Here is a 57671-nt window from a genome sequence, read left to right as displayed (position 1 = left end):
ACCGCCGCAGGGCGGCCGCAAGCACCCGCACCAGGAGTTCATCCAGATCGACACGACGAACGTGCTGTTCATCGTGGGCGGCGCCTTCTCCGGCCTGGAGCGGATCATCGAGTCCCGCGCCGGCGCCAAGGGCATCGGCTTCGGGGCGACGATCCGCTCGAAGCGCGAGATCGAGGCGAGCAACCAGTTCCAGGAGGTCATGCCGGAGGACCTGGTGAAGTTCGGGATGATCCCCGAGTTCATCGGCCGTCTCCCCGTCATCACCTCGGTGCACAACCTGGACCGCGAGGCCCTGCTCCAGATCCTCATCGAGCCGCGCAACGCGCTGGTCAAGCAGTACCAGCGGCTGTTCGAACTCGACGGCGTCGAGCTGGACTTCGAGCGCGAGGCCCTCGAAGCCATCGCCGACCAGGCGATCCTCCGCCAGACCGGCGCGCGCGGCCTGCGCGCCATCATGGAAGAGGTCCTGATGTCGGTGATGTACGAGGTCCCGTCCCGCAAGGACGTGGCCCGCGTGGTCATCACCTCGGACGTGGTCCGCTCCAACGTCAACCCGACGCTGGTCCCCCGGATCGTCCCGAAGGACCAGGGGCCGCAGGAGAAGTCGGCGTAACCACCGACCAGGTACGCGTAAGCAGAAGGGGCGCCCCCGACCGGGGGCGCCCCTTTCGCGTGTGACCGCGAGCCGTCCGCTACCGCTACTTCTTGACGCGGGCGGTGTTGTAGAGCTTCGCGGTGAGGTCCGCGGTCTGCTCCAGGGTGTAGCCCTTCTTGCCGGCCAGGATCGAAGCCAGGTCGCTGGCGGTGACCACGCTCACGGTGCTGTAGTCACCCCAGATGCAGACCGGCAGGGTCATCTCCTTGGGCCCCTTGTCCGTGGTGCTCGTGCTCGTGGAGGTCATCTTCATCTCCTGGCACTTCATCACCGCGCCCTTGAAGCCGGCCGGGGTCATCGCCTGGGGGCTCCCGATCAGCTCCACCTTGAAGTCTTCGTTCTTGCCACCGGCGTTGAGCTTGGCCATGGCGAACTGCGCGTCCACCGTCTTCTCCGGGTCGGCGACTTCGCCGTAGACCCCGGTGAAGTTCAGGCCCTTGGCGGTCAGCGGGTTCTTCGGGTCCCCGGACTGGTAGGCCGACTTCACCTGGGCGGGGTTCTTGATGCCCGCCGCCTCGGCCTCCTGCTTCTCCTTGTCGGTGATGCTGTTGCTGTCCTTCTTCGGGTCCTTCTTGAAGTCGTCGACCGACGCCGGGGTCACCAGCTTGTAGCCCTTGGTGTCGGCCGAGATGGAGGCGCTCGCGCCGCCGCCCTTCGTGAAGTACCAGCCGGCGCCCGCGACCACGGCGACCGCCACGACCACGGCGATGATGACGCCGGCCTTGGACTTCTTCGGGGGAGTGCCGCCGTACGGAGGCTGCTGCGGGTAGCCGCCGTACGGGGGCTGCTGCTGCGGCTGCTGCGGGTAGCCCTGCGGCGGGATTCCGGGGGGAGCCTGCTGCGGGTATCCGTAGCCGGGCTGCGGGGCGGGCTGCTGCCCGTAGGGGCCGGGCTGACCGGGCTGACCGGGCTGACCGGGCTGACCGTAGGGTCCCGGCTGCTGCGGCTGCTGCCCGTAAGGCCCCGGCTGCTGCGGCTGCTGGCCCCCGTACGGCCCTGGCTGGTTGTAGCTCATCCCGCGTCCCCCTGTGAGGTTGCTTATTCGTCCCACACATCCTTGCGGAAGCCGGAGGCGCGCAAGGCCCCGGGCCCCTGGAAAGCCGGTTTCATGACTGGACTGTTACCGCTCTAAACTGTGCCCCGTGACCGAGAACACGCAGACACCCAGCAGCCCTGACTCCGAACTGCCGACCACGTACGCGCCGGCCGAGGTAGAGGGGAAGCTCTACGAGCGCTGGGTGGAGCGTGGGTACTTCACGGCCGACGCGACCAGCGAGAAGCCGCCGTACACGATCGTCATCCCGCCGCCGAACGTCACCGGCGCCCTGCACCTGGGCCACGCCTTCCAGGTCACGCTGATGGACGCCCTCACCCGCCGCAAGCGGATGCAGGGCTTCGAGACGCTCTGGCTGCCGGGCATGGACCACGCCGGCATCGCCACCCAGAACAAGGTCGAGCAGCAGCTCGCCGAGGAGGGCAAGTCCCGCCACGACCTGGGCCGGGACGCCTTCACCGACCGCGTCTGGCAGTGGAAGGAAGAGTACGGCGGCCGGATCCTGGACCAGCTGCGCCGCCTGGGCGCCGGTCTGGACTGGACCCGCGAGCGGTTCACGATGGACGAGGGCCTCTCCAAGGCCGTCCAGACGATCTTCAAGAACCTGTACGAAGACGAGCTGATCTACCGCGCCGAGCGCATCATCAACTGGTGCCCCCGCTGTCTGACGGCCATCTCCGACATCGAGGTGGAGTACCAGGAGGACGCGGGCGAGCTCGTCTCCATCAAGTACGGAGAGGGCGATGACACCCTCGTCGTCGCGACCACCCGCGCCGAGACGATGCTCGGCGACACCGCCATCGCCGTCCACCCGGACGACGAGCGCTACAAGCACCTGGTCGGCAAGCTCATCAAGCTGCCGCTGACCGACCGGTCCATCCCGGTCGTCGCCGACACGCACGTCGACCCCGAGTTCGGCACCGGCTGCGTCAAGGTGACCCCGGCGCACGACCCCAACGACTTCGCGATCGGCCAGCGCCACTCGCTGGAATCGATCACGGTCATGGACGAGCGCGGCGTCATCACCGTCCACGGCCCCTTCCAGGGCCTGGACCGCTTCGAGGCACGCTCGGCCATCGTGGGCGCACTGCGCGAGCAGGGCCGCATCGTCGCCGAGAAGCGTCCGTACCTGCACTCGGTCGGCCACTGCTCGCGCTGCAAGACCACCGTCGAGCCGCGCCTGTCCATGCAGTGGTGGGTCAAGGTCGGCCCGCTGGCCGAGGAGGCCGGCAACGCCATGCGCGACGGCCGCACCAAGATCCACCCCGAGGACATGTCGAAGCGCTACTTCGACTGGGTCGACAACATGCACGACTGGTGCATCTCGCGCCAGCTGTGGTGGGGCCACCGCATCCCGATCTGGTACGGCCCCGAGGGCCAGGTCGTCTGCGTCGGACCCGACGACGAGATCCCGACCGGCGAGGGCTGGGTCCAGGACCCCGACGTCCTCGACACGTGGTTCTCCTCCGGCCTGTGGCCGTTCTCCACGCTCGGCTGGCCGGAGAAGACCCCGGACCTGGCGAAGTTCTACGCCACCGACGTGCTCGTCACCGGTCACGACATCATCTTCTTCTGGGTCGCCCGGATGATGATGTTCGGCCTCTACGCGATGGACGGCGAGGCGCCCTTCCACACGGTCGCCCTGACCGGCCTGGTCCGCGACGAGTTCGGCAAGAAGATGTCGAAGTCCAACCCGAACGCGGTCGACCCGCTGGACTGGATGGACAAGTACGGCTCCGACGCCGTCCGCTTCACCCTGGCCAAGGGCGCCAACCCGGGTGCCGACGTGCCGATCGGCGAGGACTGGGTCCAGGCGTCCCGCAACTTCGCCAACAAGATCTGGAACGCCACGCGCTTCGCGATGATGAACGGCGCCACGATCGAGGGCGACCTGCCGCCGGTCGAGCAGCTGTCCGCCACCGACCGCTGGGTGCTGTCCCGTCTGAACAAGACGGTCGCGCAGGTGGACGCGTACTACGAGGACTACCAGTTCGCGAAGCTCAGCGAGTCCCTCTACCACTTCGCGTGGGACGAGGTCTTCAGCTGGTACGTGGAGCTCTCGAAGACCACGTTCTTCGCCGGCGGGGAGCAGGCCAAGGTCTCCGGCCGGGTCCTCGGCGAGGTCCTGGACGTCCTGATGCGCCTGCTGCACCCGATCGTCCCGTTCGTCACCGACACCCTGTGGACCACCCTCACCGGCCGCGAGTCCCTCGTCATCGCCGAGTGGCCCAAGGACAGCGGCTTCCGTGACGAGGCCGCCGAGGCCGAGATCGAGAAGCTCCAGGCCGTGGTCACCGAGGTCCGCCGCTTCCGCAAGGAGCAGGGTCTCCAGGACGGCCAGAAGGTCCCGGCCCGCCTGGACCTGAGCGGGGCCTCGCTGGCCGCGCACGAGGCCGCCATCCGCCAGCTCCTGCGCCTCCAGCCGGAGGGCGAGGAGTTCCACGCCACCGCGACCCTCCCGGTCGCCGGGGCCACGGTCGCGCTCGACCTGTCGGGCACCATCGACGTGGAGGCCGAGCGCAAGCGGCTGAGCAAGGATCTGGTCGCCGCCGAGAAGGAGAAGCAGCAGGCCGAGGCGAAGCTCGGGAACGAGGCCTTCATCGCGAAGGCCCCCGACAACGTCGTGGACAAGATCAAGGGCCGCCTCGCCAAGGCCGAGGCGGACATCGCCCGGCTCCGGGCCCAGCTGGACGGGCTGCCGGCCGCGTAGCACCCCGTAGAGCACAGGCGAAGGCCCCCACGCCGTCGGTCGACGTGGGGGCCTTCGCGGTATCTGTTCCCCGTGAGGGGGCGGGTGTCACAGCAGGCGGCTGCCGAATTCCGTCAGGATCAGCGCCGCGACCAGCGCGTACAGGGCCAGCGGGACCAGCCAGTGCGGAAGGGCGCGGAGCCGGGAGCCGGCCGGTGCCAGGTGGCGGGTGACGTACCAGAACAGCGGGATCATCACTGCCCATACGATCATGCACCACGGACACAGTGCGCCGATCACGTACAGGCACTGGCTGATCAGCCACACCGTGAAGCCGAACCCGGCCGCGACCCCCGCCCACAGCCCGCGCCACAGCCAGCGGGGGAACACCGCCCCGGCCACCAGGGCCACGCCCAGCGCGGCGAGAGCGGCGAAGCCGGCGATGCCGAGCAGCATGTTCGGGAAGCCCAGCAGGTTGCCCTGCCAGGTGTTCATCACGTCGCCGCAGCTCAGCACCGCGTTGACGTTGCAGCCCGGGGCGAAGAGCGGGTCCTCCAGCGTCCGGATGCGGTCGTAGGTGAGGACTCCGGAGGCCAGCGCGCCGATCAGCCCGCCGATGAGCACGAGCAGGGGCAGGCCCCGCGAGACACGGTCGGGGCGGGTTTCGTCGGGGGTCATTCCTCCGACGCTACGAAGCCGGACACCCCGGGCGGCAGGGCCGTTCGTCCATCATCACAAAATCCGGAGTGCCGTATATCACTTTTTGGGCGGCGCAGGCAGAGCCGATCGGCGGCACCGACCACGGATGATGGGGGACATGCACGTCAAGCCCGCCGTCTCGGCACTCCACCGGGCCCTGGCCTCCGGCCGCCGGTTCCTCGAGAGCCGGACCGGGTCCCCGCGGGCGATGGACGTGCTCACGGCCGTCGGCTGTTTCGCCCTGATGGCCCTGGACCTGCCCGGTCTGGCCTCCGCCGACAACTCCCTCAACGGCCCGCTCGCCGCCGTGGTGCTCGCCGCGGGGTGCCTCGGCCTGCTGGTGCGCCGCCGCTCGCCCTGGGTCGCGTACCTCACCGCCCTGCTCTTCATCGGCTGGCTCCACGAGCTCACCCTGATCCAGTTCGCGCTCTACTCGGTGGGCCGCTACCGCGGACGCCGCGCCGGAATCCTCGCCACCCTCGGCTACGTGGCCTTCGCGCTGGTGGTGTTCAGCGTGCCCGGCTGGCCCGAGCCGCGGGCCGACACGCTCAGCTCCTTCCTCAGCCTCGTCGTGCCCATCGGGGTCCTCGCCTCGGCCGTGGGCATCGCCGCGTACCGCCACGACCTGGTGCGCGAGCTCGCCGCGCGCCGGGCCGAGACGGCCGTGCTCCAGGCGGTGGAGCAGGAGCGGACCTCCGTGGCCCGCGACGTCCACGACTTCGTGGGACGCGAGCTGACCCTGCTGACGGTCCGCTCCGAGGTGCTGTCGATGCGGGCGCGCGAGACGGCGTACGCGAAGGACTTCGAGGAGCTCGCCGACACCGCGCGGCGGGCCCACCTGGTGCTCAACGAGATCATCGTCCAGCGCGGGGAGCGGGCCGCGACCCCGGGCGTGGAGGGGCTGGCGGCGCTCGCGGAGGAGAGCGGGCGCGCGGGTTCCCCCGTACGGCTCGCCCTGGACCCGGGCGTGCACGGGCTCTCGCCGCTGCGCCAGGCGGCGGTCTACCGGGTGGTGCAGGAGTGCCTGACCAACGCCGCCAAGCACGCCCGCGGCGAGACCATCGACGTGACCATCTCGGCGGACGGCCCGCAGCTGCGGATCGCCGTCAGCAACGGCCTGCCGGAGCGGGGCCCGACCCGGGCCCCCGTCTCGGCGGGCTCGGGCACGGCGAGCATGTCCGAGCGCGTGCGCAGCCTGGGCGGAACCCTGGCGGCGCGGCGCACGGAGGGCTCGTACGAGGTCGTCGCGACCCTCCCGAAGGGCTGAACCGTCGCCGGTACGGCTCTCTAAGCCCTCGCGGGGGCCAGCAGGCTGCTCAGCTTGTCCATGTCCTCGACGCAGCGTCCCGAGCCCAGCGCGACGCAGTCCAGCGGGTCGTCCGCGACGAAGACCGGGATGCCGGTCGCCGAGGCCATCCGCAGGTCCAGGCCGGGCAGCAGCGCGCCGCCGCCGGTCAGGACGATGCCGTGCTCCATGACGTCGCCGGACAGCTCGGGCGGGCACTCCTCCAGGGTGGTGCGCACCGCCGCGATGATGGCCTCGATGGGTTCGTCGAGGGCCGCCCGCACGGCGGGGGCGTCCAGCTGGAGGGTCTGGGGCATGCCGCCGACCTTCTCGCGGCCCCGCACGGTGAAGGTGCGGGTCTCCAGCTCCGGCTGGTCCGGCACCGGCCACGCCGAGCCGATGGCGATCTTGATGTCCTCGGCGGAGCGCTCGCCGATGAGCAGCGAGTGCTCCTTGCGGACGTAGTCGATGATCGCGGAGTCCAGCTTGTCGCCGCCGACCCGCAGCGACTGGGAAGTGACGATTCCGCCCAGCGATATGACCGCGACCTCCGAGGTGCCGCCGCCGATGTCGACGACCATCGAGCCGCGCGGTTCGGACACCGGCAGCCCGGCCCCGATCGCGGCGGCCATCGGCTCCTCGATCAGGTGCACGGTCTTGGCGCCGGCCCGGGTCGAGGCATGGATGATGGCCCGCCGCTCGACCGGGGTGACCCCGGACGGTACGCAGATCACCATGCGGGTGCGCACCCGGCGGCCGGGGACCGCCTTGCGGACGAAGTGCCGGATCATCTCCTCGGCGGCTTCGTAGTCGCAGATCACGCCGTCCTTGAGCGGGCGGATCGCGGTGATGGAGCCGGGGGTGCGGCCGATGGTCTCCTTGGCTTCGGTGCCCACGGCCAGGGCGGTGGTCGTACCCGCCTTGACGGCGACCACGGATGGCTCATTGAGGACGATGCCGTGGCCCCGTGCGTAGACGAGGGTGTTGGCGGTTCCCAGGTCGATTCCTATGTCGCGGCTGGAAGGGGTCTTGCTCGGACCCGTCTTTTCTATGCGCGCCTGCGGCATTTGTTCCCCAATCTCCTGTCCGCAAGGCTTGCATAACGATCCGGTCGCTCCGGGCACCGAAGGTCCCGAAACGCCCGGGCCGAAGGTCCTTGCGGCTCCGATCCGTAGACTGGGTCCCGTGAGTGAGCAGCAGCCCGAGAGCCACGATGACAGCTTCGACGAGTTCGACCAGATCGTGGCGGAAGAGTCCGACCGCGATCCCGACCTGGCGGTGATCGCTGCGGGCAGCCGCACCCTGCGCGCGCAGGCCGGTCCGCCGCTGGGGGACCCGGTACCCGATGTCCCGACCGACCCAGAGGTGGCCCAGGCGCTGCGGGAGGTGGAGCAGGAGCTGTCCGGCCGCTGGGGCGAGACCAAGCTGGAGCCGTCCGTCACCCGGATCGCCGCGCTGATGGACGTCCTGGGCGAGCCGCAGCGCGCGTACCCCTCCATCCACGTCACCGGAACCAACGGCAAGACGAGCACGGCCCGCATGATCGAGGCACTGCTGAACGCCTTCGAGCTGCGCACCGGCCGCTACACCAGCCCGCACGTGTCCTCGGTGACCGAGCGGATCAGCCTGGACGGGGCGCCGATCACCGCGGAGCGGTTCGTGGAGACGTACCACGACATCAAGCCGTACGTGGAGATGGTGGACGCGGCCCAGGAGTTCCGGCTGTCGTTCTTCGAGGTCCTCACCGGGATGGCCTACGCGGCCTTCGCGGATGCCCCGGTGGACGCGGCCGTGATCGAGGTCGGCATGGGCGGCACCTGGGACGCGACCAACGTGATCGACGCCGCGGTGGCCGTGGTCACCCCGATCAGCCTGGACCACACGGACCGGCTCGGCTCCACTCCCGGCGAGATCGCCCAGGAGAAGGGCGGGGTCATCAAGCAGGGCGCCACCGTGATCCTGGCGCAGCAGCCGGTGGACGCGGCGCAGGTCCTGCTGAAGAAGGCCGTCGAGGTCGACGCCACGGTGGCCCGCGAGGGCATGGAGTTCGGCGTCGTCACCCGTGAGATCGCGGTCGGCGGCCAGCAGCTGACGCTGCGCGGGCTGGGCGGCGAGTACGACGGGATCTTCCTGCCGATGTACGGCGCCCACATGGCGCACAACGCGGCGGTGGCGCTGGCGGCGGTCGAGGCCTTCTTCGGGATCGGCGCGGACCACGCGCGGGCACTGGACGTGGACACCGTGCGCAAGGCCTTCGCCTCGGTGACCTCGCCGGGCCGCATGGAGGTGGTGCGGCGCAGCCCGACGGTGGTCCTGGACGCCGCGCACAACCCGGCCGGGGCGCTGGTCACGGCGGAGGCGGTCACCGAGGCCTTCGGCTTCAGCCGGCTGGTCGGCGTCGTGGGCGCGAGCGAGGGCAAGGACGTGCGGGGGGTCCTGGAGGCCTTCGAGCCGATCTTCGCGGAGGTCGTGGTCACGGAGAACACCAGCCACCGGGCGATGCCCGCCGATGAACTGGCGGCCGTCGCGGTCGAGGTCTTCGGCGTGGACCGGGTGCAGGTGGAGCCGCGGCTGGACGACGCCCTGGAGGCGGCGATCACGTTGGCCGAGGAAGAGGCCGAGTACGGAGGGGCCGGAGTCCTGGTGACCGGGTCCGTGATCACGGTGGGCGAGGCCCGCCTGCTGCTGAAGAGGGGCTGAGGGATGCGCACGCTGTGTGCTTCGACGCTGATCGGCGAGTTCTTCGTGATCGGATTCGCCGGGCTGGTGGCGATGAAGGGCGACCTGAGCCAGGCCACGGTCTGGACGGTCTGCGGGATCGCGATGCTGGTGTCGGTGCTGCTGTGCGGGATGCTGTCCCGCCCGGGGGCCGTGCAGATCGGCTGGGCGCTGCAGATCGGGCTGATCCTGAGCGGGCTGGTCGTCCCGATGATGTTCTTCCTGGGCGCGGTCTTCGCGGGCCTGTGGTGGTGCTCGATCCACTACGGCCGCCGCATCGACGAGATCAAGGCCCGCTGGGCGGCGGCGAACGCCGAGGCCGAGGCCCAGCCCTCGTAGGAACCCCTGTAGATTCGCCCTACCGCACCCGTATGCCGCAAGGAGCCGAAACATGACCCAGCGCACGCTCGTCCTGCTCAAGCCCGACGCCGTCCGTCGAGGCCTGATCGGCGAGATCGTCGGCCGCATCGAGCGGAAGGCCGGCTGGACCATTCCCGCGCTCGAACTGCGCACGCTGGACCAGGAGACCCTGGAAGCGCACTACGGGGAGCACAAGGGCAAGGTCTTCTACGAGCCCCTCATGGGCTTCATGGCCAGCGGCCCGGTCGTGGCCCTGGTCGTCGAAGGGGAACGCGTGATCGAGGGTGTCCGCCAGCTGGCCGGACCCACTGACCCGATCGCCGCGGCGCCCGGCTCCATCCGGGGGGATTTCGGCACCGTGACCCGGGAGAACCTGATCCACGCCTCGGACTCCGAGGAGTCCGCGGAGCGTGAGCTGAAGCTGTTCTTCCCGGCGCTGTGATCACTCTTTCCTGACGGAACATCAGCCGAATAGCGCTCATGACCTGGGGCGACCGAAGTAATTTCGGTCGCCCTTTGGTATTACCGGTGATTACCGGGAACGCATCGACAGGACACGACGTCACCACTATGGGGGCGGGTATCCATTCCGGCGGGATCGCCGGAGTCCCGTCGCGCGGTGTCCGTACTTGCGGCACTACGATGGGGCCTCCACCCACACACCCACCTCGCCGACCTGACAGCAGCTGCTATCAACTGGAAGGCCAGACGCTCCTCATGGGGAACAAGGGGAACTACATGTCGTTCATCGGCCGTGACATGGCGATCGACCTCGGGACCGCCAACACGCTGGTGTACGTGCGTGGCCGGGGGATCGTCCTGAACGAGCCGTCCGTGGTCGCCATCAACACGAACACCGGCGGCATCCTGGCGGTCGGCTCCGAGGCGAAGAAGATGATCGGCCGGACGCCCGGCAACATCGTCGCGGTCCGGCCCCTCAAGGACGGCGTGATCGCCGACTTCGAGATCACCGAGCGCATGCTCCGGTACTTCATCCTCAAGATCCACAAGCGCCGCTACCTGGCCCGCCCGCGCGTGGTGGTCTGCGTACCCTCCGGCATCACGGGAGTGGAGCGCCGCGCCGTCATCGAGGCGTCCACGCAGGCCGGTGCCCGCCAGGTGCACATCATCGAAGAGCCGATGGCCGCCGCCATCGGCGCGGGCCTGCCCGTCCACGAGGCCACCGGCAACATGGTCGTGGACATCGGCGGCGGCACCACCGAGGTCGCCGTCATCTCCCTCGGCGGAATCGTCACGGCACAGTCCATCCGGGTGGCCGGCGACGAGCTGGACAACGCGATCATCCAGCACATCAAGAAGGAGTACTCCCTCCTCCTCGGTGAGCGGACCGCGGAGCAGATCAAGATCACCATCGGGTCGGCCTACGACCTCGACAAGGACGAGCACACCGAGATCCGCGGCCGCGACCTGGTCTCCGGCCTCCCGAAGACCGTCGTGATCTCGGCCGCCGAGGTCCGCAAGGCGATCGAGGAGCCGGTCAACGCGATCGTCGACGCGGTCAAGACCACCCTCGACAAGTGCCCGCCGGAGCTCTCCGGCGACATCATGGACCGCGGCATCGTCCTCACCGGCGGCGGCGCCCTGCTCCGCGGCCTCGACGAGCGGCTGCGCCGCGAGACGGGCATGCCCATCCACATCGCCGAGGACCCGCTCGACTCCGTCGCGCTCGGATCCGGCAAGTGCGTAGAGGAGTTCGAGGCCCTCCAGCAGGTCCTGGACGCCCAGCCCCGGCGCTGACCCTCTCCGGGGGGTACGAGGAAAACCAACGATCCGCCGTACGGGTGCTACCGGGCCCGTGCGGCGGATCGTTGATATACAGGCAAGGTCCGGTGCGAGCCCCGGCTCCACCGGAGCGGCTTCGCCGCACTGCCCGGTGCGAGCCCCGGCTCCACGGGAGCGGCTTCGCCGCACAGGTATCTACGAGGAAGGCACGGCCGCCGCACGTGAGGGACACACGAGAAAGCCGGCTGCTCCTGGTGCTTCTGATCGCCATCGCGTTCGCATTGATCACGGTGGACATCAGAACGGGCGAGGAGTCGCCGGTCGACGGTGCCCGACAGGCCGCCGCAGCGGTCTTCGGGCCGGTCGAGAAGGGCGTGGCGAAAGGGGTCGATCCGGTCGCCAACGCCATAGGGGCGGTACGGGACTCCGGCGAGCGACACAACCGCATCGCCACGCTGGAGCGCGAGAACGCGGCACTGAAGGCCAAGCTCGGCAGCGACGACCAGACCCGCAGCCGGATCCGCGAGCTGGACGAGATGCTCAAGCGCGCGGGCGCGGGACAGTACGGCATCAAGGGCGCCGAGGTCATCGCCATAGGAGCGGCCCAGGGCTTCTCCTGGACCGTGACCATCGACGCCGGGACCAAGGACGGCATCGAGCGCGACATGACGGTCCTCAACGGGGACGGACTCGTCGGCCGGGTCGCCACCGTCGGCCCCGACACCGCCACCGTGGTCCTGGCCAACGACCCCGACTTCACCGTCGGCACCCGCCTGGAGAAGACCGGCGAGCTCGGCTTCGCCACCGGACAGGGCGACCGCTCGCTGTCCGTGCAGATGCTCAACGGCAAGGCCAAGGTCGCCCCCGGCGACCGCCTCGTGACCTTCGGATCGCGCGGCAACAAGCCCTTCGTCCCCGGTGTCCCGATCGGCGAGGTCGTCAAGGTCGACCCCTCGCGCGGTGACCTGACCCGGACGATCTGGATCCGCCCCTATGTGGGCTTCTCCCGCCTGGACATCGTCGGCGTCGTGGTGATGCCCCCGCGCGAGGACCCGCGCGACGCCGTCCTGCCTCCCAAGCCCGAGGCACCCAAGCCCACCCCGACGGTCACCGTCACGGTCACGCCGTCGCCCGGCGCGTCCGGCAAGCCGGCCGACGAGTAGGAGCCGACCAAACATGCGCTTCAACCGGATCCTGCTCTCGGCGACGCTCGTCGTGGTCGCCCTCGTCGTCCAGGTCTCCATCCTGGGAAGGCTCCAACTCCCCGGAGCCGTCCCCGACCTGGTCCTGCTCACCGTCGTCGCCCTCGCACTCGTGTACGGGTGCGTCAGCGGTGCGCTCATCGGCTTCACCGCCGGCCTCCTCACCGACCTGGCCCCGCCCGCCGACCACGCCGCCGGCCGCTACGCGCTCGTGCTCTGCCTCATCGGCTACGTCGCCGGCCTGGTCCGCCCCGACACCGGACGCTTCCGCTCCGCCTGGGGCCCGATGCTCACCGTCGTCGGCGCGGCCTTCGCCTCCACCCTGCTCTACGCGGGCGTCGGCGCCCTGGTCGGCGACACCGCCGCCCGCCACGTGGGCCTGACCGGGCTGCTGTTCACCGCCGTCCTCTACGACCTGCTGCTCGCGCCCTTCACCGTGCCGTTCATCATGGCGCTGGCCCGCCGCGCCGAGAACGACCCGATGGCCGTCGAGGCCAACGGCGGCCCGCCGTCCGGCGAGGACATCGCCTCCGGCTGGCTGGCCGGCGGCACCGGCCTGCGGATCGGCAGCCAGCGCGGCGGCCTGCGGATGAAGACCGCCCGCAGCCGCGCCAACCGGGCCGGCCGGATAAAGGGCGTCAAGGGAATCAAGGGTGTGAAGAGCGTCAAGAAGCTGTGAGGGAGGAGTCCCCGTGACCAACATTCCGGAGACCGGACGCACCTCCCGGGTGCGGATCCGGCTCGTGATCATCCAGGTCCTCGTCTTCTCCCTGCTCTGCACCCTCGGCGGGCGCCTCTGGTACCTCCAGATCCGCAACGGCGACGAGTACTCCGACGAGGCCAAGAACAACCACGTCCAGCAGGTGGTCCAGCCCGCCGTGCGCGGCTCGATCCTCGACGCCCGCGGGATCCCGCTCGCCGACAACGAGACCCGCCTCGTCGTCTCCGCCAGCCGCACCGAGCTGATGAAGATGAAGGACCACGGCAAGGCCGTGCTCGCCCAGCTCGCCGGAGTCCTCGACATAAGGCCACAGGACGTCGCCTACAAGATCCGGCTCTGCAACAACGAGACCCCGCAGCCCTGCTGGAACGGCTCCCCGTACCAGCCGATCCCCGTCACCAACAAGGCCACCACCCAGCAGGCCCTGCAGATCCGCGAGCGCCCCGAGGACTTCCCCGGGATCACCGCCGAGCCCACCGCCGTACGCCGCTACCCGGCCCCCGGCGGCGCCAACACCGGCCAGGTCCTCGGCTACCTCGGCCCGGTCACCGACGCGGAGATCGTCAAGGCGAAGACCACCAACTCGCCGTTCCTGCGCTCCGACCAGGTCGGCCGCTTCGGCATCGAGCGCACGTACGACAAGGAGCTGCGCGGCAAGTCGGGCGTCACCCGCTACGAGGTGGACAACCTCGGCCGGGTCATCGGCATGGCCCGGAACGACCCGGCCGTCCCCGGCGCCAACCTCGTCACCAGCATCGACGCCCGCGTCCAGGGCGTCGCCGAGTACGAGCTGAACGCGGCGATGCTGGAAGCCCGCAAGCAGATCGACCGCAACACCGGCGTCCCCTACAAGGCGGACGCGGGCGCCATCGTCGTCCTGGAGTCCAAGACCGGCCGCGTCGTGGCCATGGCCTCCAACCCGAGCTACGACCCCAACGTGTGGGTCGGCGGCATCTCCGGCAAGGACTACGCCAAGCTCACCGCCAAGGAGTCCAACGTCCCGCTGATGAACCGGGCGATCCAGGGCCAAGCCGCCCCGGGCTCCATCTTCAAGGTCATCCCGACCGCCGCCGCGGTCAACGCCGGATACAAGTTCGACGGCGAGTACCCCTGCCCCAGTTCGTACTCCATCGGCGGCCAGGTCTTCAAGAACTTCGAATCCCAGGGCCACGGCAGCATCACCCTCGGCCAGGCCCTCGAAGTCTCCTGCGACACCGTGTTCTACGCCCTGGGCCACAAGGAATGGCTCAAGGACGGCGGGCTCAAGCCGAAGAAGAACCCGGCGCAGATCTTCTACAAGACCGCCCATCAGTTCGGCCTCGGCGCCGAGACCCACGTGGACCTGCCGGGCGAGGAGAAGGGCCGGGTCCCCGACCGCGAGTGGAAGCAGCGGTTCTGGGAGGCCAACAAGGCCAGCTGGTGCAAGACCGGCAAGAAGGGCGGCACCTACGTCGAGCTGCTGTCCTACGAGAACTGCCTCGAAGGCAACCTCATGCGCGCCGGTGACGCCGTCAACTACTCCATCGGACAGGGCGACACCCTCGTCACCCCGATCCAGATGGCCACCATCTACGCGGCCATCTCCAACGGCGGCACCATGTGGAACCCCACCATCGGCAAGGCCATCATCAGCGCAGACGGCAAGCACATCGAAGAGATCAAGCCCGAGGCCCACGGCAAGCTCCCCATGGACGAGCACACCCGGCAGCAGATGGTCGGAGCCCTGGAGGGCGTCGCCGTCCGCGGCACCGCCGCCTGGCGCTTCGGCGGCTGGCCCCAGAAGCAGATCCCGATGCACGCCAAGACCGGTACCGCCGAGGTCTACGGCAAGCAGACCACCTCCTGGTTCGCCACCTTCACCGACGACTACACGATCGTCATGACGATCTCCCAGGGCGGCACCGGCTCCGGTGCCTCGGGCCCCGCCGTCCGCAACGTCTACAACGCCATCTACGGTCTCGACATGGCCGGAAAGCAGGACCTCAAGACGGCCCTGCTGCTCCACCCCGAGGCCAAGCTCCCCACCATCCAGGCAGACGGCTCCATCGACTCGCCCGAGATCCGGCCGTACGTGCCCCCGTCCCCGGAAGACCTGGCGCCGGCCCCGCTCGCCGGGCCGCCCGCCCCGCCCGCCGCACGGCAGGACTGAACCCTGATGCAGACCGCGAACAAGTTCTCCGTATCCCGGTACGCGCCGGAGCGCGGGGCGATGGCCAAGCTCACCGCCCGCGACTCCGTGGTGCGCCGGCTCGACTGGCCGATACTCCTCTCCGCGATCGCCCTCTCCCTCATCGGCTCCCTGCTGGTGTGGTCGGCGACCCGCAACCGGACCTCCCTGAACCAGGGGGACCCGTACTACTTCCTCTTCCGGCACGCCATGAACACCGGAATCGGCCTCGTGCTGATGATCGCCACGATCTGGCTCGGCCACCGCACCCTGCGCGGGGCCGTCCCGATCCTCTACGGGCTCTCCGTCGTGCTGATCCTGGCCGTGCTCACCCCGCTCGGCGCCACCATCAACGGCGCCCACGCCTGGATCGTCATCGGCGGCGGCTTCTCGCTCCAGCCCTCCGAGTTCGTGAAGATCACGATCATCCTGGGCATGGCGATGCTGCTCGCCGCACGGGTCGACGCGGGCGACCTCGCCAATCCCGACCACCGCACGGTCGTCAAGGCCCTGTGCCTGGCGGCCGCCCCGATGGGCATCATCATGCTGATGCCCGACCTCGGGTCCGTCATGGTCATGGTCGTCATCGTGCTCGGCGTCCTGCTGGCCTCCGGCGCCTCCAACCGGTGGGTGCTGGGCCTGCTCGGCTCGGGCGTGGCCGGCGCCGTCCTGATCTGGCAGCTCGGCATCCTCGACGAGTACCAGATCAACCGCTTCGCGGCCTTCGCCAACCCCGAGCTCGACCCCGCCGGCGTCGGCTACAACACCAACCAGGCGCGCATCGCGATCGGCTCCGGCGGCCTGACCGGCTCCGGGCTCTTCCACGGCTCGCAGACCACCGGCCAGTTCGTGCCCGAGCAGCAGACCGACTTCGTCTTCACGGTCGCGGGGGAGGAACTGGGCTTCGTCGGAGCCGGGCTGATCCTCGTCCTGCTCGGCGTCATCCTGTGGCGGGCCTGCGTCATCGCCCGCGAGACCACCGAGCTCTACGGCACCATCGTGTGCGCCGGGATCATCGCCTGGTTCGCCTTCCAGGCCTTCGAGAACATCGGGATGACCCTCGGAATCATGCCGGTGGCCGGGCTCCCGCTGCCGTTCGTCTCCTACGGAGGATCGTCGATGTTCGCCGTGTGGGTGGCCATCGGACTGCTCCAGTCGATCAGGGTGCAGCGGCCGATGTCGGCCTGATCGGCCCGCCTGGCGCCGGTTTTCCGCCGCTCTCCGCGTTCGCCCTCACGTCGCCGTCCGTTCAGTACTAGGTTCGGTTCATGGTGGACACGAAGCGCGAGATCGAGCGGAAATTCGAGTTCTCTACGGCGAAACAGACCCGGCGCGGGGTGCCGGACCTGACGGGCACGGCCGCCGTCGCGGCCGTCACCGACCAGGGCACCGTGCACCTCGACGCCGTCTACTACGACACCCCCGACCAGCGGCTCGCGGCCGACGGGCTCACCCTGCGCCGCCGCACCGGCGGCGCGGACGCCGGCTGGCACCTCAAACTGCCCGTCGCCCCCGGCGTGCGCGACGAGATCACGGCCCCCCTCAGCGACACCGTGCCCGGCCCGCTGGCCGCCCTGCTCCGCTCCCGCATCCGCGACACCCCCCTGGAACCGCAGGTCAGGCTGGTGTCCTCGCGCAAGGTCAGCCACCTCCTCGACGCCGACGGCGCGCTCCTCGCGGAACTGTCCACCGACGCCGTACGAGCCTGGGGGTCCCCCCGGACGGAGTCTGGGGGATGCGCCGAGACCACCGCCGCCTGGACCGAGGTCGAGGTGGAACTCGCCGACGGAGCGGACCCGGCGCTGCTCGACGCCGTCGAGAAGAAGTTCCGCAAGGCCGGGCTGCTCGTCTCCGCCGCCCCCTCGAAGCTGGCCCGGGCACTCGCCGAGACCTCCGCAGAACCGCCGCCCCGGCCCTTGGGGGGCGGCCCCGAGGGCACCGCGGGCGCGTACGTGCTCTCGTACCTGCGCGAACAGCGCGACACCCTGATCTCCCAGGACCCCGCCGTCCGCCGCGGCCTGCCCGACTCCGTCCACCAGATGCGGGTCGCCACCAGGAGGCTGCGCAGCGCCTTCAAGACCTACCGCCGGATCCTGGACCCCGCCGAGACCGGCCCGCTCGGCGCGGAGCTGCGCTGGCTCGCCGCCGAACTCGGCGTCGACCGCGACCAGGAAGTCCTGCTGGAGCGGATACAGGCCAGGCTCGACGAACTGCCGCGCACCCTGCAGCTGGGCCCGGTCCGCGGCCGCCTCAAGGTCTGGAACACCGCCCGCCGCACCGGTTCGCGCCGGGCGGCGCTGGCCGCCCTCGACAGCCGGCGCTACGTGGCCCTGCTCGACGCCCTCGACACCCTGCTCGCCGATCCGCCGCTGCAGAAGGCCGCAGGCCGGCCCGCCCGGGCGACCCTGCCCGCCACGGTCCTCGGCGACTACGCACGCCTCGCCGGCCGGGTCGAAGGCGCGCTGGCCATGGAACCGGGCCACGACCGGGACCTCGCCCTGCACGAAGCCCGCAAGGCGGCCAAGCGCGCCCGCTACGCCGCGGAGGCGGCGGCCCCGGCACTCGGCAAACCCGCCCGCCGCCTTGCCGAGGCGGTGCAGGCGGTCCAGACCCTGCTCGGCGACCACCAGGACGGCGTCGTGGCCCGCGACGCCCTGCGCGGCCTCGCCGTCCAGGCGGCGGGCGCGGGGGAGTCGGCCTTCACCTGGGGCGTGCTCTACGCCCGCGAGGAGGCACTGTCCGAGCGCGGGGAGCGGGAGCTGCCCGAGGTGTGGGCGGCGGCCTCGGCGCCCGCGCTCGCGCTGCGCACCGCGGCGGGCGCACGGCCGGCGGGCGGCCCGGGGGCGGCGTGATCTTGCGGCGGGGGGCCGGCGGGCCTCGGGGTACGCTTGAGAGTCGCCCCCTGCCCGCTTCACGAAAGTCGCGTGATGACCGAGTCGGTCTTCCCTCAGCTTGAGGCCCTGCTTCCGCACGTCCAGAAGCCGATCCAGTACGTCGGCGGTGAGCTCAACTCCACGGTCAAGCCGTGGGACAGCGCCGACGTCCGCTGGGCGCTGATGTACCCGGACGCGTACGAGGTCGGGCTGCCCAACCAGGGCGTCATGATCCTCTACGAGGTGCTCAACGAGCGCGAGGGCGTGCTCGCGGAGCGCACGTACAGCGTGTGGCCGGACCTCGAAGCGCTGATGCGCGAGCACAAGGTGCCCCAGTTCACCGTGGACAGCCACCGCCCGGTCGGGGACTTCGACGTGTTCGGGCTCTCCTTCTCCACCGAGCTCGGCTACACCAACATGCTCACGGCGCTGGACCTCGCGGGCATCCCGCTGGAGGCGAAGAACCGTACGCTCGACCACCCCATCGTGCTCGCGGGCGGCCACGCGGCCTTCAACCCCGAGCCGATCGCGGAGTTCATCGACTGCGCGATCATCGGCGACGGCGAGCAGGCCGTCCTCGACATGACCGAGATCATCCGCGCCTGGAAGGCCGAGGGCCGCCCGGGCGGGCGCGAAGAGGTCCTGCTGCGTCTCGCGAAGACCGGCGGCGTCTACGTGCCGGGCTTCTACGACGTCGAGTACCTGCCGGACGGCCGCATCGGCCGCGTCGTCCCGAACCGCTCCGGCGTGCCGTGGCGCGTGTCCAAGCACACGGTCATGGACCTCGACGAGTGGCCCTACCCCAAGCAGCCCCTGGTCCCGCTCGCCGAGACCGTCCACGAGCGCATGTCCGTGGAGATCTTCCGCGGCTGCACCCGCGGCTGCCGTTTCTGCCAGGCCGGCATGATCACGCGCCCCGTGCGGGAGCGAAGCATCACCGGCATCGGCGAAATGGTGGAGCGCGGCCTCAAGGCGACGGGCTTCGAAGAGGTCGGTCTCCTCTCGCTCTCCTCGGCGGACCACACCGAGATCGCGGACATCGCCAAGGGCCTGGCCGACCGCTACACGGACGACAAGGTGGGCCTGTCCCTCCCGTCGACCCGCGTGGACGCCTTCAACGTCGACCTGGCCAACGAGCTGACCCGCAACGGCCGTCGCTCCGGTCTGACCTTCGCCCCCGAGGGCGGCTCCGAGCGCATGCGCAAGGTCATCAACAAGATGGTCTCGGAAGAGGACCTGATCCGGACGGTCTCCACGGCGTACGGCAACGGCTGGCGCCAGGTGAAGCTGTACTTCATGGTCGGCCTGCCGACCGAGACCGACGAGGACGTGCTCCAGATCGGCGACATGGCGGTCAACGTCATCGCCAAGGGCCGCGAGGTCTCCGGCCAGAACGACATCCGCTGCACCGTCTCGATCGGCGGCTTCGTCCCCAAGCCGCACACCCCCTTCCAATGGGCCCCGCAGCTGTCGGCCGAGGAGACGGACGCCCGCCTCGGCAAGCTCCGCGACAAGCTCCGCGGCGACAAGAAGTACGGCCGTTCCATCGGCTTCCGCTACCACGACGGCAAGCCGGGCGTCGTCGAGGGCCTGCTCTCGCGCGGTGACCGCCGCGTCGGCGACGTCATCCGCGCCGTGTACGAGGCCGGCGGCCGTTTCGACGGCTGGCGCGAGCACTTCTCGTACGACGGCTGGATGCGGGCCGCCGAGAAGACGCTGCCCGCGTACGGCGTGGACGTGGCCTGGTACACGACCCGCGAGCGCACCTACGAGGAGGTCCTCCCCTGGGACCACCTGGACTCGGGCCTCGACAAGGAATGGCTCTGGGAGGACTGGCAGGACGCCCTCGACGAGACCGAGGTCGAGGACTGCCGCTGGACCCCGTGCTTCGACTGCGGCGTGTGTCCTCAGATGGACACGAGCATCCAGATCGGCCCGACGGGCCAGAAGCTGCTCCCGCTGTCGGTCGTGAAGTAACCGACGGCCAACTGCTCGGCGCGATGCCCCTCACCGGGAACGGTGGGGGGCATTTCCGTTCGCAGGGCCGGGCCCGGAAGGGCCGCCCGGGCGAAAGCAGGGCCCCCGGCGCAACGGCGTGTGGCGGTGGTGTGTCCTTACGGGCATGGAACTCGACAAGTCGCAGCCGCAACCGCAGGGCGAGGGCTGTCTGGTGGGGGTCGTCCGGGTACCCGTCAAGGTCGTGGCGGTGCTGATCGTGCTGCCCGTACGGGTGGTGTGGGACCTGCTCGTCGCCCTCGCGAGGATGCTGCACCGCTCGGTCCTGGGACCGCTGGGGCGGGGACTGGCCTGGTTCTGGGAACAGGCCGTGGTGCCGGTGCTGCGCGGGGTCGAGTGGCTGATCGAGACCCTGGTCAAGCTGGTCTTCTACTGGCCCTGGGTGGGGCTGTGGCGGTACGGCGTCCTCCCGCTCGGGCGCGCACTGGCCCGGCTGGGGCGGGCGGCGCACGCGTACGTGTTCCGGCCGCTCGGGCGGGGCGCCCTCTGGTTGGCGCGGGCGGTCCACGCCCACCTGCTGCGGCCCGTGGGCAAGGGCCTCAAGTGGGCTTCCTGGGCACTGGCGATGGCGGTCTTCGTCTGGCCGTGGGTGGGGCTGTGGCGGTACGTGGTCGTGCCGGTCTGCGCCTACGGGTTGGTTCCGCTCGGGCGGGGACTGCTGTGGCTCGGGCGGGCGGTCCACGCGCATCTGCTGCGCCCCTTCGGCGACGGGCTCCGATGGCTCGGCCGGGGCAGCGGCCGGTACGTGCTGCGGCCGTTGGGCAGGGGGCTCAAGTGGGCTTCCTGGGCCCTGGCGATGACGGTCTTCGTCTGGCCGTGGGTGGGGCTGTGGCGGTACGTGGTCGTGCCGGTCGGGCGGGGGATCGGGTGGTTGGGGCGGGGGGTTTACGCGTACGGGCTGGTGCCGTTGGGGCACGGCCTGCTGTGGTTCGGGCGCGGGGTGCGGTGGCTGGGTGCGGCGATGGTGCGGTACCTGCTCGTGCTGCCCGCGCTCGGGATCGGGTGGCTGGCCGGCGCCGGGTACCGGCACGTCCTCGTACCCGTCGGGAGCGCTCTCGCGTGGCTCCTCACGCGCGCCCTCGCCTACGGGGTCGTCCGGCCCTGCGTCGCGCTGTGGCGGTACGTGGTCGCCCCGCTCGGGCGGGGCGCGTACACGTACCTGCTCGCACCGCTCGGACGGCTGCTCGTCGGGGCCTGGCACCTCGCGGGGCGGGCCAGCCGGGCCCTGGGGCGCGGGCTCGTCCTGCTGTGGCGCGGTTTCGTCGTCCGGCCGGTCGCCTGGGCCTACCGGCGGATCGCGACTCCCGTCGGGTACGCCGTCCGCGCCGGGTGGAGCGCGGCGCGCCGTGCGGGGCGGACGGCGTACCGGCACACCGTCACTCCGGTCGGCCACCTCGTCCGCGAGGTGTGGAGCACCTCGCGCCTCGCGGTGCGCGAGGCGCGGGCCGACGTACGGCGGATGCTGTTCGGGGGGCCGTCCCGGGAACCAGTGAGGTCACGGGCGCGTACTCTGGGTAGTAACACAGCCGTAGGCGACACGCCCGCCACTCCCGAGATCTCCCTGCACAAGCAGGGGTGAGCCGGAGGGCAGGACGCGGCCCGCCCGCAGGCTCCACAGACCTCAGGGCGACGCGCGAGCCGCGAAGCCCCGCACAAGGAGAAGAACCACTGGGCAAGCGACAGCCCGAAGGCCCGCCTCCCGCACCGGTGGTGCAGCGCATTCGTCTGCGCTACACCAAGCGCGGCCGCCTCCGGTTCACCAGCCACCGGGACTTCCAGCGCGCCTTCGAGCGGGCCCTGCGCCGCTCCGAGGTGCCCATGGCGTACTCGGCGGGCTTCACCCCCCACCCGCGCGTCTCGTACGCGAACGCCGCCCCCACCGGGACCGGCAGCGAGGCCGAATACCTGGAGATCGCCCTCGCCGAGCCCCGCGATCCCGCGAAGCTGCGCGAACTGCTCGACGAGTCGATGCCCGTGGGCCTCGACATCATCGACGCGGTGGAGGCCCACACCTCCGGTCTCGCCGACCGGCTGACGGCCTCCGTCTGGGAACTGCGCCTGGACGGCGTGGATCCCGCGGACGCCGAGCGGGCCGTCGAGGCCTTCCTCGCCGCCGAAACGGTCGAGGTCCAGCGCCGTACCAAGAACGGCATGCGGACCTTCGACACGCGCGGCGCCGTGGTGACTCTGGAAACGGTTCCCGTATCGGCCACCGAACCGGCTGATAGGACCCGGGACAATGCCTGTGCGATACTGCGGCTGGTTGTTCGGCATCTGACACCTGCCGTGCGACCCGACGACGTCCTGTCCGGTCTCCGAGCTGTGGCCGACCTAACGCCGCCGGTCCCCGCAGCGGTGACCAGGCTGGCGCAGGGGCTCTTCGACGAGGAGTCCGGCACGGTGACCGACCCGCTCGCGCCCGACCGCGAGGCAGTCACGGCAGCCCCACCCACGGCGGCCGTAGCCGCCGACGCGAAGGCGCCGGAAGGTCCCGCCGCGTAGGGATCGTCGTCGTCGCGCAGCCCTGGCACTCGGGAGCCACCTGGGTCGGGCCGCGCACAGACCTGAAGACTTCCGCCAGGCCGTACGAACTACCACGTACGGAACCGGCGGCCATTGAACTGAGCTCCCGTGTGGCGAACGCGCCCCGGAGGCCGGTTCCGCATTCACAGTGCGGAGCCGTGCCGGACCGGAAGTCAGCCGCGGCGCCCGGGAGCGTGACGGGAGAAACCCCGCATGCTCAACAGCGAAAACGACAACAACAACACCACCGCCGACAGTGGCAGCCCGAGCGACAACCTGCCTCCGCGCAGGCGCCGGCGTGCCGCTTCCCGGCCGGCCGGTCCCCCCGGCGGCCCGGTAGCCGCCACCGAGGCGGCCCCGGCACCCGTGGTGGCAGCCGCGCCCGCCGAGGAAGCCGCTCCGGCCGCCGCCCCGGCCCGTGCCCGTCGCCGTGCCACCCGCGCCGTGGCCGCCCCTGAGGCTCCCGTGGCCGAGGTCGCGCCCGTCGTGGTCGAGGCCGCGCCGGTCGAGGAGGCTGCTCCGGCCGCCGCCCCGGCCCGTGCCCGCCGTCGTGCCACCCGCGCCGTGGCCGCCCCTGAGGCTCCCGTGGCCGAGGTCGCGCCCGTCGTGGTCGAGGCCGCGCCGGTCGAGGAGGCTGCTCCGGCCGCCGCTCCGGCCCGTGCCCGCCGTCGTGCCACCCGCGCCGTGACCGCTCCCGAGGCTCCGGTCGCCGAGGCCGCGCCCGTCGTGGTCGAGGCTCCGGCCGCCGTGGTGGAGGAGCCCGCCGCTCCGGTGCGTGCCCGTCGCCGTGCCACCCGCGCCGTGACCGCCCCCGAGGCTCCCGCCGCCGAGGTCGTCGCGGAGGAGGCCCCCGTCGCGGCTCCCGCCGCCAGGGCCGTCACCGTCGCCGACGCCGTGGACTCCCCGAAGCGCGGCGGCCGCCGTCGCGCCACGCGTTCCACCACCGCTCCGGCCGCCGCCGCAGCGCCGCAGCCCGCGGCTGCCGCCGCTGCCCCGGCCGAGGCGCCCGCCGCCCCGGCTCGTGGCCGCCGCGCCGGTCGTCCGGCCGTCGCCGTGTTCCAGGCCCCGGTCTTCGCCGAGCCGATGTTCCAGACCCCGGAGACCGCCGCCATGGCCGCGGCGGCCGCTGCCGCAGCCGCCCCGGTCGACGAGTTCGACGAGGTCGAAGAAGAAGAGATCGAGCTCGAGGCCGAGGCCGTCGTGGCCCCCGCCCCGCAGCCGGCCGGTCGTCGCCGCCGCCGCGGCCGCGGCGCAGCCGCCGAGAGCGCCGCTCCGGCGGCTCCGGCTCCGGCCGCGCCGTCCGCTCCGGTCTCGCTGGCCGACGTAGAGCTCTTCGAGGAAGAGGCCGAGGCCGAGCTCGAAGAGGCCGCCGAGGAGGACTTCGACGAGTCGGGCGACCGCCCGTCCCGCCGTCGCCGCCGCGGTGGCCGTCGCCGCCGTCGCGGTGAGGCCGCCGACCTCGACGAGTCCGCCGAGGAAGAGGCCGAGGCCGAAGAGGCCGATGAGGAAGAGGCGGAAGAGGACGAGGAGAACGGGGCCCTCGGCTCCAGCTCCAGCCGTCGTCGCCGTCGCCGTCGTCGCCGCAGCGGTGACGGCGGTACGGACGCCGACGCGGGCGACGAGGACGGCGTACGCACCGTCGTCAAGGTCCGCGAGCCCCGCCCGGCGCGCGAGCGCTCCGAGTCCTCCGTGGGCTCCGGCTCCACCTCCTCCGACGAGGTCCAGTCCATCAAGGGCTCGACCCGCCTGGAGGCGAAGAAGCAGCGCCGCCGCGAAGGCCGCGAGCAGGGCCGCCGCAGGGTCCCGATCATCACCGAGGCCGAGTTCCTGGCCCGTCGTGAGGCCGTCGAGCGCGTGATGGTCGTCCGCCAGTCGGGCGAGCGCACCCAGATCGGCGTCCTCGAGGACAACGTGCTCGTCGAGCACTACGTCAACAAGGAAGAAGCCACCTCGTACGTCGGCAACGTCTACCTGGGCAAGGTCCAGAACGTGCTGCCGTCGATGGAGGCCGCCTTCATCGACATCGGCAAGGGCCGCAACGCCGTCCTGTACGCCGGTGAGGTCAACTTCGAGGCGCTCGGCATGGCCAACGGGCCGCGCCGCATCGAGTCCGCCCTCAAGTCCGGCCAGTCGGTCCTGGTGCAGGTCACCAAGGACCCGATCGGCCACAAGGGTGCCCGCCTGACCAGCCAGGTCTCGCTGCCCGGCCGCTACCTCGTCTACGTGCCCGAGGGCTCGATGACCGGTATCAGCCGCAAGCTGCCCGACACCGAGCGCGCGCGCCTGAAGACCATCCTCAAGAAGATCGTCCCCGAGGACGCGGGCGTCATCGTGCGCACCGCCGCCGAGGGTGCGAGCGAGGACGAGCTGCGCCGCGACGTCGAGCGTCTGCAGGCCCAGTGGGAGGACATCCAGAAGAAGTCGAACCAGATCTCGACCTCTTCGCCGAGCCTCCTGTACGGCGAGCCGGACATGACCGTCCGCGTCGTGCGCGACATCTTCAACGAGGACTTCTCGAAGGTCATCGTCAGCGGTGACAGCGCCTGGGAGACCATCCACGGCTACGTGAACCACGTGGCCCCGGACCTGTCCGACCGGCTCTCCCGCTGGACCTCCGAGGTCGACGTCTTCGCGACGTACCGGATCGACGAGCAGCTCGCCAAGGCCCTCGACCGCAAGGTGTGGCTGCCCTCGGGCGGCTCGCTCGTGATCGACAAGACCGAAGCGATGATCGTCATCGACGTCAACACCGGCAAGTTCACCGGTCAGGGCGGCAACCTCGAGGAGACCGTCACCAGGAACAACCTGGAGGCGGCCGAGGAGATCGTGCGCCAGCTGCGGCTGCGCGACCTCGGCGGCATCGTGGTCATCGACTTCATCGACATGGTCCTGGAGTCCAACCGCGACCTGGTCCTGCGGCGCATGCTGGAGTGCCTGGGCCGTGACCGGACCAAGCACCAGGTCGCCGAGGTGACCTCGCTGGGCCTGGTCCAGATGACCCGCAAGCGGGTGGGCCAGGGTCTGCTGGAGTCCTTCTCCGAGACCTGCGTCCACTGCAACGGCCGCGGTGTGATCGTGCACATGGAGACCCCGACCGTGGTCGGCGGCGGTGGCAACGGCAAGCGCTCCAAGCGCCGCGGTGGCCGTGCCGACGAGCACGAGCACGAGATCGAGGCCGTCGAGACCGACGTCTACGAGATCGAGACCGAGGCGGAGGTGGCTGCCGAGGCCGCCGCCCCGATCGCGCTGCCGGAGCCGTCCTTCGTCGCCGACGAGGAGCTGTACGGCAGCCCGGCCGAGGCCGAGGCCGCCGCGGGTCTGAGCGGCCGTCGCAACCGCCGTCGCGCCACCCGCAAGGCGACCGCTCCGGCGGGCGGCGCGCGCGTCGCCGCGGCTCCGGCCCCGGTGGCTCCGGCCCCCGTGGCCGAGCCCGAGCCGGTGGTCGAGGCCGAGATCGAGGTCGTCGAGCCCGAGCCCGTGGTCGAAGCGGTCGAGGTCGTCGAGACGGTCGTCGCGGAGCCGGTCGTGGAGGAGGCCCCCAAGGGCCGCACCCGCCGCCGTGCCACCCGTAAGGCGACCGCTCCGGCGGGCGCCCCCGCCGAGGCCGCCGAGGCCCTGGAGCCGGTCGTGGCGGCGGAGCCCGAGCCCGTCGTCGAGCCCGAGCCCGCGCCGGTGGTCGTCGAGACCCCCGCCGAGCCCGTGATCGAGCCCGCGGCCGAGGCCGCGCCGGCCCGTCCGCGTCGCCGTGCCACCCGTAAGGCCACCGCACCGGCCGGTTCCCCGGCGGGCGCCGAGGCGGCCGTGGTGGTCGTCCAGGCGCCGGTGGAGACCCCGGCCGAGGTCGTCGTGGAGGAGGCCGCCCCGGCGGCTCCCGCCAAGAAGGCGGTCCGCAAGACGGCCGCCAAGAAGGCGACGACCACGGCGGCCGCGGCGAAGAAGGCACCGGCCAAGAAGGCGGCGGCCGCCAAGAAGACCGTCACCAAGAAGGCGGCGACGGCCAAGACCGCCGCCAAGAAGACCGTTGCGAAGCGGGCGACGAAGAAGACCGCGGCGGCCGAGCAGCAGACGCTGCCCTCCGTTTCGGCTCCGACCGAAGCCTGATCCGCACCTGACCACGGGCCCCGCCGAGCGGCGGGGCCCGTGGTCATGCGGGACCCGGTTTGACCCTCCGGAACCGGCCCCGTAACCTAGACCGTCGGCATGTTTAGACGATTACGTCTAACGCGCGCCGCGCTCCTGAGCACCTTCCTCCCGCCGAGCACCATGCGGGAGAGGCCGCTCGTCCAATCCGGATCGGTGTGGGCTTCGGCCCGCCTGAGCGGCTGGCTTCAGGAGCATCCGCCCCGAGTGAGAGAGAGATCCGCGTGTACGCCATCGTGCGCAGCGGTGGTCGCCAGCACAAGGTTGCTGTCGGCGACATCGTTGAAGTTGACAAGATTCCCACCGCCAAGGTTGGCGACACGGTCGAGCTCTCGACCCTGCTCGTTGTCGACGGCGAAGCCGTGACCAGCGACCCGTGGGTCCTGGCCGGCGTCAAGGTCACGGCCGAGATTGTGGATCACCACAAGGGCGTCAAGATCGACATCCTGCGTTACAAGAACAAGACCGGCTACCGCCGTCGCCAGGGTCACCGCCAGCAGTACACGGCGATCAAGGTCACCGGTATCCCCGCGGCTGCGAAGTAAGAGGGACTGAGACATGGCACACAAGAAGGGCGCATCGTCCACCCGGAACGGGCGCGATTCCAATGCCCAGCGGCTCGGCGTGAAGCGCTTCGGCGGTCAGGTCGTTTCCGCTGGTGAGATCCTCGTCCGCCAGCGCGGCACCCACTTCCACCCGGGTTCGGGTGTCGGTCGTGGTGGCGACGACACGCTGTTCGCGCTGCAGGCCGGTTCGGTCGAGTTCGGCACGCACCGTGGCCGCAAGGTCGTCAACATCGTTCCGGCCGCCTGATTCAGCTCCTGCTGATCTGAAGCGTTCGTAACACCCCGAGGGCGGATCTCAGCTCTTCCCGGCGCGAGCCGGGAAGAGAGGTCCGCCCTCGGCGCGTTGTCACATAGACACGTTTAATGGGTAGCAAGGCCTACCCACCCGGGCTTTCCGGGTTATTCCCGCTGTATCTGGAGGAACAACCATGACCACCTTCGTGGACCGCGTCGAATTGCATGTCGCCGCGGGTAACGGGGGCCACGGCTGCGCCTCCGTTCACCGGGAGAAGTTCAAGCCGCTCGGCGGCCCCGACGGCGGCAACGGCGGCCGTGGCGGCGACGTCATCCTGGTGGTGGAGCAGTCGATCACCACCCTGCTGGAGTACCACCACAGCCCCCACCGCAAGGCCACCAACGGCCAGCCCGGCGCGGGCGACAACCGCTCCGGCAAGGACGGCCAGGACATCATCCTGCCCGTGCCGGACGGCACCGTCGTCCTCGACAAGGAGGGCAACGTCCTCGCCGACCTCGTCGGCCAGGGCACCACCTACGTGGCCGCCGAGGGCGGCCGCGGCGGCCTCGGCAACGCCGCGCTCTCCTCCGCCCGCCGCAAGGCGCCCGGCTTCGCCCTCCTCGGCGTACCGGGCACCGGCGGCGACGTCGTCCTGGAGCTCAAGACCGTCGCCGACGTGGCGCTGGTCGGCTTCCCGAGCGCCGGCAAGTCCTCGCTGATCTCGGTGCTCTCCGCGGCCAAGCCGAAGATCGCCGACTACCCCTTCACCACCCTGGTCCCGAACCTGGGCGTCGTCACCGCGGGCTCGACGGTCTACACGATCGCCGACGTCCCGGGCCTCATCCCCGGCGCCAGCCAGGGCAAGGGCCTCGGCCTGGAGTTCCTGCGCCACGTCGAGCGCTGCTCGATCCTCGTGCACGTGCTGGACACCGCCACCCTGGAGTCCGACCGCGACCCGCTCGCCGACCTCGACGCCATCGAGGAGGAGCTGAAGCTCTACGGCGGCGGCCTGGAGAAGCGTCCGCGCCTCGTCGTCCTCAACAAGGTCGACATCCCCGACGGCAAGGACCTCGCGGACATGGTCCGCCCGGACCTGGAGGCCCGCGGCTACAAGGTCTTCGAGGTCTCCGCGGTCGACCGTACGGGCCTGAAGGAGCTGTCCTACTTCCTCGCCGAGGTCATCGCGAAGTTCCGCGCCCGTGCGCCGAAGCAGGAGGCGACCCGCATCGTCATCCGGCCGAAGGCCGTGGACGACTCGGGCTTCACCATCACCTACGACGAGGCCGAGGACGTGTACCGCGTGCGCGGCGAGAAGCCGGAGCGCTGGGTCCGCCAGACCGACTTCAACATCGACGAGGCCGTCGGCTACCTCGCCGACCGCCTCAACCGCCTCGGCGTCGAGGCGGCGCTGAAGAAGGCCGGTGCCCGCGCGGGTGACGGCGTCGCCATCGGTTCCGACGACAACGCGGTCGTCTTCGACTGGGAGCCGACCATGATGGCCGGCGCCGAGATGCTGGGCCGCCGCGGTGAGGACCACCGTCTGGAGGCGCCGCGTCCGGCGACCACGCGCCGCAAGGAGAAGGAAGCCGAGCGGGACTCCGCGCAGAAGGAGTACGACGAGTTCCGTCCCTTCTGACGGAACCCTCCCCGCCCGCGCTTCGGCCCGGTCCGGGCCCGGTCCTCACGACCGGGCCCGGACCGGGCCGTCCGTGCTGGAGGGGTCACCCGAACGGCCCATGGTCTTAAGGATGCTTTCACTTGCGTGGCCTAGGATCCCAAAGTGACGAGCAGCAATACCCCCAGCGTTTCCGTCATTGTGATCGCGTACAACGATGCAGAGCTCGTGGGTGAGGCCGTTTCCTCGGCTCTCGCCCAGGGCCCCGCGGTCGTCGAAGTCATCGCGGTCAACGACGCGTCGGTCGACGGGACCAGACCGGTGCTGGACGAACTGGCCGCCCGCCACCCCCGCTTGAAGGTCGTGCACCGCACGCGGAACAGCGGGGGCTGCGGCACCCCGCGCAACGACGGGATCGCAGTCGCGACCGCCCGGTACGTCATGTTCCTGGACAGCGACGACGTGCTCCCCCCGGGAGCCGTGGACGCCCTGTTGCGCGCCGCCGAGGAACACCACGCGCCCGTCACGGTCGGCGCCTGCGTCCGCCGCGAACTGCCCTCGGGCCGCGATGTCCCCTGGGTGCCCGGCCTCGGCGCTCCGGGCGATGTCATCGACCGGCCGGCCGACCGGCCGCAACTGGTCCGGGACACGCTCTGCGTCAACAAGCTGTACGACCGGGCCTTCCTCGACAAGCACCGGATCCGCTTCCCCGACGGCCGTTTCGTCTACGAGGACTTCGTGTTCACCGCCCGCGTGCTGGCCGCCGAGCCCCGCATCGCGGTCATCGGCGACCTGGTCTACGTGTGGCACGTGCGCCGGGACGCCGCCCAGGTGTCCATCTCCCTGGCCCGCCAGGACGTCGGCAACTGGCGTGCGCGCATCGAGGCCCACCGCGCCGCCTCCCGGATCCTCTCCGAGTCCTCGCCGGAGCTGGGCCGGGCCTGCCAGGTCAAGTTCCTCGAGTACGACCTGCGCATGTACCTGCGCGAGCTCGGGGAGGACCCCGAGTACCAGGCCGCTTGGTGGACCCTGACCCGCGACTACCTCGCCGGTTTCGCGGACGCCGACATCGAGGCCGCCGCAGCCCCCGCGCGCTGGATCGTACGGGTGCTGCGCGCCCGCGAGGTTCCGCCCGCCCCCGCCGACCTGCGGCGGCTGACCGCCTTCGCCGCCGATCCGCCCCGGCTGGCGCCCCCGTACGCGACCGGCCCCGGCGGGGCCGCGGTGTGGAGCGAGACCCTGCCGGTGGAACTGGACGGGCTGGCGGAGCTGCCCACGTCCGAACTGCCCGTCACCATTGACGCCGAGACCGTGGGCCGCACGGGACTGCGGATCCGCGTGCACGATCTGTACGGACGCCTCGCCGCGGCCGGCCCGCGCACGGTCCAACTGCGCTTCCTGCCCCGGGACGACGAGGGGAAGCCGCTGTTCGCCGCGCCGGTGGAGCTGAGCCCCGCCGAGGACGGCAGCCACTGGACCGGGGAACTGCCGTTCCACCTGATCACACTGGCGGTCGCCGGGCGCGGCGCGGGCCGGCGCGGCATGCAGGCCTGGGACGTCAAGGTGGGCGTGGAGTGCGCGGACGGGAGCTCCCTGCTCACCTCCCCGCGCCCCCTCGGGGGACTGCTCCACCGGAGGGTGCTGCCGAGCAGCCGGTACGGTGTGTTGCTGGCGCAGACCTACCGCACGGCCGGCGGATCGCTGGCACTGCGCCTCGCGCCCGGAGCAGCGGGCGTCATGAGTCTTGTACGCAACCGCCTCGACCGGGCGCGCAAGAGCCGAGGTCGGAGCGCGAGGACCGGCGGACGCCGGAAGAGGCACGAGAAGGAACTAGGGAGATACGCATGACCTTTCTGATCACTGGTGGTGCCGGCTACATCGGGTCGCACGTGGTCCGCGCGATGCTGCTCGCGGGCGAGGAGGTCGTGATCCTGGACGACCTCTCCACCGGCAACGTCGACCGTGTCCCGGAGGGCGTTCCGCTGGTGGTCGGTTCCGTGCTCGACCGCAAGGTTCTGGACGAGACCTTCGCCCGGCACGAGATCACCGGCGTGGTGCACCTCGCGGGCAAGAAGCAGGTCGGCGAATCCGTGGAGAAGCCGCTGCACTACTACGAGGAGAACGTGCAGGGCCTCACGGTCCTGCTGGGCGCGGTGGCCGACGCCGGCATCCGCAACTTCCTCTTCTCCTCCTCCGCCTCCGTGTACGGGATGCCCGACGTCGACCTCGTCACCGAAGACACCCCGTGCCTGCCGCTGAGCCCGTACGGCGAGACGAAGCTGGCCGGCGAGTGGCTGGTGCGCGCGACCGGCAGGGCCAAGGGGATCTCCACCGCCTGCCTGCGGTACTTCAACGTGGCGGGCGCCGCCACCCCCGAGCTCGCGGACACCGGGGTCTTCAACCTGGTGCCGATGATCTTCGAGCGGTTCGACAAGGGCGAGGGCGCCCGGATCTTCGGCGACGACTATCCGACCCCGGACGGCACGTGCATCCGTGACTACATCCACGTCGCGGACCTCGCGGAGGCCCACGTGGTGGCGGCCCGCAAGCTCGCCGAGTGGGGCGCGCGGGGCGAGTACGACGACCTCACCGTCAACATCGGCCGCGGCGAGGGCGTTTCCGTCCGCGAGATGGTCGAGCTGGTCAACGAGACCACCGGGCACACCGACCCCGCCTACGCGCCCGCGGTCTCCCCGCGCCGCCCCGGCGACCCGGCGAAGGTCGTCGCCTCCGCCGAGAAGATCTCGGCCGTGCTGGGCTGGAAGGCCCGCCACGACGTCCGCGAGATGATCACCTCGGCCTGGGAGGGCTGGGAGGCCAACCGCAAGGGCTGACCTCCTGACGAGGACCTACGAAGCCGCCCGCCCCGGACCTTTCCGGGGCGGGCGGCCGCGTACTCACCGGGTACCGGCGGGCTCAGCGCTCCAAGAAGGAGAACAGCTCTTCCCACCGGTCCGTGATGTCGGCGCTGGAGTACCGCTGCACGTCGCGGAAGGCGGTGTCGCCGAGCCGGTCGCGCAGGGCGCGGTCGGACATCAGCCGGTCCAGCTGTCCGGCGAGCTCCATCGTGTTGCCGAGCCGGGCCAGCAGCCCGTCCTCGCCGTGCGTCACGATCTCCCGTACGCCCGGCGCGCAGTCGAAGGCGGCCACCGGCAGGCCCGCGGCCATGGCCTCCAGCAGGGTGATCGGGAACCCTTCGGCGCGCGAGGCCTGTGCGAAGACCGAGGCACCGGTCAGGGCACCGAGCACGTCGTCGGTGCTGCCCATCCACTCCACGGAGTCCTCGACTCCCAGCCCGCAGGCGTGCACGCGCAGCGAGGGTTCTTCGGCGCCGGCCCCGTAGATCCGCAAGGTCCAGTCGGGGTGCAGGGGGGCGGCGTCCGCCCAGGCGTCGAGCAGCAGGTCCACGCCCTTCTCGAAGGAGAGGCGGCCGACGCTCGCCACGACCTTCTCGGTGCGCGGGGCGGGGGAGGCCGGCATGAACGGCAGCGGGTTCGGCATGCTGGCGACGTTGTTCATGCCCGACCGGATCCAGAGGTCCGCGTCCTCGGGGGTCAGCACGAGCATCCGGTCGACCTCCGGGTAGTAGCGGCGTACCCGCCGGGCCCGGGAGGACTTCTGGCTGGCCTCGAAGGACTCGTGGCTCATGCCGATGACGGTGAACCCCTTGGTGTCGGCGAGGGCCACCCACTCCATCGCCCAGATCTGGGTGACGATCACGACCCCGCCGGGGCGGGCCGCGCGCAGCAGGTCGCCGAACCGGTCCGCCTTGGCCTGCATCGTCGCCCGGCGGGCCGCCTGGCGGCGCCGCTCGGGTGCGTTGAGCCGGCCCTTGATGCCGCTGAGTCCGCGCGCGGCGGCCGGGTGGGTCTCGTAGAGCGTCGTCGTCGCGTAGGGGAGGGCGGCGGGCAGTTTCTGCCGGAGCTCTTCGGCGACGGGGGTGATGCCGACGACGTGCACCCGGTGTCCGCGGTCGCTGAACAGCCGGGCCATCTGGTGCGACCAGGTGGTGACGCCGCCGAGCTCGTCGACGCTGTTGGAGACGAGGAAGACGTCCCGGCCGCCGTCGGCGGGGTCCTGCCCGGTGGCGGTGGCGGTGGCGGTCTGCTGGCTCACTTGCCGCTCCTGGTGAAGAACTTCTCGACGATCTGGCGGGCCGCGTCCCCGCGGTCGTACTCGCCGGACTCGGTGAGGAAGCGCCGGCGCGCATGGGCGTACTTGGCGTCCGCCTCGTCGAACGCGGCGATGGCCTGGAGCAGTTCCTCCGCCGTGGCCAGCACCGGGCCCGGGGCCTTCTCCTTCAGGTCGAAGTACGTTCCGCGGATGTCGGTCGCGTACTTCTCGTAGTCGTACGCGAAGAACAGCATCGGCCGGTCCAGGACCGCGTAGTCGAACATCACGGACGAGTAGTCGGTGATCAGCCCGTCCGCGAGCGCCAACAGCGGGGTGACGTCGTGGTACTTGGACACGTCGACGACCCGCCCCGCGACCGACGGCGGCAGCACGGCGCTGTTGAGGTAGTGGGTCCGCACCAGCAGCGTGAAGCGGTCGCCGAGCCGGTCGGCGAACTCCTCGACGTCGAAGGGGAACTCGAAGCCCTCCACCGCGCCGTCCGCGTTCGCCCGGAAGGTCGGCGCGTACAGCAGGACCTTCTTGTCCGGGTCGATCCCGAGCTCGCCGGCCAGGGGACCGCGGATCCGCTCACCGGTGTGCGCCTCGGAGCGGTGCGCCGCGACCAGGGCGTCGTTGCGCGGGTAGCCGGTGCGCAGCAGGACCCCGTCGCGCAGCCGGAACCCCTTGGCCAGGGTGCGGGTGTCGTGCTCGGAGCGGATCAGGAAGTGGTCGAAGCGGTCGAGGGCGCTCTGCAGGCGGTCCTGGCCGGCCTTGCCCTGGGCCTTGGTGCGGGGCTCGTGGAAGCCCATGCGCTTGAGCGCCGAACCGTGCCAGGTCTGGATGTACGTGGTCCCCGGGCGCTTGGCCAGCGCCAGCGGGAAGCCCTGGTTGTCGACCCAGAACTCGGCCTGGGCCAGGGCGCGCAGGTAGGCCCAGCTCCAGCGCCGCACCAGGGTGGCCTCCTTGGGGAAGCCCCTGGGCTCCTTGCCCTCGTAGGACCAGATCGCCTCGAACGGTGCACCGGAGCGCACCAGCTCCTCGTAGATCGCCTTGGGGCTGTCGCTGTACTGCTTGCCCATGTGGCTCTCGAAGACGACGGTGCCCTTCTTGACCGGGAGCTTCGAGAAGACCTCGTGGTAGACCTTCACCTTCTGCTCGCCCGAGCCGAGGTTGCGGCGGGCCCGCAGGGCCTTGCGCAGGCTCCGCTTGACCACGCCGGCGGCCTTGCCGTGCATCGCGTTGTTGATCAGCGACTGGGTGCGTACGGCGGCGGCGCCCTCGGCGGTCAGGACGTAGGAGAGGTTGCCCTTCTTGGTCATCTCCGGTTGGAAGCGGTCCGAGACCAGCCGGGTCAGGCGGGGGCGGACGCGCAGTCGGGCGGCGTTCTCCAGGTCGACCCCGCCGACCGAGACGCGGGTGGTGAGCCGGTCGCTGCCGGCCGTCAGCTTCAGGCGTACGTCCCAGACCGCGTCGATGATGCCGAAGGGGCGGATGGTGCTGCCGATGTCGGCCGTGACTTTCCACTCGATCGTGTCACCGGCGTGGCGCACGGATTCCACCGGGAAGCTGAACGACCGCACCCCGATCTGCCGGCGGGCCCGGAATTCGAGCGAGGCCTTCAGCTCCGATTCCGGCCGGATCCGCCCCAGCGGGTTCACGACGGAACCGGTCAGGGTGACGGTTCCCCGGCCGTCGTCGGCGTACGAGGTGAGGTGGTTGCCCAGGGCGAGCGAGGTGAGCGGTGTGCTGGAGAAGCCCTGAGCGGTGACGTCCAGTATTTTGCGGCCCTCGGCATCGTCGAGGTGATCGGCGCACCAGTAGATGCGGCCGTCGCGCTCGGCGAGCGGGGAGGTGAGCCGGCCCTTGTTGGTCATGGCCTCGGCGGCCGTGAGCAGGTTGTCCCAGTCCTCCTTGCCCAGCAGGTAGGCGCAGATGGCCTGGAGGTACGTGACGTTGCGGTACGCGTCCGGGTCGATGCCGGCGAGGTAGCCGTTGGCGAGCCGGGCGAACTCCCGCCGGTAGTCGTCATCGAGCAGGGGCAGGTCCAGCAGGTGCAGCACCAGGTCGTGCTTGAGGAATTTGGTGTCCTTCGCGGACTTGATCTGCTCGTGGCCCTTGGAGGCCAGCAGCACGTCGACGCGACGGTGGATCTCCATCCGGTGGACGAAGTTCTCGATCTCGTGGCGCCGGTTGCTGATCGACTTCGCCGCCGCCTTCTCGACCACGTTCCAGAAATAGACGTGGTTCGGGATCAGCGTGATGCGGCTGGCGGCGACGTAGGCCTGCGCGGAAAAGAGCAGGTCCTCGTAGTGGATGCCGACCGGGAACTCCAGCCCCTGCTCCAGCAGGAACGCGCGCCGGTAGCACTTGTTCGTGGAGAGGGTGTCGAAGACCAGCAGGTCCGGGTACTCGGTGATCGACTCCAGCGTGCGGGTCCGGGAGTAGATCCACGGGTACCACTCGGTGGTCTTGCCCGACCGGCTGTCCAGGTGCACGCGTACGCACATGCCCGAAACCAGGTCGGAGCCGGTCCGCTCGGCGGCCTCCAGCATGTTGCGGCAGGCGTTGCGTTCCAGCACGTCGTCACTGTCCAGGAACATGACGTACGCACCGGTGGCCTGCTTGATGCCGTGGTTGCGCGGGGCACCGCAGCCGCCGCTGTTCTCCGGCAGCTGGAAGGCGCGTACCCGCCCGGGGTGCGCGGCTTCGAGTTCCCTGGCGACGGCGTAGGACCGGTCCTTGCTGCAGTCGTCCACGATCACGACTTCGACCCCGTGCAGAGTTTGGTCCAAAACCGACTGGACGGCTGCCGGTAGACGCTCTGCGTCGTTGTAGACGATGACGACTACGGAGACGTCAGGCACGTGCACCTCTTATCCCTTTGATTCATTCATTTGTCCCCTCTCCGTCCCCCCTCTGTCCCCCTCCCAAAGCTACCGTGTGCCGCACTCGCCTCAGGCAGCCCTGCCAGGGGCGTGCATACTTTTCTGGTAGAGGTGAATGACCGGTCCGGTCGACGGCATCCACCCGTACGGACCCGCAGGAAGTGTTCATGAAGCTATCCGTAGTAGTCCCTTGCTACAACGAAGAAGCCGTGATCGACAGCTTCGATACGGTGATCCGAAAGGTTCTGGACGCACTCCCTATCGAATACGAGGTCTGCTACGTCGATGACGGTAGTCGCGACGGAACCCTCGAAAAGCTCCGCAAGATCGCCGCGCGATACCGGGAGCAGACCCGGTACGTTTCCTTCAGCCGGAACTTCGGCAAGGAGTCCGGCATGCTCGCCGGCCTGCGCGAGGCGACCGGTGACGCCGTCGTCATCATGGACGCGGACCTCCAGCACCCGCCGGAGCTCATCGCCACCATGCTGGAGTACTACCAGCGGGGGCACGACCAGATCATCGCCCGCCGTACCCGCGAGGGCGACAAGAAGCTCCGCACGGCGCTGAGCCGCCTCTACTACCGGGGCATCAACCGGTGGGTCGACGTGGAGCTCACCGACGGCGTCGGCGACTTCCGGCTGCTGTCGCGTCCGGCCGTGGACGCCCTGCTGTCGCTGCCCGAGTACAACCGCTTCTCCAAGGGGCTCTTCTCCTGGATCGGCTTCGACACGGTCCACTTCGACTACCGCAACGCCCAGCGCGAGGCCGGCGAGACGAAGTGGAAGTTCGGGTCCCTGCTGAACTACGGCATGGACGGCCTGATCTCCTTCAACAACCGGCCGCTGCGAGTCGGCATCTGGGCGGGCGTGTCGCTGGTCGCGCTGACCGGCCTCTACGCGCTGGTGATCACGATCCAGGCGATCACCCAGGGCGTGGACTCCCCGGGTTACGTCACCATCGTCGGAATCATGGTGGGTCTCGGCGGGGTCCAGCTGATCATGCTGGGCTTGATCGGCGAGTACATCGGCCGCATCTACTACGAGACCAAGCGCAGGCCGCACTTCCTCGTGAAGGAATCGCACGGGGTCGAGCCGCGCTCCCGTGACTCCAAGGGCGCCCACGACTCCCGGGACGCCAGGGTGTCGACGGCCGAGGCCGTGGTCGCGGAGCGCAGCAGCTGATGCCCGCACCTGCGACGAACGCGGCGGGCGTGACGCCGCACAAGCCGGGCCGCAAGGAACAGCTCGGCCAGATCTTCCGGTTCGGTCTGGTCGGCGGGGTCAACACCGGCACCTTCTACGTGTTCTACCTGCTGATGCACCCGTGGATGCCGTACTTCGCCGCCTACACCGCGGCCTTCGTCCTGTCGATGATCGGGTCGTTCTTCATGAACACCTACTTCACCTACCGGACCCGGCCGACGTGGAAGAAGTTCCTGCTCTTCCCTCTGACCAACATCACCAACTTCGTGATCCAGTCCGCCGGACTGTTCGCCCTGGTGACCTGGGCCGGCATGAACACCAAGATCGCACCGCTGGTCGCGGCCGTCGTGGCGATCCCGTTCACCTTCGTCCTCTCCCGGAAGATCCTCATCCCGGGGACCGGCGCCAAGGCCGCGGAAGCGGACCGGACCCGCACGGAGTCCACGGTCTGAAACCGGAGGGCGGCCCCGCCCGGCCACCCCGTAGATTGGGCGGGCAGGGTCAGTTTTCCGGTGAGGGGCAAGGGGACAGAAGTGTCAGCGGCTAGGCAGGGCGTCCTCGACGCGCGCAGGATCGTGGTCAAGGTCGGCTCCTCCTCCTTGACCACGGCGGCCGGCGGTCTCGACGCGGACCGCGTGGACGCCCTGGTCGACGTACTGGCCAAGGCGCGCAGCGGCGGCGAGAAGGAGATCGTCCTGGTCTCCAGCGGAGCCATCGCCGCCGGGCTCTCCCCCCTCGGCCTGCGCCGCCGCCCCACCGACCTGGCCCGCCAGCAGGCCGCCGCCAGCGTCGGCCAGGGCCTGCTCGTCGCGCGCTACACCGCCTCCTTCGCCCGCTACGGCGTACGCGTCGGCCAGGTGCTGCTCACCACAGACGACACCAGCCGGCGCGCGCACTACCGCAACGCCTACCGGACCCTGGACCAGCTCCTGGCCATGGGCGCCCTCCCCGTCGTCAACGAGAACGACACCGTCGCCACCGACGAGATCCGCTTCGGCGACAACGACCGCCTCGCCGCCCTCGTCGCCCACCTGGTCCGCGCCGACCTCCTCGTCCTCCTCTCGGACGTGGACGGCCTCTACGACGGCGACCCGTCCCTGCCCGGCACCAGCCGCATCGACGAGGTCCACGGCCCCGAGGACATCGCGCACGTCACCATCGGCAGCGTCGGCAAGGCGGGCGTCGGCACCGGCGGCATGGCCACCAAGGTCGAAGCGGCGCGCATCGCCGCGGCGGCCGGCATCCCCGTCGTCCTGACCTCGGCCAGCCAGGCCGCGGACGCCCTGGCCGGACGGATCACGGGCACCCTGTTCCACTCCACCGGGCGCCGCTCCACGGACCGGCTGCTCTGGCTCCAGCACGCCTCGGCCCCCCAGGGACACCTCGTACTGGACGACGGAGCCGTGCGCGCCGTGACCGAGCGCGGCAGCTCGCTGCTGCCCGCCGGCATCGCCTCGGTCGAGGGCGATTTCGTCGCGGGAGACCCGGTGGAACTGCGTTCGGCCGACGGCCGGGCGGTGGCCCGCGGGCTCGTCAACTTCGACGCCAAGGAGCTTCCGCAGCTCCTCGGCCGCTCCACGCGCGAGCTCGCGCGGGAACTCGGACCCGAGTACGAGCGGGAGGTCGTCCACCGCGACGATCTGGTCCTGCTGCAGGGCTGAGGTTCGGTAAAACCGCCGCGCGGTGAGCCAAGGACTGGTCAACTGTGAGGGGCGGACACGCGCAGCGCAGACAAGGAGGCGGGCTGGTGAGACGAGCGCTGACCAGCGTCGGCACCGGGGACGGTGACGCCGTCGGCGAGAGCGGGAACGGAGAGGAGCGCGACACCTCGCGCCTCTGGCACGTCACCCTGAGCGTCTCCGGCAAGCCCGCGCCGCTGTCCGAGGTCCGCCGCGGGCTGGAGCAGCTCGCCCACGACCACCCCTTCCTACTGACCAGCCGCTATGCCGACGACCATGCGGAGATCCGCTACTGGGAAGAGGCCCGCGACCTCCACGACGCCGCGGCCGTAGCCCTGCGCCTGTGGGGCGAACACCGCTCCTCGGCCCAGCTCCCGCCCTGGGAGATCGTCGGCCTCGAAGTCATCGACCGGTCCACCTACCACCAACGAGTGGCAGAAGGCTACGGCCCACCCCCGGCCCACCCGGTGGGCGTACACCCGTACTGACCGCGCTGCCTCCCAGCCCCGCCGCACCCCTCCAGCCCCGCCGGCTCCCTTCAGCCCCGTCGGCTCCGCTCAGCCCCGCCGGCGTTTGAGGCGCGGGTCCGGGCAGCGCCCGGGGAACGGTGGAAGGGCGGGTAGGGGACTCCGCCCCGCAGGGCCCACCACCCGCACCGGCCCACGCACCAGCCAACGGCCGGACCACGTCAAGACGGCGTCTCGCGAGCTGGAACCCCATCGGGCAAGCCCGACCCGGGCACTACCCTGGCGGCATGACCTCGCTCGATGCCGCCACCGCCACCTCGCCCGTCCTAGCCACCGCGCAGCGGTCCCGTACCGCCGCCGCGGCCATCGCCCCCCTCCCGCGGTCCGCCAAGGACACGGCGCTGCTGGCCATCGCGGACGCGCTGGAGGCCCGTACGGCCGAGATCGTCGAGGCCAACGCCGTCGACACGGCGAAGGCCGCCGCCGCGGGCACCAGCGAGACCGTCATCGACCGCCTCACCCTCACCCCCGACCGCATCGCGGCCATCGCCTCCGACGTCCGCGACGTCGCGGCCCTGCCCGACCCGGTCGGCGAGGTGGTCCGAGGCTCCACGCTCCCCAACGGCATCGACCTCCGCCAGATTCGCGTCCCGCTCGGCGTCGTCGGCATCATCTACGAGGCCCGCCCCAACGTCACCGTCGACGCCGCCGCCCTCTGCCTGAAGTCCGGCAACGCGGTCCTGCTCCGGGGCAGCTCCTCCGCCTACGCCTCCAACACCGCGCTCGTCGCGATCCTGCGCGACGCCATCGTCTCGGCCGGCCTGCCCGCCGACGCGATCCAGCTGGTCCCCGGCGAGTCCCGCGACTCCGTCCGCGAGCTGATGCGCGCCCGCGGCCTCGTCGACGTGCTCATCCCGCGCGGCGGTGCCTCGCTCATCAAGACCGTCGTCGAGGAGTCCATCGTCCCGGTCATCGAGACCGGTACCGGCAACTGCCACGTCTACGTGGACGCCCAGGCCGACCTCGGCATGGCCGTGGACATCCTCGTCAACTCCAAGGCCCAGCGGCCCTCCGTCTGCAATTCCGCGGAGACCCTCCTGGTCCACCGGGACATCGCCGCCGCCTTCCTGCCGCTGGCCCTGGACGCGCTCGCCGAGGCGGGCGTGACCGTCCACGGCGACGGCGAGGTGCTCTCCTACGCCGAGGGCAGCAAGGTCACGGCCGTGCCCGCCACCGACGAGGACTGGGCGGCCGAGTACCTCTCGTACGACATCGCGGCGGGAGTCGTCGACTCCCTCGACGACGCGGTCGCCCACATCCGCCGCTGGACCTCCGGCCACACCGAGGCGATCGTCACCACCTCGCAGGCCGCGGCGCGCCGCTTCACCCAGCTGGTCGACTCGACCACGGTTGCCGTGAATGCCTCCACCCGGTTCACGGACGGTGGTCAGTTCGGCTTCGGCGCCGAGATCGGCATCTCCACGCAGAAGCTGCACGCCCGGGGCCCGATGGGGCTTCCCGAGCTCACCTCGACCAAGTACATCGTCACCGGCGACGGTCACGTTCGGTAGTCACCGGCTGAACACGGTGTGGCCGGATTTCGGCGGATGCCCTGCCCAAAGCCGTCCTCCAGGTCTAGGCTGGTGACGTGCCGGACGACGTGGGGGGCCAACCGTTCCCGGACGACGGGGAGCCCGACGAGGACCGCGGAGGCGCGGACAAGGACTTCGCCTCCGTGGTGTTCGACGAGGACTTCGTCCGGAACGCCGAGATCCGTGAACCGAGCGCCGCGGAGCGCCAGCGGGCCGCCGATCGAGCGCGCGCGGAAGCCGCCGAAGCGGCCCGGTCCGCCTTCGCGGGCGGCTGGACGGGCGACGAGGACCACGACGGGTACGGCTACGGCCACACCGACGGCTACCACTCCGACGAGTCCGGCTGGGAACAGGGCCACGGCCACGGCTACCCCGACGGCCCGTACGGGGCCTACGGCGGCAGCCTGCGCCCCTACCGCGGCCGCTCTCCGTGGCTGCGCCCGGTCGCCTGGGTCCTCGCCTTCGTGATGGGCCTCGGTATGGTCGCGCTGGCTTTCAGCGCCGTTTACCGCAGCGCCGCCGCCGGTACGGACCCGGCTCCGGCGCCCGCGAGCACCCCCATGGGCGAAGTCACCGGCGCGGGCAAGTTTATGGACCGCGTCGGCCGCCAACCCTGAAGGTACGACCCCGCTCCCTTTTGCCGGAGCCGGGGGCTTCTCTGAAGCGGGGACAGCGGGGAGAAGCGATGGCCATGTCAGGAGATCCGCCCGGCGGCACCCCCGAGGACACCGGAGGTGGCGACGACGACTTCCGCGCGGACGAATACCGCTCGGTGGTGTTCGACGAGGACTTCGTCCGGGCTGCCCGGCTCCAGGAGTACTCCGCGCAGGAGCGCATGGGCGAGCACGCCCGTGCCGTGCGCAGCCGGTCCATCTGGTCGAGCGGCGCCAGCCCGGCAGGATCCCGCAGCGGCCTGGGAAGCGCGGCCCGGCAGGGCCGGCTCATCGTGCTGTGCATCGCGCTGGCGCTCGCCGCCGCCGTGTACATGGGGCTGCGCAATCCGTACGTGGCACCTGCCACGGGCCAGGCCGAGGCACTCAGCAGCACCGTCGTCCCGCTCGCGCCCTCCGAGCCGGTCCAGGGCGGCCGCCCGGCCGACCTGTTCGCCCAGAGCCAGGCCGCGCAGTACCGGGTCGGGGCGGCCGGGATCACCCTGCCCGCCATGCGCCGCACCCACCACTTCACCGAGGAACAGGTCCAGGCGGCGCTCACCGTGGCCAAGGACTACCTGGTGCAGTCCTCGCTGGACCCCGACGTCCTGTCCGGAGCCGCGTCACGGCCGGTGCGGGTCCTGCTCGACCCCGACCAGCTGCAGCAGTTCGACCAGAGCATGCTCACGCCGACCGGCGACGGGCATCACGCCCTCACCGGCTGGCTGGTCCGCTTCGACCCCGCCGTCGCCGTGGTGGCCGACACCCGGGTCCGGGTGAGCGGCACCCTCGCCGTCGAGGAGGTCGCCCCGGACGCGCTGGAGGTGACCTCCGACCACACCTTCGTCTACGCCGTACGCCCGGCCACCGGCCAGCCGCTCGTCGTGGACGGAGCCTCGCTCTTCACCGTCCGCCGGGAGCTGCGGCTGCGCTTCGGCCGCGACGACCTCACGGCCCGGCGGGTGGAGCTGGTCTCCGCCTACGTGATGGCCGGGCCGCAGGACTGCGCCGCCGACCCGGCAGAGGGCTTCCGCCCGCTTCTGGCCGGGGCCGGGCCGACGACGGTCGGCCCGGCCGCGAGCGACCCGTACGCCAGCGGCCATCCGCGGCGCACTTCGGGGTTGTGCGGGGTCCTGGCGCCGACGGCCATCCCGGACCAGGGCGTCAGCCCTGGTCCGTAGCCCCGTCCGCGCCCTTGTCCCCGCCCTTTTCCGAGCTCTTGTCCCCGGGCTGGCCCCCGCTCCTGTCCCCGGTCCCCGCGAACTTGTCGCGGAGCTTGCCGCCCAGGTCGGCGGTGCCGCCGGCGATGTCGCCGACCAGCTTCATCAGCGGGTCCTTGCTGGTGCGCACGGAGTCGGCGTAGTGCGCGGCGGACTGGCGGAAGGAGTCGGTCACCGAGGTGTCCTTGTCCTCCTCGCGCCGCGGGTAGTGGCCGTCCATGATCCGCTGGTAGTCCCGGTTCTGCGACCACTTCTTCAGCTCGGCCGCCCGCACCGTCGTGAAGGGGTGCGTCCGCGGCAGCACGTTGAGGATCTTCAGCACGGAGTCGCGCAGATCGCCGCTCTTCTCGTACTCCTCGGCCTGGGCGAGGAAGGCGTCGACATTCATCTCGTGGAGGTGGTTGCCGCCCGCGAGCTTCATCAGCCCGCGCATCGAGGCCTGCACGTCCTGTCCCACCAGCAGCCCCGCCCGGTCCGCAGACAGCTCCGACTTGCGGAACCACTCGCGCAGCGCGGTCACGATCGCCATGATCGCCACATTGCCCAGGGGGATCCACGCGATCTTGAGCGCCAGGGTCGTCAGGAACAGCAGGATCGTGCGGTACACGGCGTGCCCCGACAGTGCGTGGCCCACCTCGTGGCCCACCACCGCCCGCATCTCCTCCTCGTCGAGCAGCTCGACCAGGCCCGTCGTCACCACGATGATCGGCTCGTCGAGCCCGATGCACATGGCGTTCGGCTTGGGGTCCTGCTGCACGTACATCTGGGGGACCTTCCCCAGGTCCAGGATGTAACAGGCGTCGAGCAGCATCGCGTGCAGGTGCGGGAACTGCGTCTCGCCCACCCGGACGGAGTCGGACAGGAACAGCAGGCGCAGGCTGCGCTCCGGAAGCAGCCCGCTCAGTGCCTTGAACACGGTGTCGAAGCCGGTCAGCTTGCGCAGCGCCACCAGCGCCGAGCGGTCCGCGGGATGCTCGTACGCCCGCGAGGAAATACCGGGGAACCTCCTTCGGTCCCGCGCCGGTGCCTTTTCGAAACCCGTCTCCGTCATTGCGCCCTCCCCGTTGGTCCGTCCGTCTCGCGGTCCGTCTATCCTCTCCAACGCCTGAGTCGACGTGAGCGTGCCCCAGGCCCCCGCATACGATGTGAGCGAAGTCTCCGCCCGCTCCCCGACTCGATAGGTACCTGCCTGATGAGCCTCGCCTCCACCACCCACTCCCTGGTCGTCCTCGCCGCGGAGGGCGGCGCCGAGCACGGCGGCAACCACGACAGCCTGAACCCGTACCTGACCGGCGGCGCAGCCTTCTTCATCCTGGTGCTGCTGCTCTGGGTCACCACGCGCCTGAACCGCGACCGCTGAAGCCCGTACCTCGCGCACGCGCTCGAAGGCGGGTCCCTCCCGCTCCACCGGGCCAGTAGGCTCTGCGCTCATGGGAGAGCAGGAAATGCCTACCGGCCCGGTCAAGCGCCGGCTCGGCGTGATGGGCGGAACGTTCGATCCGATCCACCACGGACACCTGGTGGCCGCCAGCGAGGTGGCCGCGCTGTTCCACCTCGACGAGGTGATGTTCGTACCGACCGGTGAGCCGTGGCAGAAGTCGCAGCGTGCCGTGTCCTCCGCCGAGGACCGGTACCTGATGACGGTCATCGCGACCGCGTCCAATCCGCAGTTCTCGGTGAGCCGGATCGACATCGACCGCGGCGGGCCGACCTACACGATCGACACCCTCCGTGACCTGAGCGCGCTCAACGACGACGCCGACCTGTTCTTCATCACCGGCGCCGACGCCCTCGCACAGATCCTGACCTGGCGAAACGCCGAAGAACTCTTCGCGCTCGCCCATTTCATCGGCGTCACCCGGCCCGGCCACGTCCTCACCGACGACGGTCTGCCCGAGGGAGGCGTATCCCTCGTCGAGGTGCCCGCGCTGGCCATTTCCTCCACGGACTGCCGCGCACGCGTCGCCAAGGGGGATCCTGTCTGGTACTTGGTGCCCGACGGCGTGGTCCGCTACATCGACAAGCGCGAGCTGTACCGCGGAGCCTGAGCTCCGGGAGAGAGGGGGCCCCGCGGTGAACGACCGACAGGAGCCGTACGACCCGTACGCGAGCCAGGAGCAGCAGCTCGTCGGCTATGACGCGTACGGGCGGCCGGTCTACGGCCAGGTGCCCGCGCAGCCCGCCCCCGCCGCACCCCAGTACGAGCAGCAGCAGTCGTACGAGCAGCAGCCGTACGAGCAGCAGCAGTACGACCAGTCGTACGAGCAGCAGTACGGCTACGACTACCAGGCGTACGGGCAGCAGCAGCCCCAGCAGCAGTACTACCCGCAGCAGCAGGAGCAGTACTCCCAGAGCGGCCAGGCGCAGCCCCAGGCCTACGGGTACGACACCCAGTCCACCCAGCAGTGGATCCCGCAGCAGGCCGCCCCCCAGGCCCCGGAGCAGCCCCAGGCGGCCCCGCAGCCTGCGGCGGCTCCCGAGCCGGATTTCCGGCAGGCGGGCGGGCAGGTCCCGGAGCCCCGCCGGGCCGAGGACGGGGCCGCGCAGGAGGCCTCGTACAAGACCGGGCAGTTCGACTTCATCGACCAGCCGGACGAGGACTCCGAGGACGTCATCGACTGGCTCGCCTTCACCGAGAGCCGCACCGAGCGCCGCGAGGAGGCCCGCCGGCGCGGCCGCAACCGCGTGGTGGCCCTGATCGTCGCCCTGGCCGTCTTCGTCGTCGCCGGGCTGGGCTACCTCTGGTACGCGGGCAAGCTGCCCTTCCTGGACGCCCCCGGGAAGGCCTCGAGCGGCGCCGCCGCCACGGGCCCGCAGAAGCGCGACATGATCGTCGTCCACCTGCACAACACCAAAAAGGGCGGCGTCACCACGGCGCTGCTCGTCGACAACGTCACCACCAAGCAGGGTGCCACCGTCCTGGTGCCGAGCACGCTGAGCGTTCCCGGCGACGACGGTACGGGCACACCGCTCGGCAAGGCCGTCGAGGGCGCGGGCCTGGGCGTACGGGAATCCCTCGACACCGTGCTCGGCACCCACATCGGCGGCACCTGGCGGCTGGACACCCCCTTCCTGGAAACCTTCGTGGACCTGGTCGGCGGCATCGAGGTCGACACCGACGCGGCGGTCCCGGCGGACGACGCGGCCAAGGCCCCGGCCGTGGCACAGGGCTCCAAGCAGAGCCTCAGCGGTGCGATGGCCGTCGCCTACGCCACGTACCAGGCCCAGGGCGAGCCGGAGGCCAAGCGGCTGGACCGCTTCGGCAAGGTCCTCTTCGCCCTGCTGCGCAAGGTGCCCGGGGATCCGAAGTCGGCGGCGATGACCGTCGAGACCACCGGCCAGATCCTGGACCCGGCGCTGAACGCGCAGACCCTGGGCGCGCTGCTGTCCAAGCTCGGAGACCACGCCAAGGTGGGCGCGTACCGCACCGACGTGCTCGCGGTGAAGCCCGACGGCGGCCTCACGGACGAGGCCAACAAGAAGGTGGTCAAGGAGGTCCTCGGCGGCTCCGCCTCGGCGACCCAGGCCGGCGCCACGCCGCGGGTGGGCGTCAAGGACGCCAGCGGCGACGACAAGGCGCAGACGGCGGCGAAGGCGGCCCTGGTCAACGGCGGGTACACGCTGGTGGACGGCGGCAAGGCAGACAAGACCGTTCCCGCCTCGCAGATCACGTACCAGGACGACGCCCAGCGGGACAAGGCGATCGAGGTCGCCAAGACGCTGGGCCTGCCCGAGACGGTCGTGAAGAAGGCCGACAACGCGGTGAACGCCGATGTGGTCGTGACGCTCGGCAAGGATTACAAACCGTCCTGAGCCTTCTGCGGCGGCGCCTGTGAGGTGCGGGTCCGCCCGCGCGGGACGTTCCGCGCGGGCGGTGACGGCGGTACATGAGACCCTTGTAAGGATCTGCCCGCCAACCCGAAAGCATGGCCAGTGACCGCCACGGACCGCTCCATCGAGCTCATCACCGCCGCCGCCCAGGCCGCGGCCGACCGGCTCGCGCACGACATCATCGCGTACGACGTCAGCGACGTGCTGTCGATCACCGACGCCTTCCTGCTCGCCTCGGCGCCCAACGACCGCCAGGTCAAGTCGATCGTGGACGAGATCGAGGAGAAGCTCCTGAAGGAGCTGGGCGCCAAGCCGGTGCGCCGCGAGGGCGACCGCGACGCCCGCTGGATCCTGCTCGACTACATCGACATCGTCGTCCACGTGCAGCACAGCGAGGAGCGTGTCTTCTACGCGCTGGAGCGCCTGTGGAAGGACTGCCCCGAGATCGACCTCCCCGAGGACGCCAAGCTCACCAAGGGCAAGGCCGAGGAGCACGCCGCCCTGCGCGCGACCCAGGGCGACGACGAACTGGACGGTGATCTGTTCTGAGCGCGACCAACGAAGGCACGACCAGTACGGCCGGCACGACTGGCACGACCGGCAGCGGTACGGCCGGCCGGAAGATCGTCCTGTGGCGGCACGGCCAGACCTCGTGGAACCTGGAGCGCCGCTTCCAGGGCTCCACGGACATCGAGCTGACCGAGGACGGTGTGGCGCAGGCACGCCGCGCCGCCCGGCTGCTCGCCTCGCTGGGGCCGGACGCCATCGTCTCCTCGGACCTGCGCCGGGCCTCGGCCACGGCCGCCGAGCTGGCGGGCGTCACCGGGCTGACCGTGACGCACGACGAGGCGCTGCGCGAGACGTTCGCGGGCGAGTGGCAGGGCCTCACGCACGACGAGATCCTCGCGAAGTACGGCGAGCAGTACGCGGCGTGGAAGCGCGGCGAGCCGGTTCGCCGAGGCGGCGGTGAACTGGAGACCGAGGTTGCCGACCGGGCCGCTCCGGTGGTCCTGGAACACGCCGATCGGCTGCCCCCGGGCGGCACGCTCGTCGTGGTCAGCCACGGCGGCACCATCCGTACGACGATCGGGCGCCTGCTGGGCCTGGATTCGTACAGCTGGGAGAGCCTGGGCGGGCTCTCCAACTGCTGCTGGTCCGTCCTCGGCGAGGGCGCGCGCGGCTGGCGGCTGATGGAGCACAACGCCGGCACGCTGCCCGAACCGGTGCTCGGCGACGACGACTGAGACCGCTTCAGGGCGGCTCCCACCCGGATTTCACTTTCCGGCTGGTCACAGGCTAGAGTTCTTCTTGTTCGCAGCGCAGAACACCGGAAACGGGGGGAGCGTCGCGGAGAGCGGGGCTATAGCTCAGTTGGTAGAGCGCCTGCATGGCATGCAGGAGGTCTGGAGTTCAATTCTCCATAGCTCCACAATCAAGATCCCGTCCCCAACAGGGGGCGGGATCTTTGCTTTTGTCCTCAGCTGCCCAGGCGCACCCCGGCATGGCAGAATCGGACGGCCGGAGGGGGACGACGACGGCCCGACGCGGGAGGGAGTCGCTGACGGATGGGTGCACACCGGCGGCGGTGCGACTGGTGCAACAACGGCACGCCGATCGTGCGGGACATGGAGCCGGTCAACCCCGACTACCAGTACTGGTGCGAGGAATGCGCGCGGGCGCTGATCATAAAAGGCGACCCGATCGAGACGTACCGTGAGCTGGAAGGGGAGCCGATCTACGGCCGGCTGCTCGACGAGCACTGCACGCTGAAGCGGTTCTACCAGTTCGCGCGTGCGTGACAGGCCCAGCTAGGACGAACTGCCCCAGAACGGACATGGCCCGGGGCGCGCGGAAACCGATTTTTGGACCAGGGCCATGACCGTGTAATGTTTGGGACGTCGCCAAGGGGAACCGGAAACGGGGAACGAAGCGGCAAGCGGGACAAGGGGCTATAGCTCAGTTGGTAGAGCGCCTGCATGGCATGCAGGAGGTCTGGAGTTCAATTCTCCATAGCTCCACAGTAGGGAAGCGGGTCACCCGGATCGGGTGGCCCGCTTTTCGTTGTCCGCGCATGCGGGCATCCGGGCGTCCGGGCATCCGGGCATCCGGGCGTCCGGGAGGGGGAACGCAAGGGCGCCCCTGGTGGCCGCTGCGGTACCCTGACGCCATGCGTGCCGTACGCCTTCTGCTTACCGAGCCGCGCTGAACAGCACCGACCCCGCGAAACGGTCGGCCTCGGCGCGGCGCCCCCTCCTGTGCGAGGGGTTTTTTCGTTTGGGCAGGCAGAGACGGCAGAGACGATCGATGGAGCTTCAGAAATCATGAGCGAGACGAACACCCCGGCCCCCGAGGCGGCCGAGGCGCACCGCTACACGGCTGCCATGGCCGCCGACATCGAGGCACGCTGGCAGGACGTATGGGACGCGCAGGGCACGTACGAGGCCCCGAACCCGACCGGTGACCTGGCCGGAGACCCTGCGGTCGTGGCGCGGCCCAAGAAGTTCATCATGGACATGTTCCCGTACCCCTCGGGCGCGGGCCTGCACGTCGGCCACCCGCTGGGCTACATCGCCACCGACGTCTACGCCCGCCACCAGCGGATGAGCGGCCACAACGTCCTGCACACCCTGGGCTTCGACGCCTTCGGCCTGCCGGCCGAGCAGTACGCCGTGCAGACGGGCACGCACCCGCGCGTGTCGACCGAGGCGAACATCGAGAACATGAAGGTCCAGCTGCGCCGGCTGGGTCTGGGCCACGACCGGCGCCGGTCCTTCGCGACGATCGACCCGGACTACTACAAGTGGACCCAGTGGATCTTCCTGCAGATCTACAACTCCTGGTACGACGCCGAGGCGAAGACGGCCCGTCCGATCGCCGAGCTGGTCACCGCCTTCGAGAACGGCTCCCGTGAGCTGCCCGGCGGCGGCTCCTGGGCCGCGCTGAGCGCGGGCGAGCGCGCCGACGTGCTGAACGAGTACCGGCTGGCGTACGCCTCGGACGCGCCCGTCAACTGGTGCCCCGGGCTGGGCACCGTACTGGCCAACGAGGAAGTCACCGCCGACAACCGGTCCGAGCGCGGCAACTTCCCCGTCTTCAAGTCCAAGCTGAGCCAGTGGAACATGCGGATCACGGCCTACGCCGACCGCCTGATCGACGACCTGGACGCGCTGGACTGGCCCGAGGCCATCAAGCTGCAGCAGCGCAACTGGATCGGCCGCAGCGAAGGCGCGCGCGTCGACTTCGCGGTCGGCGACGGCGATGCCATCACCGTCTTCACCACCCGCCCCGACACGCTGTTCGGCGCCACCTACATGGTGCTGGCGCCCGAGCACGAGCTGGTCGGGAAGATCGTCCCGGCCGAGTGGCCCGAGGGCACCCACCAGCTGTGGACCGGCGGCAACGCGACCCCCGCCGAGGCCGTGGACGCGTACCGCAAGCAGGCCGCCTCGAAGTCGGACGTCGAGCGGCAGGCGGAGGCCAAGGACAAGACCGGCGTCTTCACCGGCGCGTACGCGACCAACCCGGTCAGCGGCGACAAGGTCCCCGTCTTCATCGCGGACTACGTGCTGATGGGCTACGGCACCGGCGCGATCATGGCCGTCCCGGCCCACGACAGCCGCGACTTCGAGTTCGCGCGCGCCTTCGAGCTGCCGATGCGCTGCGTCGTCGCGCCCACGGACGACCGCGACGCGGACCCGCTGGAGTGGGAGGACGCCTTCTCCTCGTACGACGGCACCATCGTCAACTCGACCGGCGAGGGCGTGTCCCTGGACGGCCTGGGCGTGGTCGAGGCGAAGGCCGCGATCACCGACTGGCTGGCCGGGCGCGGCATCGGCGAGGGGACCGTCAACTTCCGGCTGCGCGACTGGCTGTTCAGCCGCCAGCGCTACTGGGGCGAGCCCTTCCCGATCGTCTACGACGAGGACGGCGTCGCGCACCCGCTGCCCGAGTCGATGCTGCCGCTGGAGCTGCCGGAGGTCGAGGACTACTCGCCGCGCACCTTCGAGGCGGACGACGCGACCTCCAAGCCGGAGACCCCGCTGTCCCGCAACGGGGCGTGGGTCAACGTGGAGCTGGACCTGGGCGACGGGCGCGGTGTGCGCTCGTACCGCCGCGAGACCAACACCATGCCGAACTGGGCCGGCTCCTGCTGGTACGAGCTGCGCTACCTGGACCCGAACAACTCCGAGGCGCTGGTCGACCCGGCCATCGAGCAGTACTGGATGGGTCCGAGCGAGGGCGCGCCGCACGGCGGCGTCGACCTGTACGTCGGCGGCGCCGAGCACGCGGTCCTGCACCTGCTGTACGCGCGCTTCTGGTCGAAGGTGCTGTTCGACCTGGGGCACGTCTCCTCGGTGGAGCCGTTCCACAAGCTGTTCAACCAGGGCATGATCCAGGCCTACGCGTACACCGACTCGCGCGGTGTGTACGTACCTGCGGCCGAGGTCGAGGAGCGCGACGGCGGCTGGTTCTACCAGGGCGAGCCCGTCAAGCGCGAGCACGGCAAGATGGGCAAGTCCCTGAAGAACGCCGTCACGCCGGACGAGATCTGCGAGGAGTACGGCGCGGACACCCTGCGCCTGTACGAGATGGCGATGGGCCCGCTGGACGTCTCGCGCCCGTGGGACACCCGCGCCGTCGTCGGCCAGTACCGGCTGCTGCAGCGCCTGTGGCGCAACGTGGTGGACGAGGAGACCGGCGCCGTGACGGTGGTCGACTCGGAGCCGGGCGAAGACACCCTGCGCGCGCTGCACAAGGCGATCGACGGGGTCGGCGCCGACATGGCGGGCCTGCGCTTCAACACCGCGATCGCGAAGATCACCGAGCTGAACAACACCCTGACGAAGGCGGGCCGGCCGCTGGAGCGCTCCGTCGCGGAGCGGCTGGTCCTGCTGATCGCCCCGCTGGCTCCGCACATCGCGGAGGAGCTGTGGCAGCGGCTGGGCCACGAGGAGTCGGTCGTCCACCAGGACTTCCCGGTCGCGGACCCGGCGTACGTGGTGGACGAGAGCGTCACCTGCGTCGTCCAGATCAAGGGCAAGGTCAAGGCGCGCCTGGAGGTGCCGCCGACGATCTCGGATGCCGACCTGGAGCAGCTGGCCCTGGGCGACGAGGCGGTCGTGGCGGCGCTGGGCGGGGCCGAGATCCGCAAGGTGATCGTGCGTGCGCCGAAGCTGGTGAACATCGTTGTGTGACCGGTGAGGACCCTGGTCTAGGGGTTGTCCCGTACGGGCAGGTTGGGGGTTCGATTGGAACCCGCGGCCTGCCCGTGGCGTTTACGGTGGAAGGGACCTAAACGGCTGGGGAAGGGAACCTCATGGAGGCGGCTTTTATCATCGTGGCCCTGGTGCTGCTGTTCGCCTTCGTGGGGCTCGGTGTCTATGTGACGACGAAGGTGGTCAAGGCCGCCGCGCGCGGCGTGGACCGGACCATCACCCAGGCCCGCCGCACCGTGGAGGACACCACCTTGAAAGCACGCAGCTTCGGCCAGGTCGGTGTCACGGGCGCGCTGGCCCAACTGCGGCTGGACCTGCGGACCTCGATGCGGGCCACGCAGCAGGCGCTGTACGAGGGGGTCCAGGCGGATGCCTCGCTGAAGGAGTCGATCGAGCTGTTCGAGCGGCTGAGCGGGCACGGACACGAGCTGGACGACGAGCTGAAGCGGCTCGAGGCGGAGCCCGACCGCAAGCGGATCGCGGAGAGCCTCCCGCAGCTGCGAGAGCGCACGGCGAAGATCACACAGGCGGCCGACTCGCTGCGCTGGGCGGCGCGCGACCGCGCCCGCCGCTTCGCGGACGACGACCTGTCGGTGCTGTCGGCCCAGATCGAAGTCGAGTCGGGCGCCCTGCGCGACTGGTCCCGGGAGTCCATCGACGACCTCCCCAACCCGGCCCCCGCAGCCTGGAACACCCCCCAGCCCCCGCGCCAGGCCCTGGCACAGCCCACCCCGGCACCCCAGTACCCGTGGCAGAAGGCTCCCCGCCCGGAAACGACGACCTGAGTAGACCGAAGCGCTCACTCAGCCCGTCCGGCGTTTGAGGACCGGGTCCGGGCAGCGCCCGGGGAACGGTGGAAGGGCGGGTAGGGGACAGTCCCGCAGGGCCGATCACCCGCAGCCGGGGCTGACGGACACCGCTCCGCGGAGCCCCCCGCCGGAGGCACCCCGCGGAGCCTCGTCGGCGACTCCGCACCGGCGTTGCCGACCCCACCACCGCCGGAGGCCAGGGGTCGGGCTGCCGGAACACCCCCGCTGCCGGTAACCTCCGCCTCATGTCCCGCCATGTCGCGATCGTCACCGATTCCACGGCCTACCTGCCCCAACCAGCCATGGCGCGCCACGGAATCACCTCCGTCCCGCTGACCGTGGTCCTCGGCGACGAGGCCCTCGTGGAGGGAACCGAGATCTCGGCCCGCAGCCTGGCCCTCGCCCTGCAGAAGCGCCGCTCGGTCACCACGTCCCGCCCGAGCCCGGAGGAGTTCGTCCGGGCCTACCGGGCCGCTGCCGACGCCGGCGCGACCGGCATCGTCAGCCTGCACCTGTCCGCCGAGTTCTCCGGCACCTACGACGCTGCCGTGCTCGCCGCGAAGACCGCCCCGGTGCCCGTGCGCGTCGTGGACACCGGCATGGTCGCGATGGCCCTGGGCTTCTGCGCCCTGGCGGCAGCCGAGGTGTCTGAGGCCGACGGGTCCCTGGACGAAGCCGTCGCCGCCGCGGAGAAGCGGGCCGCGGGCATGTCGGCGTACTTCTACGTGGACACCCTCGACTACCTCCGCCGGGGCGGCCGCATCGGCGCCGCGCAGGCCCTGCTCGGTTCGGCGCTGGCGGTCAAGCCGCTGCTGACGCTGGAGGGGGGCCGGATCGAGATGCTGGAGAAGGTGCGTACGGCCTCCAAGGCCATCGCCCGCCTGGAGGAGCTGGCCGTGGAGCGGGCGGGCTCCGGACCCGTCGATGTGGCCGTGCACCACCTGGCGGCGCCCGAGCGCGCGGAGAAGCTCGCGCAGCGGCTCCGCGAGCGGATCCCGGGACTGGTCGAACTGCACGTCAGCGAGGTCGGAGCGGTGATCGGCGCACACACCGGGCCGGGGCTGCTGGCGGCGGTCGTGTCCCCGCGCTGATCACCGGATCGGGTGACGGGGTTATCCACAACGGGCTGGCCGTCCACCGCAATTGAGGGCTCCGAACGGGGTTCCGGTTTCGGCCCTACCGTCGTGGCATGACTCTCCGTACGCGTACTTCGTCCCCCGCCGGCGCCACCAGCGGCCCCGGCCGCCCCCGGCTTTCCGACGGCCGCCTGCGCCACCGTCGCGGCGACCGGTCCGTCCACCCCGAACCCGCCGTGGTGCGGCGCAGGGCCGAGGCACTCCTGGGCGGCCACCCACCGGGGGCCCCTTTCCCGCACCCGCCGCCGGAGCCGGTTTCGGCCGAGGGCCCCGCTCCTGCTGTCACTTCGGCTGCGGCTCCGCCCCCGGTTCCGGCTGCGACTCCGGTTCCGGCTGCGGCCACGGCGTCGGCGGTCGGGTCGGCTGACGGGGTGGAGCCCCGGGGCGGCGAGGGGGTGCTGCCGGACGGGGTCGCGCGGCGGCTTGCCGTGCGGGAGCGGCTGCCCGTGTGGCTGCAGACCCGGTGCGGGATGGAGCCGCGGGCGGTGGCCGCCGTTTCGGTGGTGCTGGTCGCGGCGGTCGGGTTCGCCGGGCAGCAGTACTGGTCGGCCCGGCCGCAGCCGGTGACCGCGCCCGCCCTGGTGGCACCCTCGCCGACCGCCGCGGGCAGCGGCCGGATCCTGGTGGACGTCAGCGGCAAGGTCCGGGACCCGGGGGTGCGCAGGCTGCCCGCCGGGTCGCGGGTGGAGGACGCCCTGGTCGCCGCCGGGGGCGTGCGGCCCGGGACCGACATCACCGGGCTCAACCGGGCCCGGGTCCTCATGGACGGCGAACAGGTACTGGTCGGGGCCCCGGCCCCGCCACCGACGGGCGGGGGAGCGGCGCCGGCTCCCGGGCCGCTGAGCCTCGGCACGGCCACGGCCGACCAGTTGGACGGCCTGCCGGGGGTGGGCCCGGTCCTCGCGCAGCACATCGTGGACTTCCGGACGGCCCGTGGGGGCTTCCGGTCCGTGGAGGAGCTCCGGCAGGTCAACGGGATCGGCGAGCGGCGCTTCGCCGATCTGCGGAAACTGGTGCGGCCGTGAGCGGGACCGGGGAAGTGGCGCGACCCCCGACCGGCGGGGACACGGGGCAGGTGCGCCCCCGGCCCCCGAGCGGCGGGGACACGGGGCAGGTGTGCCCGCCGGATCTGCGGCTGGTGGTGCCGGCGCTGGCCGCCTGGGCGGCGGCCGCGGTCGCCCTCGGCTCACCCCTCGGGTGGAGCGCCTGGGCGGCGGGGCTGGGGGTGGGCGCCGCCGGGCTGCTGATGGCGGCCGGGGGCAGGCGCCGGGGGCCGTCCTGGAAGGCCGGGACGGCCGTGGCGGCGGCCCTGCTCTGCGCGGCCGCCGGGGCCGCGGTGGCCGGGCTCCAGCGGGCCGAGGCGCGAGCCGGGCCGGTGGCGGGGCTGGCCGGGCAGCACGCCCGGGTGCTGGCGGAGCTCACCGTGGGCTCGGATCCCCGGACCGCCCGCGGCGGGAGCGGGCCACCGGTGGTGGTGCTCGACGCGGTGGTGACCCGGGTGACCGGGCCGGACGGTGCCCGGACCCGGGTGTCCACCCCCGTGCGGGTACTGGCGGGGCATCCGGACTGGGCCCGGTTGCAGCCCTCGACCAGGGTCGCCGTGGTCGCCCGGCTGACGCCGGCCCGGGACGGCGAGTGGGCCGTCGCCCTGCTCCGGCCGGCCGGGGACACGCCACCGCGGGTGACGGGCGGCCCGGACACCGTGCAGCGGATCGCCGGGCGGCTGCGGGCCGGGCTGCGCGAGGTCACCGACGATCTGGCGCCCGATGCCCGAGCCCTGCTGCCGGGACTGGTGGTCGGGGACACCTCCCGGGTGGAGCCCGATCTGCACGAGGCGTTCCGGGCCACCGATCTGCTGCACCTGCTGGCCGTCTCCGGCTCCAACCTGACCGTGGTGCTCTTCCTCCTCATCGGACCCCCGGCCCGCGCACAGCTGGCGGAGCGGGGTGGTCTGGCGCCACGCCTGGGGCTCTCCCTGCGGGCGACGGCCCTGTGCGGAGCGGGCCTGACCCTGGCGTTCGTGGTGGTGTGCCGGCCGGAGCCCAGCGTGCTGCGGGCGGCGGCCTGCGGGTCGGTGACCCTGCTGGCCATCGCCACCGGGCGGCGCAGATCCCTGATCCCGGCGCTGGCCGCCGCCGTACTGCTGCTGGTGCTCTACGACCCGTGGCTGGCCCGCAGCTACGGATTCCTCCTCTCGGTCCTGGCCACCGGAGCCCTGCTGACCCTGGCGCCCCGGTGGAGCGAGGCCCTGCGAAGCCGCGGGGTGTGGCCGCGCCCGGCCGAGGCGCTGGCGGCCGCCGCGGCCGCGCAGGCGGTCTGCGCCCCGGTCGTCGCCGTGCTGTCGGCCCGGGTGAGCCTGGTGGCGGTCCCCTGCAATGTGCTGGCCGAGCTGGCGGCGGGCCCCGCGACGGTCCTGGGGTTCGCCGCGCTGGCGACGGCCCCGCTGTGCGGGCCGGTGGCGGAGCTGCTGGCCCGGTGCGCGGGGGTGCCGGCCGGGTGGATCGCGGCGGTCGCCCGGGGCGGGGCGCGACTGCCCGGGGCGGAGCTGGGGTGGCCCGGCGGGGTGGGCGGAGGGTTGCTGCTCGCCACGGCCACCTTGGCGGTGGTGGCGCTCGGCCGGCGGTTCGGGCTCAGGCGATGGCTTGCCTCCGCCCTGGCCGTGGCACTGCTCCTCGCCGTACTGAGGCCGCCGCTGGTCACTCGTACGATCAAAGGGTGGCCGCCGCCCGGCTGGAGCTATGTGCAGTGCGCGGTCGGGCAGGGGGACGCCGCCGTCCTCGCCGTCGCTCCGGGCACGGCCGTGGTGGTGGACGCGGGCCCCGAGCCCGCTCCGGTGGACGCCTGCCTGCGGGAACTGGGCGTGAAGCGGGTGCCGTTGCTCCTGCTGACGCATTTCCACGTCGACCACGTGGGAGGGCTGGCGGGGGTGCTGCGGGGGCGCACGGTGGGAGTGGTGCAGGTCACCACGTTGGAAGAGCCGGCGGGGCAGGCGGAGTTCGTGCGGCGGACCGCGGCGGCCGCAGGGATTCCCGTCGTCCCCGCGGCGGCCGGCGAGCGGCGCCGGGCCGGGCCGCTGGAGTGGCAGGTGCTGTGGCCGCCGGCCGGGGGAGCGACGGCCGAAGGGCCCAACGATGCGAGCGTGGCCCTGCTGGTGCGGACCGCCGGACTGACCCTCCTCCTGCTGGGCGACCTCGAACCGGACTCCCAGCAGGAACTGCTGAGGAACCATCAGGAGCTCGGGCCGGTCGATGTCCTCAAGGTCGCCCACCACGGCAGCGCCCACCAGGACCCCGGCCTCTACGACCGGGTCCGGCCGCGTCTCGCGATCGTCCCGGTCGGCGCGGGCAACCGGTACGGACACCCCGCGGCGGGTACGCTCGCCCGGCTGCGGGCCTCGGGGGCGGTGGTGCTGCGCACGGACGAGGACGGCTCGATCGCCGTCACCGGCAGCGGCTCGCAGCTGCGGGCATTCCCGGTCATCCGACGGCGGAACCGGCGCGGTCATACCGGGCGCGACCGCTCTGTTTGCCCACAACCCGACAGCATGATCGAATGCGTTTTCGCCAGAGCGGTCCAAGTCCACACAGCACGGGGGTGCATAAACCATGTT

Annotated in this window: 45 protein-coding genes, 2 tRNA genes and 1 pseudogene (2 of these 48 cut by a window edge); 42 read left to right on the top strand and 6 right to left on the bottom strand. The window is 71.2% G+C overall.

Annotated features, from left to right (window positions below; all coding sequences use genetic code 11):
- Positions 1–613 carry the final stretch of an ATP-dependent Clp protease ATP-binding subunit ClpX gene (gene clpX / locus OG490_RS12720; protein WP_330296398.1) on the top strand. Its footprint begins 674 nt before the window's first position, so 613 of the gene's 1287 nt are visible here — the last part of the coding sequence; its start codon lies beyond the left edge, outside the window; the stop codon is at positions 611–613.
- Positions 614–698: 85 nt separating this feature from the next.
- On the opposite strand, the gene OG490_RS12715 is transcribed toward clpX, so the two are convergent.
- Positions 699–1670: a hypothetical protein gene (locus OG490_RS12715; protein WP_330296397.1), complete on the bottom strand. Its 972-nt coding sequence runs from the start codon at positions 1668–1670 to the stop codon at positions 699–701.
- Positions 1671–1797: 127 nt separating this feature from the next.
- On the opposite strand from OG490_RS12715, the gene OG490_RS12710 reads away from it, so the two are divergent.
- On the top strand, positions 1798–4419 hold the full coding sequence (locus OG490_RS12710; RefSeq protein ID WP_330296396.1) for a valine--tRNA ligase: 2622 nt from the start codon (positions 1798–1800) through the stop codon (positions 4417–4419).
- A gap of 87 nt (positions 4420–4506) precedes the next feature.
- On the opposite strand, the gene OG490_RS12705 is transcribed toward OG490_RS12710, so the two are convergent.
- On the bottom strand, positions 4507–5076 hold the full coding sequence (locus OG490_RS12705) for a vitamin K epoxide reductase family protein (protein WP_330296395.1): 570 nt from the start codon (positions 5074–5076) through the stop codon (positions 4507–4509).
- Between the two features lie 139 nt (positions 5077–5215).
- On the opposite strand from OG490_RS12705, the gene OG490_RS12700 reads away from it, so the two are divergent.
- Positions 5216–6364: a sensor histidine kinase gene (locus OG490_RS12700; protein ID WP_330296394.1), complete on the top strand. Its 1149-nt coding sequence runs from the start codon at positions 5216–5218 to the stop codon at positions 6362–6364.
- A 20-nt stretch (positions 6365–6384) separates the two neighbouring features.
- On the opposite strand, the gene OG490_RS12695 is transcribed toward OG490_RS12700, so the two are convergent.
- Entirely contained in the window at positions 6385–7449 is a 1065-nt protein-coding gene (locus OG490_RS12695) for a rod shape-determining protein (protein ID WP_330296393.1), read from the bottom strand.
- Between the two features lie 118 nt (positions 7450–7567).
- Between OG490_RS12695 and folC the strand changes: the two genes are divergently transcribed.
- From folC to galE, 18 genes are all read left to right on the top strand, one after another.
- The gene (folC, locus tag OG490_RS12690) at positions 7568–9082 is read left to right on the top strand and encodes a bifunctional tetrahydrofolate synthase/dihydrofolate synthase (RefSeq protein WP_330296392.1); all 1515 of its coding nucleotides are present in this window, start codon (positions 7568–7570) and stop codon (positions 9080–9082) included.
- Between the two features lie 3 nt (positions 9083–9085).
- Positions 9086–9439 carry a DUF4233 domain-containing protein gene (locus OG490_RS12685; RefSeq protein WP_330296391.1) on the top strand — a complete coding sequence of 118 codons (354 nt, stop codon included), beginning with the start codon at positions 9086–9088 and terminating at the stop codon, positions 9437–9439.
- A 52-nt stretch (positions 9440–9491) separates the two neighbouring features.
- The gene (gene ndk / locus OG490_RS12680) at positions 9492–9902 is read left to right on the top strand and encodes a nucleoside-diphosphate kinase (RefSeq protein WP_214950910.1); all 411 of its coding nucleotides are present in this window, start codon (positions 9492–9494) and stop codon (positions 9900–9902) included.
- Positions 9903–10198: 296 nt separating this feature from the next.
- Positions 10199–11218, top strand: a complete 1020-nt coding sequence (locus OG490_RS12675) for a rod shape-determining protein (RefSeq protein WP_069923827.1) — start codon at positions 10199–10201, stop codon at positions 11216–11218.
- Between the two features lie 206 nt (positions 11219–11424).
- Positions 11425–12366, top strand: a complete 942-nt coding sequence (gene mreC / locus OG490_RS12670) for a rod shape-determining protein MreC (protein WP_330296390.1) — start codon at positions 11425–11427, stop codon at positions 12364–12366.
- A gap of 13 nt (positions 12367–12379) precedes the next feature.
- Entirely contained in the window at positions 12380–13084 is a 705-nt protein-coding gene (gene mreD / locus OG490_RS12665; RefSeq protein ID WP_330296389.1) for a rod shape-determining protein MreD, read from the top strand.
- Positions 13085–13097: 13 nt separating this feature from the next.
- Positions 13098–15275 carry a penicillin-binding protein 2 gene (mrdA, locus tag OG490_RS12660; RefSeq protein ID WP_330296388.1) on the top strand — a complete coding sequence of 726 codons (2178 nt, stop codon included), beginning with the start codon at positions 13098–13100 and terminating at the stop codon, positions 15273–15275.
- Positions 15276–15281: 6 nt separating this feature from the next.
- Positions 15282–16481 (top strand): rod shape-determining protein RodA, encoded by a 1200-nt coding sequence (rodA, locus tag OG490_RS12655; RefSeq protein WP_330296387.1) that lies wholly within the window; start codon positions 15282–15284, stop codon positions 16479–16481.
- A gap of 80 nt (positions 16482–16561) precedes the next feature.
- Positions 16562–18145 carry a CYTH and CHAD domain-containing protein gene (locus tag OG490_RS12650; RefSeq protein WP_330296386.1) on the top strand — a complete coding sequence of 528 codons (1584 nt, stop codon included), beginning with the start codon at positions 16562–16564 and terminating at the stop codon, positions 18143–18145.
- 72 nt (positions 18146–18217) lie between these two features.
- A complete protein-coding gene (locus OG490_RS12645) occupies positions 18218–20143 on the top strand; it encodes a TIGR03960 family B12-binding radical SAM protein (protein WP_330296385.1) in 1926 nt (641 codons plus the stop codon).
- A 145-nt stretch (positions 20144–20288) separates the two neighbouring features.
- Positions 20289–21761 (top strand): hypothetical protein, encoded by a 1473-nt coding sequence (locus tag OG490_RS12640; protein ID WP_330296384.1) that lies wholly within the window; start codon positions 20289–20291, stop codon positions 21759–21761.
- A 131-nt stretch (positions 21762–21892) separates the two neighbouring features.
- Positions 21893–22684, top strand: a complete 792-nt coding sequence (locus OG490_RS12635; RefSeq protein WP_330296383.1) for a TIGR03936 family radical SAM-associated protein — start codon at positions 21893–21895, stop codon at positions 22682–22684.
- A 234-nt stretch (positions 22685–22918) separates the two neighbouring features.
- Entirely contained in the window at positions 22919–26806 is a 3888-nt protein-coding gene (locus tag OG490_RS12630) for an Rne/Rng family ribonuclease (RefSeq protein WP_330296382.1), read from the top strand.
- A 263-nt stretch (positions 26807–27069) separates the two neighbouring features.
- On the top strand, positions 27070–27390 hold the full coding sequence (gene rplU / locus OG490_RS12625; RefSeq protein WP_112446572.1) for a 50S ribosomal protein L21: 321 nt from the start codon (positions 27070–27072) through the stop codon (positions 27388–27390).
- Between the two features lie 13 nt (positions 27391–27403).
- Positions 27404–27658 carry a 50S ribosomal protein L27 gene (gene rpmA / locus OG490_RS12620; protein ID WP_030013081.1) on the top strand — a complete coding sequence of 85 codons (255 nt, stop codon included), beginning with the start codon at positions 27404–27406 and terminating at the stop codon, positions 27656–27658.
- Between the two features lie 181 nt (positions 27659–27839).
- Positions 27840–29282 (top strand): GTPase ObgE, encoded by a 1443-nt coding sequence (obgE, locus tag OG490_RS12615; protein WP_330296381.1) that lies wholly within the window; start codon positions 27840–27842, stop codon positions 29280–29282.
- A 144-nt stretch (positions 29283–29426) separates the two neighbouring features.
- A complete protein-coding gene (locus OG490_RS12610) occupies positions 29427–31109 on the top strand; it encodes a glycosyltransferase family 2 protein (protein WP_330296380.1) in 1683 nt (560 codons plus the stop codon).
- A complete protein-coding gene (galE, locus tag OG490_RS12605; RefSeq protein ID WP_330296379.1) occupies positions 31106–32095 on the top strand; it encodes a UDP-glucose 4-epimerase GalE in 990 nt (329 codons plus the stop codon). The genes OG490_RS12610 and galE overlap by 4 nt, the downstream gene beginning before the upstream one ends.
- 82 nt (positions 32096–32177) lie before the next feature.
- Here the strand turns inward: galE and OG490_RS12600 are convergent, their stop codons facing one another.
- Complete coding sequence (locus tag OG490_RS12600; RefSeq protein WP_330296378.1) at positions 32178–33377, bottom strand: glycosyltransferase; 1200 nt, start codon at positions 33375–33377, stop codon at positions 32178–32180.
- On the bottom strand, positions 33374–36244 hold the full coding sequence (locus OG490_RS12595; RefSeq protein WP_330296377.1) for a bifunctional glycosyltransferase/CDP-glycerol:glycerophosphate glycerophosphotransferase: 2871 nt from the start codon (positions 36242–36244) through the stop codon (positions 33374–33376). The genes OG490_RS12600 and OG490_RS12595 overlap by 4 nt, the downstream gene beginning before the upstream one ends.
- Positions 36245–36426: 182 nt before the next feature.
- Between OG490_RS12595 and OG490_RS12590 the strand changes: the two genes are divergently transcribed.
- The 7 genes from OG490_RS12590 to OG490_RS12560 all read left to right on the top strand — a co-directional run bounded on the left by OG490_RS12590 (position 36427) and on the right by OG490_RS12560 (position 43030).
- Positions 36427–37440 (top strand): glycosyltransferase family 2 protein, encoded by a 1014-nt coding sequence (locus tag OG490_RS12590; RefSeq protein ID WP_330296376.1) that lies wholly within the window; start codon positions 36427–36429, stop codon positions 37438–37440.
- A complete protein-coding gene (locus tag OG490_RS12585) occupies positions 37440–37913 on the top strand; it encodes a GtrA family protein (RefSeq protein WP_330296375.1) in 474 nt (157 codons plus the stop codon). Before OG490_RS12590 ends, OG490_RS12585 begins: the two co-directional genes overlap by 1 nt.
- A gap of 81 nt (positions 37914–37994) precedes the next feature.
- Positions 37995–39122, top strand: a complete 1128-nt coding sequence (gene proB, locus OG490_RS12580) for a glutamate 5-kinase (protein WP_330296374.1) — start codon at positions 37995–37997, stop codon at positions 39120–39122.
- An 86-nt stretch (positions 39123–39208) separates the two neighbouring features.
- Complete coding sequence (locus OG490_RS12575; protein ID WP_443065796.1) at positions 39209–39628, top strand: hypothetical protein; 420 nt, start codon at positions 39209–39211, stop codon at positions 39626–39628.
- Between the two features lie 266 nt (positions 39629–39894).
- Entirely contained in the window at positions 39895–41178 is a 1284-nt protein-coding gene (locus tag OG490_RS12570; protein WP_330296373.1) for a glutamate-5-semialdehyde dehydrogenase, read from the top strand.
- A gap of 77 nt (positions 41179–41255) precedes the next feature.
- On the top strand, positions 41256–41816 hold the full coding sequence (locus OG490_RS12565) for an SCO2584 family spore wall biosynthesis protein (protein WP_330296372.1): 561 nt from the start codon (positions 41256–41258) through the stop codon (positions 41814–41816).
- A 68-nt stretch (positions 41817–41884) separates the two neighbouring features.
- The gene (locus OG490_RS12560) at positions 41885–43030 is read left to right on the top strand and encodes an SCO2583 family membrane protein (RefSeq protein WP_330296371.1); all 1146 of its coding nucleotides are present in this window, start codon (positions 41885–41887) and stop codon (positions 43028–43030) included.
- Here the strand turns inward: OG490_RS12560 and OG490_RS12555 are convergent.
- Positions 43014–44120 (bottom strand): M48 family metallopeptidase, encoded by a 1107-nt coding sequence (locus OG490_RS12555; protein WP_330296370.1) that lies wholly within the window; start codon positions 44118–44120, stop codon positions 43014–43016. The two genes, OG490_RS12560 and OG490_RS12555, sit on opposite strands and share 17 nt — an antisense overlap.
- A gap of 141 nt (positions 44121–44261) precedes the next feature.
- On the opposite strand from OG490_RS12555, the gene OG490_RS12550 reads away from it, so the two are divergent.
- The 14 genes and pseudogenes from OG490_RS12550 to OG490_RS12485 all read left to right on the top strand — a co-directional run.
- The gene (locus OG490_RS12550) at positions 44262–44429 is read left to right on the top strand and encodes a hypothetical protein (protein WP_330296369.1); all 168 of its coding nucleotides are present in this window, start codon (positions 44262–44264) and stop codon (positions 44427–44429) included.
- A 70-nt stretch (positions 44430–44499) separates the two neighbouring features.
- Entirely contained in the window at positions 44500–45117 is a 618-nt protein-coding gene (gene nadD, locus OG490_RS12545) for a nicotinate-nucleotide adenylyltransferase (RefSeq protein WP_243334788.1), read from the top strand.
- A gap of 25 nt (positions 45118–45142) precedes the next feature.
- A complete protein-coding gene (locus OG490_RS12540; RefSeq protein ID WP_330296368.1) occupies positions 45143–46882 on the top strand; it encodes a LytR C-terminal domain-containing protein in 1740 nt (579 codons plus the stop codon).
- Between the two features lie 120 nt (positions 46883–47002).
- A complete protein-coding gene (gene rsfS / locus OG490_RS12535; protein WP_330296367.1) occupies positions 47003–47449 on the top strand; it encodes a ribosome silencing factor in 447 nt (148 codons plus the stop codon).
- A 74-nt stretch (positions 47450–47523) separates the two neighbouring features.
- Positions 47524–48144, top strand: coding sequence for a histidine phosphatase family protein (locus tag OG490_RS12530; protein ID WP_330300897.1), 621 nt, complete (start codon positions 47524–47526; stop codon positions 48142–48144).
- Between the two features lie 112 nt (positions 48145–48256).
- A tRNA-Ala gene (locus OG490_RS12525) sits at positions 48257–48329 on the top strand.
- Between the two features lie 136 nt (positions 48330–48465).
- Positions 48466–48699: a hypothetical protein gene (locus OG490_RS12520; protein WP_007264019.1), complete on the top strand. Its 234-nt coding sequence runs from the start codon at positions 48466–48468 to the stop codon at positions 48697–48699.
- A 146-nt stretch (positions 48700–48845) separates the two neighbouring features.
- Positions 48846–48918 (top strand) — tRNA-Ala (locus OG490_RS12515).
- Positions 48919–49221: 303 nt separating this feature from the next.
- Complete coding sequence (gene leuS, locus OG490_RS12510) at positions 49222–52095, top strand: leucine--tRNA ligase (protein ID WP_330296366.1); 2874 nt, start codon at positions 49222–49224, stop codon at positions 52093–52095.
- A gap of 122 nt (positions 52096–52217) precedes the next feature.
- On the top strand, positions 52218–52901 hold the full coding sequence (locus tag OG490_RS12505) for a hypothetical protein (RefSeq protein ID WP_330296365.1): 684 nt from the start codon (positions 52218–52220) through the stop codon (positions 52899–52901).
- A 269-nt stretch (positions 52902–53170) separates the two neighbouring features.
- The gene (locus tag OG490_RS12500; protein WP_330296364.1) at positions 53171–54016 is read left to right on the top strand and encodes a DegV family protein; all 846 of its coding nucleotides are present in this window, start codon (positions 53171–53173) and stop codon (positions 54014–54016) included.
- A 98-nt stretch (positions 54017–54114) separates the two neighbouring features.
- Complete coding sequence (locus OG490_RS12495) at positions 54115–55086, top strand: ComEA family DNA-binding protein (RefSeq protein ID WP_330296363.1); 972 nt, start codon at positions 54115–54117, stop codon at positions 55084–55086.
- A gap of 221 nt (positions 55087–55307) precedes the next feature.
- Positions 55308–57530: pseudogene (locus OG490_RS12490) on the top strand (ComEC/Rec2 family competence protein); the annotation flags it as partial.
- A 136-nt stretch (positions 57531–57666) separates the two neighbouring features.
- On the top strand, positions 57667–57671 hold the start of the coding sequence (locus OG490_RS12485) for a YceI family protein (protein ID WP_443065795.1). Its footprint extends 877 nt past the window's final position; 5 of the gene's 882 nt are visible here — the first part of the coding sequence; the start codon lies at positions 57667–57669; its stop codon lies beyond the right edge, outside the window.

It is taken from the genome of Streptomyces sp. NBC_00503, assembly GCF_036346895.1.
Taxonomy (GTDB): Bacteria; Actinomycetota; Actinomycetes; order Streptomycetales; family Streptomycetaceae; genus Streptomyces.
The sequence above is the reverse complement of the archived record's forward strand: the minus strand, read 5'-3'. Positions and strand labels throughout refer to the sequence as shown.

What these genes read in the sequence shown, in the direction of transcription:
- OG490_RS12650 (WP_330296386.1), top strand. Translation starts at nt 16,562, where the DNA reads ATGGTGGACACGAAGCGCGAGATCGAGCGGAAATTCGAGTTCTCTACG.
- rpmA (WP_030013081.1), top strand. Translation starts at nt 27,404, where the DNA reads ATGGCACACAAGAAGGGCGCATCGTCCACCCGGAACGGGCGCGATTCC.
- OG490_RS12500 (WP_330296364.1), top strand. Translation starts at nt 53,171, where the DNA reads ATGTCCCGCCATGTCGCGATCGTCACCGATTCCACGGCCTACCTGCCC.
- OG490_RS12685 (WP_330296391.1), top strand. Translation starts at nt 9,086, where the DNA reads ATGCGCACGCTGTGTGCTTCGACGCTGATCGGCGAGTTCTTCGTGATC.
- OG490_RS12520 (WP_007264019.1), top strand. Translation starts at nt 48,466, where the DNA reads ATGGGTGCACACCGGCGGCGGTGCGACTGGTGCAACAACGGCACGCCG.
- rodA (WP_330296387.1), top strand. Translation starts at nt 15,282, where the DNA reads ATGCAGACCGCGAACAAGTTCTCCGTATCCCGGTACGCGCCGGAGCGC.
- OG490_RS12495 (WP_330296363.1), top strand. Translation starts at nt 54,115, where the DNA reads ATGACTCTCCGTACGCGTACTTCGTCCCCCGCCGGCGCCACCAGCGGC.
- OG490_RS12640 (WP_330296384.1), top strand. Translation starts at nt 20,289, where the DNA reads ATGGAACTCGACAAGTCGCAGCCGCAACCGCAGGGCGAGGGCTGTCTG.
- OG490_RS12700 (WP_330296394.1), top strand. Translation starts at nt 5,216, where the DNA reads ATGCACGTCAAGCCCGCCGTCTCGGCACTCCACCGGGCCCTGGCCTCC.
- leuS (WP_330296366.1), top strand. Translation starts at nt 49,222, where the DNA reads ATGAGCGAGACGAACACCCCGGCCCCCGAGGCGGCCGAGGCGCACCGC.
- OG490_RS12560 (WP_330296371.1), top strand. Translation starts at nt 41,885, where the DNA reads ATGGCCATGTCAGGAGATCCGCCCGGCGGCACCCCCGAGGACACCGGA.
- OG490_RS12505 (WP_330296365.1), top strand. Translation starts at nt 52,218, where the DNA reads ATGGAGGCGGCTTTTATCATCGTGGCCCTGGTGCTGCTGTTCGCCTTC.
- OG490_RS12550 (WP_330296369.1), top strand. Translation starts at nt 44,262, where the DNA reads ATGAGCCTCGCCTCCACCACCCACTCCCTGGTCGTCCTCGCCGCGGAG.
- ndk (WP_214950910.1), top strand. Translation starts at nt 9,492, where the DNA reads ATGACCCAGCGCACGCTCGTCCTGCTCAAGCCCGACGCCGTCCGTCGA.
- OG490_RS12570 (WP_330296373.1), top strand. Translation starts at nt 39,895, where the DNA reads ATGACCTCGCTCGATGCCGCCACCGCCACCTCGCCCGTCCTAGCCACC.
- OG490_RS12715 (WP_330296397.1), bottom strand. Translation starts at nt 1,670, where the DNA reads ATGAGCTACAACCAGCCAGGGCCGTACGGGGGCCAGCAGCCGCAGCAG.
- OG490_RS12675 (WP_069923827.1), top strand. Translation starts at nt 10,199, where the DNA reads ATGTCGTTCATCGGCCGTGACATGGCGATCGACCTCGGGACCGCCAAC.
- OG490_RS12555 (WP_330296370.1), bottom strand. Translation starts at nt 44,120, where the DNA reads ATGACGGAGACGGGTTTCGAAAAGGCACCGGCGCGGGACCGAAGGAGG.
- OG490_RS12590 (WP_330296376.1), top strand. Translation starts at nt 36,427, where the DNA reads ATGAAGCTATCCGTAGTAGTCCCTTGCTACAACGAAGAAGCCGTGATC.
- nadD (WP_243334788.1), top strand. Translation starts at nt 44,500, where the DNA reads ATGGGAGAGCAGGAAATGCCTACCGGCCCGGTCAAGCGCCGGCTCGGC.
- mreD (WP_330296389.1), top strand. Translation starts at nt 12,380, where the DNA reads ATGCGCTTCAACCGGATCCTGCTCTCGGCGACGCTCGTCGTGGTCGCC.
- obgE (WP_330296381.1), top strand. Translation starts at nt 27,840, where the DNA reads ATGACCACCTTCGTGGACCGCGTCGAATTGCATGTCGCCGCGGGTAAC.
- OG490_RS12630 (WP_330296382.1), top strand. Translation starts at nt 22,919, where the DNA reads ATGCTCAACAGCGAAAACGACAACAACAACACCACCGCCGACAGTGGC.
- OG490_RS12705 (WP_330296395.1), bottom strand. Translation starts at nt 5,076, where the DNA reads ATGACCCCCGACGAAACCCGCCCCGACCGTGTCTCGCGGGGCCTGCCC.
- OG490_RS12695 (WP_330296393.1), bottom strand. Translation starts at nt 7,449, where the DNA reads ATGCCGCAGGCGCGCATAGAAAAGACGGGTCCGAGCAAGACCCCTTCC.
- galE (WP_330296379.1), top strand. Translation starts at nt 31,106, where the DNA reads ATGACCTTTCTGATCACTGGTGGTGCCGGCTACATCGGGTCGCACGTG.
- OG490_RS12585 (WP_330296375.1), top strand. Translation starts at nt 37,440, where the DNA reads ATGCCCGCACCTGCGACGAACGCGGCGGGCGTGACGCCGCACAAGCCG.